Below are 52,067 nucleotides of genomic sequence, written 5' to 3'. Positions count from 1 at the left end.
GGCCCCACGGCGCCGCCGGGCCGGCGCCCCGGGCGCCCCCCTCGCCCGCGACCGGCGGTTCCGCGCCGGGGCCGGCTCGCGCCAGCCCAACTCCGGCCGCCCACCCCGGATTACCCGGGGTGGGCGGCGCACTTCACCAGGTTTCGACGGTTACCGAGGCAGACGGGTCTCGATGGCGTCGATGATCCGGGGGCGCAGTTCGGCGACGCTGACGATGGCGTCGACCGAACCGACCTCGACGGCGCGCTGGATGTTGTGGACACGGTCGAACTCCGCGGCCACATCGCCCAGCTTCTCCGCCCGGACCGAGGAGCGGACCTCGTCGAGTTCCGCGGTCAGGGTCGCGCGGTCGGTGCCGAACGCGTTGGCGGCCTGGGTTTCCAGGTCGCGCACGCGCGGGTCGGCCGCGGTCCGGGAGTTGACCTCGCCGGCGAACACCACCGCGGCGGCGGGAGCGCCACCGAGGACCGACGCGAACGAGCCTTCCAGCGCGAGCACGGTCATGTTCGGGTTCAGCGCCTTGGAGAACACCACGAACGCACCGCCGTGATAGCGCGAGATCACGCAGAACACGATGGGGCCCTGGAAGTTCACGATGGCGCGGCCGATCTCGGCGCCGTACTCGAGCTGCAGCTTGCGCATCGACTCCGGGGAACCGTCGAAGCCGGACAGGTTCGCCAGCACAACCAGCGGCCGGTTGCCGCTGGCCGCGTTGATCGCCCTTGCCGCCTTCTTCGACGACTGGGGGAACAGCGTGCCCGCGGTGTAGGTGTCGGGTCCGTCGGTCGACGGGTAACCGCGCCGCGGCACATTGCGCGACTCGATGCCCAACAGGCACACCGGGATTCCGCCCAGATGCGCGTCCTGCACCACCGCGGTCTCGGCGTCGGCCATTCCTGCCCAGCGCTCCAGCACAGGGTGGTCCTGGTCGGCCAGCGCCCGCATCACGGTCCGGATGTCGAAGGGCTTCTTGCGATCCGGGTTGGCGGCGGCGGAGAAGATCTCGCCGACGGTGGCGAAGCTGCTGTCGGCGAGCACGTGCGGGAAGCCGGAGATGTCGCGGTCGATCGGGTCGACCGTCTGCGACCGGCGCGGCGCCTGCTCACCCGGGGCGACGTAGGTGTGGTCGTAATGCGCCATCAGCACGTCGCGGGCGGCGGCCAGGTTCGGCGCCCAGTACTGCGCCTGGCCGTTGGGGCCCATCACCCGGTCGTAGCCACCGATGCCGAAGTTGTCCTCGGCCGACACGCCACCGGAGAAGTCCAGCGACTGCTTGCCGGTGAGCACCATCGCCGACTCCGGCGTCATCACCAGCACGCCCTTGGTGTGCATCAGCATGGTGGCCTCGGCATTCCAGTACGGCTGCGCGCCGACGTTGATGCCGGCGACCACGATGTTGATCTCGCCGCCGTCCTGGGTGAACTCGACGATGCGCTTGAGCGCGGCGGCGACCCAGTCCATGTTCTCGGTGCCCGATTCCATCGAGATCCGGGCGCCGGAGGACAGCGCGTACCACTCGAGCGGAACCTGCAGGCGTTCGGCGAGATCGAGCGCCGCGATCACCCGGCGGCACTCGGGTTCCGACAGCGCGCCGAGCGACTTGGTGGGGTCGCCGAGCAGCAGCACCCGGGTGACGCCCTCGGGATGCTGGGTGGTCGGCGTGGTGACGACACCGGCGACGATGGCCGCTTTGTTGCGGCCCTTCGGCCGGTCGACGGGCACCAGCGCATGGTCGGCGTCGAGGTCGTACTCGGCGAAACTGCCCAGTACACCGGTCAATTCGTACGGGTACACGGTGTTGCGCGCCGCGGCCCGCAGCACCTTCTGCCGGTACTCGTCGACGGGCTCGACCGGCTCGTCGGACAGGTCGCCGACCGTCACCTCGGAGCCACCGGTGGCGTCGAAGGAGATGCGCACACCGACCTTCGTCAGCTCACCGGTCTTCGCGTCGCGCTGCCGCGCGATGAGCAGGATCTCCTCCAGCCCGGCGCCCGCCGCCGTCGGCAGGACGTGCCCGCCGATGGTCCGCAGTTCGTCCCTCGTGACATCCATCGGCGGCCAGATGTACATCACGATGCGGTTGGTGCTGAGGCGCTTGGCCGACGGCCGCCGGGACTGGGCGCGGCGGATCGAGTCGACACAGGTGGCGATGGTGGCCTCGGCCGTGGGCAGCGCGAGCAGCCTGCCGTCCTGGTCACGCAGCGCGGCCAGGTCGCGGACCTGGGCGAAGGCGATGAGACGGTCGTCGGACGGATTGCCCTTCGCCACGCACCGGAACAGGTAGACCTCCTCGTCGTCGGAGGACGGCAGCCGGGTGAGGTCGAACTTGCGCAGCCGCTCCATCTGCATCCGCTGCGCGATGTAGGGGTGCAGACCGCGGATCAGCCGCTCCTCGGCCATTCCGGTGGCCGAGGGGCGGAAGGTGAAGTGGTGGTGCATGACCGCGCCGTTGCTGCCCGCGACCGTGGCCGTGATCCGGTGCACCTGCGGGGGCAGCTGGTGCGCGGCGAGGACTTCCTGCAGCGCCGCCGCCATCGCGTCGGAGTCCTCGGGCTGGGCTACCCAGCTGAGGTAGATGTCGGCGTCGACCGAGGCCGCCCCGCTCGCCAGCTCGCCGAGCCCGCTCAGCGCGGTGCCGAGCGCGTCGAAACTCACCGCGGCCGAGGCCAGGCTCGCGCCGTCACGCTCGGCGACGACGAAGGCGCAGCCACCGACGTGCTCGGTGTGGACGCCGGTGACGCCCTTGTTGCCGTAGTAGCGGCGGGTCAGCACCTCGAGCATCGGGGTGTGGTCGGGCTTGTCGCGCTCGAGCCGCTGGCCGAGCAGCCGCACCAGCGGCTCGGTGCTGCGCACCATGTCGGCGATGCGCTCGGCGCGATCGGCCGTATCCGGGTGCGCGTCCAGATGCGTCAGGTGCCTGCGGACATTGGTGTAGACACGGGCACGGTTGCGGCGCAGGAGCGGCTGGCCGTACCAGCCGTATACCAGGCCGCGGCACAAGTCGGCGATCACCGGGAACCGCACCTGGGTGGCCACGACAAGGCGTTCCAGGGTCAGGCCGACGGGTTCGCGCAGCACCTGATCGGGCATCGGCTCGCGCAGCCACTCCCGCAGCAGCGTCGTGATGACCTCGACGGTGTCGGCGGGGCGCTGCTGGGCGAGGAAGATCCGGAAGACCGCGGATTCCAGGTCGGGCGTGCGGTCCAGCTCGGTGACGCCGTACTGGCCGAGTGCCTGCGCGAGCTTGGCGCGGTAGGACTCCGGCAGACCGGCCCGATCGGCATCGAGGCTCTGCAGGTAGGTGTGGAAGTACTCGCGGTCGCTGTGCACGTGGCTCTGGCCGGGTTCGTCGTCGGCCGAGCGGTTGTGGCTCAGCGCGGCGAGATCGGCGAACACCTCGACGAGTTCGAGCTCCTCGGCCAGCGGCCGGTGGTTGGCGGCGACGGATTCGCGGCGGGCCGTGAGGTAGTCGTCGAGCACGCGGCGGTCGTCGTGCGGATCCACGTCGAAACCGAGGAGCAGACTCCGCAGGTCCTGCAGGCCGCGGGCGAGCCGCTCGTGCGTCTGCCGCGGTGCGGGCTCGCTGGGCAGGTCGAGCTCGACGGTGCCCGCCGTTTCGGTCTCGGCGGCCTCGTCGTCCTCGTCGGCGAGCGGTTCCAGGCGCAGCAGCGGCGCGCCGGTCTCGACCTGGGTGCCGACCGAGACCGCGCACTCCTTCAGCCGGGCGCGGAACGGCGCGCGCAGCACCGTCTCCATCTTCATGCTCTCCAGCACGAGCACCGCGGCGCCTGCCTCGACCTCGGCGCCGACCTCGACCGGCGTACCGACGACCAGCGCGGGCGCGGGCGAGCGGACGACGCCGCCCTCGTCGCGGCTGATCCGGTGGGTCACGCCGTCGACGTCGATCACATGGGTCGGCCCGTGGGTGCCGGTAACCAGGCGGTAGCGGCTGCCGTTGACGACGATCTGGCCGGTGTGCAGATCGAACCGCTCGAGGTCGACGTCGGCGGTGACCAGCTCGGTCCCTGCCTCGATGCCGACGCGGAAGCGGTGCGCGCCGATGCGGGCGACGCGGACCCGGTAGCTCGCGCCGCGCAGCTTGAGATCGAGCGGGCGCCCGCTCTCGTGCTGCACCTGCGGACGACCACCGGAGGCGGTCGAGATCAGCCGGTGCCGCTCGACCCGCTCGTCGTCCTCGTAGGCGTCGATCGCGGCGGCGGCCAGCGCGATGGCGGAGTGGCGATGCGTGACGAGGCGGCCCTCGCTGCGCACCCGGTCGATCCAGCCGGTGTCGGCGCTGGCGTCGATCACCTCGGGCTGGTCGAGCAGGTCCAGGACGAAGCTCTTGTTCGTCGCGCCGCCTTCGATGACGACCCTGGTCTGCGCCATCGCGCGGCGCAGCCTGCCCAGCGCCTCGTCGCGGTCGCGGCCGTAGGCGATGATCTTGGCGATCATCGAGTCGAAGTCGGCGGGGATGGTGTCGCCCTCGCTGACGCCGGTGTCGACGCGGATGCCGGGGCCCGCGGGCAGGTCGAGGCGCACGATGCGGCCCGGTGCGGGCGCGAAGTCGCGGTCGGGGTCCTCGGCGTTGAGCCGCGCCTCGATGGCGTGGCCGCGCTCGGCGGGCGGTTCGCCCTCGAGCTTGCCACCGGAGGCCACCGACAGCTGAGCCTGGACGAGGTCGAAACCGGTGGTGCACTCGGTGATCGGGTGCTCGACCTGCAGACGGGTGTTGACCTCGAGGAACGCGAAGAGTTGCTCACCCGGGTGGTACAGGAACTCGACGGTCGCCGCGCCGCGGTAGCCGACCGCGACGGCCAGGCGCTCGGCCGAGGCCTTCAGTTCGGCGGCCTGCTCGGGGCTCAGGACCGGTGAGGCCGACTCCTCGATGACCTTCTGGTTGCGGCGCTGCACCGAGCAGTCGCGGACGCCGAGCGCCCACGCGGTGCCCTGACCGTCGGCGATCACCTGAACCTCGACGTGGCGAGCGCCGGTGACCAGGCGCTCCAGGAACACGACGCCGCTGCCGAAGGCCCGCGCGGCTTCCTGGCGGGTGCGCTCATAGGCGTCGACGAGTTCGGCTTCGTTGGTGATCATGCGGATACCGCGGCCGCCGCCGCCCGCGGTCGCCTTCAGCATCAGCGGGTAGCCGATCTCGGTGGCTGCCGTGATGGCGTCCTCGACCGTGTCGACCCCGCCTCGGCTCCACGGCGCGACGGGTACGCCGACCTCTTCGGCCAGCAGCTTGGCGCCGATCTTGTCGCCCAGCTTGCGCATGGCGTCCGCGCTCGGGCCGATGAAGGTGACGCCGATGTGCTCGCACAGTTCGGCGAAGGCCGGGTCCTCGGCGACGAAGCCCCAGCCGACCCAGGCCGCGTCGGCCTTGGTGGCGACCAGTGCCTTCTCGAGCACCTTGAGATCCAGGTACGGGCGCGCCGAGGCCGGACCGAGGTCGTAGGCGATATCGGCCGACCGGACGAACGTGGCGTTGCGGTCGACGTCGGTGTAGAGGGCGACCGTTTCGATCGGTAGCCCGGTCGCCGCTGCCAGATCACGGACGGCATGGATGAGCCGCATTGCGGCCTCTCCCCTGTTGACGATGGCGATGCGGCTGAACACTCGCCGACTCCTTTCCATTACCTAGGACGTTGCCCGGGACGGGTGCGAATTCGAACTCCGGTTCAAGGGCAGTGTGCACCTCTACTCCGTATATGTGAACAGCGTCCGAGGGTTACCGGCACGTATAGATGGAAGTTGGCATCGTCGGGCCGGTCAGCGCTATCGCCGCTGCTCGTCGGCCGGACTCCTGGACAACCGACTCAATAGCTCCGCACTACTTGCCTTGACGTCGAGGTCAATCCCTACCGTCACCTCATCGGGGCGATTTTCCGGCCCCGGCCACCGAGGAGAGACCATGACCAAGACCGTCGCCACCGTGACCGATGTGACATTCGCGCGCGAGGTGCTCGATGCCGGCCTGCCGGTGCTCGTCGAGTTCACCGCCGCGTGGTGCCCACCGTGCAAGATGATCGAGCCGGTGCTGGACGAGCTGGCCAACGAGGAAGCGGGCCGGATGGCGATCGTCAAAATCGACGTGGACGCCAATCCGCGGACCACGGCGGACTACGCCGTGCTGTCGATGCCGACCCTGATGCTGTTCCGCGACGGCATCCCGGTGCGGACCGTCGTCGGCGCCAGGTCCAAGCGGCGCCTGCTCGACGACCTGGCAGGCGCGCTCTGAAGGCGGCGTTTTCCCGGTTACGCCGGTGACTGGCCGTCGGCCGGTCCGCTCCAGAACAGCGCGCCCATGAGCCGTCGGCAGCGGGCGATCATCGCGTCCGCGCTTTCGTCCGGGTGTCGCAGCCACCAGTTCACCATGGCCGTCACCACGCCCATCCAGACGTCGGTGAGCGCAGACAGGTCGGCGGCGTCGGTGATTCCACGCTCCGCGAGCAGGGCGGCGGCACCGCGCTGGGCCTGATCGGCGATGCGCCGCCGGGCCCGGTGCGCGGCGTCGGCGGCGACGCCGTGGACCGGATGCGAGGTGTCGAGCAGCACGTTCCAATCGTGCGGTCGCCGGGCGAGGACACCGATGACGACCTCGAGTGTGCGTTCGGCCATCGCGATTCCGGGCGACCCGTCGAACACCGACTCGATGGCCCCGCACACGGTGTCGGCCGCCCGCTCGACGCACGCGGCGTACAGGCCTTCCTTGCTGTGAAAGTAGTGGAATACCAGGGGTTTCGACACTCCGACCGCGGCCGCGACGGCACCGGGGGACAGTCCGGCGTAGCCCGCGTGGCTGATCTGCTCGCCTGCGATGTCGAGGAGCTGTTGTTCTCGCTCGGCTCGCGGCACACCTTTCGTCCCGGCAGTGCCCATCACCGTCTCCCTTCCGCCACCGCGTTGACCCACAGCCGCTGATCGGAAATTTACCGCGCCCAGACCGCTGGTCAATTGCGGGTGCGAGATCTTCGCGCCCACCGGATCGATGGTTGACATCGGAATTGACCAACAAGTAATTTTCCACTTGGTCAGCACGAGTGCCGCGCTCGTCCCTTCCGCGAAAGGCCCTGATCCACCATGGCGATAACCACTCCCCTGCTCCACGGCCTGCAACGCACCGTCTCCGGCTCGCACGCACTGAGCGGCACCCCCTTCGACCCGAGCACCCCGTTCCATCCGCCGCGCGGGCGCCATCGCACCGTCCACTACGGACTCATGTTCCCCGGTCTGCCCGCACCGCTGAATTTCCTGGACTTCATCACCGTGATCGGGCAGCCGAAGGTCAAGGCCTTCCGCAACGCGCAGCTGATCGAGACCTCCGATGCCGATACCGCCAACCTGCTGGCAGGCACCGCGGTCCGGTTTCCCGGCCAGTTCCGCGGCTTTCAGGTCGAGCGCGACCTGCAACTGGAGCCCGATGCGAGCATGATCCGCTTCGGTGCGGACTTCGCGCTGCGGGGCACCTACCCCGATTTCACTGTCGCCTATCGCAATCCGGAGTTCCGGGCGGATCTGCGAGTGCGCGCCACCGACAAGGTCGCGCATTTCGCGAAGCTACGCGGCGGGCTGTACGACCACTGGTCGCTGCTGTGCGAGTACGAGGGCACCGTCGAGCATCACGGCACGCGCTACGGCCTGTCCGGACTCAGCACGCTCGAATACGCCCGCGCCGTCGCGGTGGATCTGTTCATCGGCTTCTTCACCTACCAGATCATCAATATCGACGCCGACACCCAGGTGCTGATGGTGGAAGTCCGTGGGCCGCTGGGTGTTCCCCTGCAGCAGGCCGTCTACGTCCGGTCCCGCGAGGACCACGGCGGAGTCTACGAGGACGGCTACCACTACCGGATCACCGAGCGCGAACCGACGCCCCGTCACACCCCGGCCGGCCGGGAGATGACCCTGGGCACCGCGTTCACCTGGGCTGTCGACGACGAGAACGGCGGACCGCTGATCCACATCGACGCGGTCGCCAACGACGACTACATCTACGGCATGACCGGCGGCTACGTCGGCAGCTACCGCTACACCGGGACGTTCCGTGGCACAGCGATCAGCGGCACCGGCTACGTCGAACAGATCGGCAACGCGTAGCCACCCCCGGCGGATCAGCGCTGCGGTGCGGCGGCTTCGAGGTCGGCGATGCTGCCCGACATGATCGTCGGCACCTGCGCGGTGATGTGGTCGAGCGGCCAGTCCCACCAGGCGACGGCGAGCAGGCGGGCGATGTCCTCGTCGCTGTAGCGAGATCGGATGAGGCGGGCCGGATTTCCGCCGACGATGCCGTAGTCGGGCACGTCGGAGGTGACAACGGAACCGGTGCTGATGATCGCGCCGTGCCCGATCCGCACGCCGGGCATCACCGTCGCGCCGTTGCCGAACCAGACGTCGTTACCCACGACGGTGTCGCCGCGGCTCGGCAGGCCGGTGAGCAGATCGACATGATCCGACCACGAGCCGCCCATGGTCGGGAAGGGGAACGTCGACGGGCCGTCCATGCGGTGGTTGGCGCCGTTCATGATGAACCGCACGCCCGTGCCAAGGGCACAGAACTTCCCGATGATCAGCTTCTCCGGTCCGTAGTGGTAGAGGACGTTGCGCGTCTCGAATGCCGTCGGATCGTCGGGGTCGTCGTAGTAGGAGAACTCCCCGACCTCGATCAACGGCGAGGTGACCAGCGGTTTCAGCAGCACCACGCGCGGCTGGCCGGGCATCGGATGCAGCACGGCCGGGTCGGCGGGAACCAACGCGGGACTGTCCGGCATCGGGAAACTCCTTCGATGGATGGCCAACCGGGGATTCGGCGAGGCCTTGCCCGCAGGGTAGTACCGAAGTCCGCAACGATCAGCGGGCCGGGAAGCGGAGGATACGGTCGTCCCCGTCACGAATGTCGCCGCGGCCGTCGGTGTTCGAGGTGGTGAGCCAGAGTGCGCCGTCCGGTGCCACGGCGACGGTGCGCAGTCGGCCGTAGGAATCACCGAGAACGTCACGGGGATTCGTCGCAGTGCCGTTGGATACTGTTGCGGTCCAGAGTCTTTCACCACGCAGAGCGGCTACGTAGAGCGTGTTCCCCGCGATCGCGATGCCGGAGGGCGAGGCTTCCGAGGTCGACCAGGTGAGCAGGGGGTCGGTGAAACCACTGTTCGCACCGCCGGATCCCTCGACCTCGGGCCAGCCGTAGTTGCGGCCCGGCTCGATCAGGTTGAGCTCGTCCACCCGGTTCTGGCCGAACTCGGCGGCGTAGAGCGCGCCCGTGCCGTCCCAGGCCAGACCTTGCACATTGCGGTGGCCGAGGCTGTAGACCGGCGAGCCGGGGGTCGGATTGCCCGGCGCCGGTGCGCCGTCGGGGGTGATCCGCAGGATCTTGCCGTTGGGGCTCGCGGCGTCCTGGGACAGCCCGCTCCGGCCGGCGTCGCCGGTGCCGACGTAGAGCATGCCGTCGGGCCCGAAGGCGATGCGGCCGCCATTGTGGTTGCCCGCCTTCGCGATTCCGCCGAACACGACCTCTGCCGGTTCTCCGTGCCGGAACCGCACGATGCGATTGTCGTCCTCGGCGGTGAAATACGCGTAGACATACCGGGTTCGGTCATAGTCAGGGGCGACGGCGAGGCCGAGCAGTCCCCCCTCGCCGCGCGCGACCACGCCGGGCACCTCGGCGAAGAGCTCCGGTTCGCGGCCCGGCGCCACGCGCAGAATTCGCCCGGAATCTCGTTCGGCCACCAGCGCCGTGCCGTCGGGCAGGAAGGCGAGGCCCCACGGGACGTCGATCCCGCGTGCCACCTGCTCGGGAGCACCCAGGTCGGGGTCGCCGGAGGGCACGCTCGGCGCGGGAGCGGTGACGATCGCCGTGAGCGGTGCGCGATCAGTGGGCCCGTCGCTCGTGCAGGAAGTCGCAGCGCAGGCGACCAGGATGGCGCCCACGATGTTTCGCGCGCGCCGGCGCGACATCGCCGCCTGTGGACGGTCACTCGCGACGGCCACGGCGCTTCAGATCAGCTTCGCGAGTTGTTCGCGATCGGAGGCGTCGAGCTTGATGCAGGCCCGGTAGATATGACCTTCGACGGTGCGCACGGAGACGCAGAGCCGTTCGGCGATGGCACGGTTGGACAGTCCGCGACCGATGAGCGCGGCGATCTCGCGTTCCCGTTCGGTGATCGGGAGCGGACGCGCGGCGGCGGTGATGGCCGGGGTGCAGGCGCCGTCGCAGCGCGCGGCCAAGGCCTGGGCGCGGGCGGCGGCTTGGGCGCTGGGCCGGCGCTGGCCCGCGTGGTCGTGGATCGGGACGGCCTGCGCTGCCGCGTCGGCGGCGGCCAGCAGCAGGCCGGTGGTCTCGAATTCGAGGCTGACGGCGGCCAGCTCGCGCGTATCGGCATGGGCGAAGGCGGCGGCGTGGCGAGCGTAGATGCCCGCGGCGGGCCCTTGGATGCGGGCGGCGACCGTCGCCAGCCGGGTGGCGACGGTGCGGTCACCGAAGCGGGCGGCATGATGCAGCGCCTCGGCCTCCAGGGCGTACTGGCCGGTGCGGTGCGCGAGGTCGGCCGCCTTGCGGGCCAGCTCGATCGCCGCGTGCTGGCTGTGCTCGGCGGCGGCCACCCAGGCACGCGCGATCAACCGCTGTGGCTCGTGCAGAGCCATGTGGGCGCCGCGATGTTCCTCGGCATCGGCGAGAACTCGTTCGGCCTGTTCGACCTCGCCCAGCGCCGCATAGGCCCGCGCCAGCAGCAGCCGGGCAGGCAGCTTCCACGCCAGGGAGCTTTCGGCGTTGAGCGCCGCCAGCGCCTGTTCGAAGGCGGTGATCGCTTCGCGGAACCGGCCGCGATAGGTGGCGACGACGGCGACCGCGATCCTGGCGATCGCCCACCCGATGAACTGGCCCGCCGAGGAGAACTCCCGGTACTCGGAGGCCCGCTGCTCGGCGCGGTCGAGCTCGCCGATGGTCGTCAGTGCCAGCACGTCGCCGTACCTCACCATGACCCGGACGATGCCGTCGGTGGACTTCTGCTCGGCGGTGATCCGGGCCGCGATCGGCGCGAAATCGGCGCCGCGTCCGGCCACCGGCATCGCCAGACCGAGCGCGAAGGCGGCGAAATCGACAGCCTGCCACGGTGAATCCGGGTCGGCGATGACGCGCTCGGCGGTCTCGATACCGACGGCGATCCGGCTCTCGTGCACCGCCATCGCCGCGCCGAAGGCATCGACCGTCAGCCGCAGCGCGGGATACTCGACCCGGGCGGCGAGCAGGTCGAGCAGGTCACGGGCACGCGTGACATTGCCCAGCGACCAGAACTGCAGGCCCGCCCTGAGCACGCCCCACTGGACGAGTTGCAGCGGATCGAGGCGGTCGGGGTCGAAGCGGGCCAGGATCTCGTCGGCTTCGTGCGGCCTGCCCTGCCACAGCAGTGCCCGCGACAGCAGTTCGGCCGCGCGCAGCCCGCCGCAGCGCTCGCACGCGGCGCGCGCGAGCCGTTCGGCCAGCGGCAGGTTGGACATGGCCACCGCGTCCTTGGCCGCGTTGATCAGCACGACGATGTCGATCGGCTGATCGCTGTCGATACACAGCTGCGCCAGCCGGATCCGATGCGCGGGCGTGCTCAGATCACGGTCGCGCAGTGTCTCGACGATGCGGCCGCGCTGCCTACGGGCCGCGGCGGTGCCGACCCGACGGCGGATCACCTCGCCGAGCAACGGATGGCTGAACCGGACGTCGACCGTCGGGCCGTGTCGGCAGACCCGGATCATGCCGGTGAGCTCGGCCGTGTCGACGGCCCCCACCCCGACCAGCTCGGTCAGGATGTCGATGTCGAGCGGTTCGTAGACGGCCAGCATCCGCAGCGCCTCGAGCACCGGCTCACCTGCCCTGGTCAGCCGTTCCTCGAGCAGCTCGACCAGCCCCGACGGCACCGCGGTCGGCCCGCGCAGCTGCCAGACGCCATCGGTGTCGGTCAGGGTGCGCGCCTCGACCGCGCCCTCGACCATATTGCGCAGGAACAGCGGGTTGCCACCGGAGGATTCCCACATGACGTCGGCGCTGAGCCCTTCCAGGGTGCCGCCGAGGACGGTCTCGACCAGGGCGACGCACTGCTGTTTGGTCAGTGGCGTCAGCTCGATGCGTTCGAGGTAGCCGTCCTTCCACAGTGAGGTGACCGCGTCCGGCACGGCTTCCCCGGTGCGGACCGTGGCGACGATGCGGGCGCTGCGATCCACGGCGATCTGGTGCACCAGCGTCGCGGACAGTGTGTCGAGGAGGTGGGCGTCGTCGACGCCGATCACGGTGCCGGGGTCGACGAGCAGATTCTCCCGCGCCGAGTGCAGCAGCGCGAGCGGGTCGCGTGAGGCCGACGCGGCGATCCAGGGCGCGAACGCGCCCAGCGGAATGGCCTGGGACGAGGCGGTACATGCCGCCCAGCGCACAGGATTCGGCAGCACGGAGGTGACGAGCCGCGCCAGGGTGGTCTTGCCGATTCCGGCGGCGCCGACGAGCACGACACCACCGGTGTTGCCGTTGGTCAAAGCTGTACGGACGGCGTCGTATTCGGCGGGGCGATGAAGCAGTTGCCACAGTTCGCCCATACAGCAAAATTCTAGTTCCCGCCCGGCCGTGTCACAACGAATCTGTGCAGGTGCAACTAATTTCCGGGCTGGACGGACGGGGACGGCGATGGTCATCGCGGCAGTTCGGTGGCGTCGCGTGGCTCGAGCCGGGGTGCGTTGTTGACGTCGTGGCGGAAGTTGCTCGACGCCTCGTAGACGCGCTGCTTGAGCCGGTTGATCGAGCCGAGCGGACGGTGCGCGTCGAGACCGCGCCAGGAGTTGAACGACAGCACATCATCGCCGTAGGCACGCCGTTCGGGCGTATAGGGATCCTGGATGTCGAAGCGGATGGTCGCCACGGTGCGGTGCGGCGATGCGTCTTCCGGCCACGGCACGGTGGCGTCCTCGATCGGCATGGTTGCGGTGTCGGTGCACAGTTGCGCGCGCAGCTCGTACGTGGCGCTGTGCGAGGCGAAGAAGTCGATGACGGAGTTTTGATGGACGTTCACTCCCGACTCTTCGCTCACCGGTTGTCCTTGCAGCGCGACGACTTCCGGCGACACGGGAACATAGAGCAGCTTGGCCACGTAGTCGCCGTAGCGCACGGGCGCCGAGGTGTAGAACGTCTCGCCCAGGATGTGGGTGTTGGGCGCGATGAAGACGCCGAGGTTCGGGGGCACCCCCCGGCCGATCCGCCGCAGCACGTGCTGGTCCAGCGCGGCGAGAACGCTACTGCCGGTCTGCAATACCGGGTCGGGCAACCGCGCGAGCACCCAGGCGGTCGGCATGCCCTTCGTCAGGTAGGCGTGCGCGTCGGCGAACAGGAATTCCCGGTGGGTGACCATGATGAGGTCCTGCGTGGTTGCCTCGTCGTCGGGCAACGCCCGCGGCCCGTGCACGCCGAGCACTTTGATCCCCAGCCCGCGGACACCGCGCAGCTGGTCGCTGCGGATCACGCCGGAGGTACTCGACAGCCGGGCGATCACCGGGAACCTGGCCGGAGTGGCGAACAGGCCCTGTGCCAGTTCGGGTGGCAGGCCGGCGGGCACGGTCAGCTCGCCGCGCAGGATGCCGTGGCTCTTGGCGTGCGCGTCGCGCAAGCCGCGCTTGTACTTGCGGTAGGCGCGTTCGTTGTTGTCGCGCAGGACCGCGATGATCTTGTCGATGTCGCGCTCTTCGTCGGGCCGCGGGTGTTCGATGTCGTCGCGGTAGCGCAGGTAGGTCATCGTCGGCTCCTCCACGGCGCGAACGGATTCGCGACGCCGTCGAGCGCGGGCGCCAGCGTGGGAAAGTGGCGCAGCAGGACGCTGCGCATCGAGTTGTCGCGCACCCACGCCATGCCCGCCTCGGTGTAGACCTCGGGCCGGAAGTCGGTGGTGAAGAACCGGTCGGCGGACAGCCGCCGCGACGCCATCAGCACGAACACCCGGAACGCGGTGTCGCTGAAGCCGAAACCGGGCGGCTTGGGCTCGGCGTAGAGCCCGATCATGAGGTCGACGTCGTCCACGTCACCGTAGATCTGCTCGAGTTCGCGGGCCCACTGCGGGTTGTCGGTCAGCTGGTCGAACGAGGCGGCAGGCGGCAGTCGCAGCTGCTTGCGGAATTCGTTGTAGCGCGGCACGCCCCGCTCGCGGACCCGCAGGATGTCGACGGTCGCCAGGTCGAGCAGCGGATGCCCGGGGCGGGTGAGGTTCTGCAGGTGCCGTGGATAGTTGTGCAGGGTCAGCGCGCCGGGGTTGGCGCGGCCGAACGAGTAGAGCAGCGTGTCCATCGGCGTCTCGGCGAGGCGTTCGCGAATGTGGGCGACGCCCAGCTCCGGGAGCGGATACTCGGCCAGGACGCTGTCGTCGGCGAGGCTGCGGACGACGAGTTCGTCGGGGATGAGCGGATGCATCCGGTACACGGAGACGAATTCCTCGGTCAGCGAGAACGGCACACCGTGGTCGTCGACCGCGGATCCCGGTATGCCGCACAGCACTTCGTTGCCGGCGAGCCTGCCGAACCGGCGGGCCACCCGCTCGCCGAGCACCCCGAACCAGTTGGCGCGCATGGCTGCGACGGTGGTGGGATGCGCGATGACGGCCGGTGTCCAGTCGACGGTGTGGATCTTCGCCATGAGGGCCGAGTTGACCAGACGTGCGGTGTCGTAGAGCTGTTGGTCGTCCAGGTCGGGATAGCGACGGCTCAGGCGACGGCAGATCGCATTGTGTTCGCGCAGGAACAGTGAATGCAGCAGGGCCAGTCCGACCCAGGCGTTGGCCGCCGCGTCCGACAAGGCGATCAGGCTTTCCGCGTCCAGTGGTGGCAGGCCCAGTTCGTCGATGACGAGTTCGCCGCCCTTGCCCGATCGCATGGCGGCCGCGAATTCGGCTGTGCTGCCATAGATCTGGGAGGCGTCCCACCAGTGGCTCTCCACCGTGACGTAGGTCGGCGGACCGCCCGGTTCGGGGCTGGGCACCGAGGCGGTGCGCGGGATCGTCATCGGCGGGTCCGGCCACGGATCCCGCGCGTCCAGTGTCACCGTGAACGGCTCGGTGTCGGCGTCGTCGTGGTCGAACCAGTCGTGCACCTCGAACTGGATCCAGGCCGCCGCCAGCAGATTCAGAGTCGTGGCGGGCTGGAACCGGTCGCGGGTCAGCAGTTGGGTGCTGATCAGGCGCGGGTTGGGTTCCAGAATCCGCGCGGAGTCCTCCGGGTGGGTGTGCTCGAGCGGGAAGTTGCGCCCGAACCGGCAGCCGACCGATCCTGTCCTCGGGTCGGCGGGGTTGTTGTAGGCGCCGTCGACGGTGCGCGCGCCGTGGTGCTCGCCTGCCTCGTCCGGTGGCAGCGGTCCGCCCGGATGCCCGCCGGTGTCGAAGAGATTCTGCGCGCGAAGCCGGCTGCGCAGCCCGACCAGGACGGCCAGCCCCAGCGGCGGCGGCAAGCGGAACCAGCCGATGCGCCGATCCAGTGCTTCGGCGGCCCCGACCGCCAAACGGGTGACAAACGGAGTCGTCTTGACCATCGAGAACCTCCACGTGGCTGGCTCGAACCGCGGCGTACGAGAACTGGTCGGAAATCAGTGTCCGGCACGGGCAGGGCCCCTGTCACGGGTAGTGGACTACTCGCCCATCGGGTGCGGTCACACGCGGGGCCGCCGTGGCGACTCCCGGCAATCGAGTAGCGAATTACGCGCGCCAGGCAGCGGGTCGATGGGTCACGCTGCTCAGGTGACTACTCCGATCGAAATCAAGGTCAATCTCGACGGTGATCTCGTCGACGCACAAACCCGGCTGGGGTGTACGAACGCCGCCGCGATCAGCCGCGACGTGTGGTTCGCCGAACCTCCGCGCCCTGATGCCTGCGATGCGCCTGCCCTGACCGGACGGATCGCCATCCGGCTGCGTAGCGGCGAGCGCGACGACCTGACCGTGACGCTGCGGCCGTGCGAGCAATCGCAGCTGATGGGCCGCTGGGCGTCGGCGTTCACCGACGAGGCGGTGCGGTACCGCATCAAGGGCGACTGGTGCGGCGAGGAGCGGGTGCTGTCGGCCTCGGTGGTGAGCAAACGCCCACCCGGCTCGCTGCGGGTGGGCGCGCTGCGCGGTGAGGACGTCACCGAGGCCCTCGACTCCGCTCAGCGCCAGTTCGTGGTGAGCTGCACGCCCCCCGGGGTCGCGGTCGAGCACCTGCGGGCGATGGGTCCGGTCGCGTCGACGAGGTGGACGAAGGTGCACCTCGGCGGCCTCGAGGTCGACGCCGAACGCTGGACCGTCGGCGGCCTCGACCTGTTCGAGCTGGCGCTCACGGTGACTCCCGTGCCCGGTGAATCAACGGCGGAACTGCATGCGCGCGCCCTCGAGGTGCAGCGCCGGCTCCACGCCGCCGTGCGCGGGCACGGCCTGTCCATCGCGACCGGGCCCGCCAAGACCGAACAGGTACTCGGCGCGCTGACAGCGGCTGGGTCGGTGCGCGCCGAGTAGTGCGGTGTCGTCAGTTCACGATGATGAAGTTGAACAGCACCCTGAGGTTGGCGTCCCAGCCGACGTGGTACCGCACCGTCATGGTGCCGTCGGCATGCGGGACGACATTGCGGACCTGCATCGTCGCGTGTCCGAGAAACGGGATGCCGTTGACATCCAGCTCGGTCATGGTGACCGATACCTGGCTGTCGGCCCCGACCTGGGTGTTCGGGAATCCGAACACCCAGGCGCCGGTGCCATGGGTGTGCAGCACGCGCTGCGCCCAGAAGATGGACGAGACATTCCGGTGGCCGACTCCCCTGATCCCGACGCCGTTGTCGCGATAACCGGCCTGCGATTTCGTCTCCTCGAACAGCTCCTCTGCGGTATCCGGGCTGGCTGCCAGGACCGCGTCTTCCATCTCCGAAACCACCATCTCCCTGTCCTTTCGAACCATGTGGAGAAACCCTGCGCAACGATCATCTCGCGCAGACCGGCCCGTCCGAACGCGTAACGCACTACCCCACATCCGCAGCACCGCACCGGCTCGCCTCAGGCGGACAGTGTCCGTCCGATCGTCGCCGCCACCGCCGCGTGCGCGAGGTATTCGGCGATGTCGTGCGCCCGTTCCTTGGGGTTGTCGACGGGGAGATCCCGCAGGTCGTTGCCCCACGCCGGGCGCAGCGGGCAGCCGATGGCGATCGGATCACCGGCATACCAGGTGTTGAGCCACTCACCGACCCGTTCTGGCCTGCTCGCGCCGCCGCTGAGCAGCTTGCCGTAAACCCCGTCCAGGCCAAGTGGGCTGCCCGCCGTCACCAGCAGGCGCACGTCCAGTTCCCGTGGCAGCTGGGTGAGCAGGTCCATCGCGACGACGGTGCCCAGACTGTGGCTGACCAGGATCACCTCGCCGCCGACGGGCATGTCGGCGAGCACGGTGTCGAGCACGCCCTTACGCACCCGCTCGTCGTCCAGATAGGCGGCGACATCCTTGAAAATTGCCCCGATGAGCAGCGAATCGAGGCCGCTGCGCGCGGCGATCCACCCGAGCTGGTCGCGTACCCGGCCGAGGACGACCGAGCCGAACCCGCCGAACCGTTCCTCCGCGATCGGATCGGTGGCGACGTCACCGGCGCTGGGCATGCCCGCGCGCCGCGCCGCCTCGGCGACCAGGCTCTCGTAGAGCTCCGAGCCGGTGTCGACAACCGATTCCCGCGCGCCCAGGCTCGCGACGAGCTGGTCGCCGTAGAAGGGGAAGTGGACGTCGGCGGGGTCGATCGGGCTCAGGTCGGCGAGGGTGAGGCCCTTGTTCAGTCCGGCGGTCCAGGCGCGCCGCAGGTCGGCCGGGTCGCGGCCCTGCTGACTGCGTCCGTGCAGGAACACCACACTGCGCCGCCCGCCGAACGCGCTCGGCCTGCCCTGCACGCCGCGCACCACCGCCGCCTCGACTGCCGAGATATGCTGTGGCGCAGGCGCTGTCACGTCGGCGACCACGGTTTCGGCCGACAAACCCGCGTCGGGCCCGAGTTCGTCGAGGAGCTTTCGCTGCGCCGGATCGAACGATTGCTTGCCGAGATCCCGCAGCAGCACGCTCACCCGGACGCCCTCGTTGGCTACCCAGTGGATCGCGTCGTCGCCGTCGCCGCTCTGCCAGACCTTGCCGTCCTTGCGCAGCATCCGGCCTGTGTCGTCCTTCTTCGGGACGCCCGCGTGGTGCAGCGCGACCATCTCCCACTGATCGTTGAAGACGGGCGAGCCGGAATTGCCCGGTTCGGTGTCGGAGGTGTAGTGCAGGAAGTCGTCCAGTTGCAGGTCGAGCCGGTTGTCGCGGATCGAGATCTCCTTGAGCCTGCCCTGCGGGTGACCGATGACGTTCATCGCCTCGCCGACCACGATCTTGCCGCTGTCGGCGATCAACCGGTTCCAGCCGAATGTCGCGCCGGGGGCGACCCCGTCGGGTCCCGGCGCCACCCGCACCAGCGTGTAGTCGAGATGCTTGTTCGTGACGAACAAGTCGTTCGGCGCGAGCCGATACTTCGTCACCGGGGTTTGCTGATTGTCGATACCGGCCTCGGCGCCGAACTCGATCACGACCGACTCGGCCTTGTCCGCCGTCGGCAGCACATGGTTGTTGGTGAGCAACAGTTGCGGTGACACCAGCGAACCGGTGCCCATCGGCACCTCACGGCTGTTGTGGGTCAGGGTGATCCGGGCGACGGCGGCCGCCGCGCGGGCGCCGCGGGTCAGGAAGTTGACGGCCTGGAGGTCATTGGCGAAGCCGATGATGCGTTCCAGCGACCCGATGGTGTCGAGCGGTTCCTGTCTGCCCAGGTCGACCGCCGCCTGCACGGGCACTTCGCCGCTGGTGAACAGCCGGTCGGCGCGGGCGATGATCTGTTCGTCGGTGTCGACGACATCGGATTCGGTCGCCTTGCGTTTGCGGGTCACCTCGTCGCGTTCCTCGGCGCTCCTGGCGAAGCGCCGTGCCGCGGCGTCCATCTGTTCGCGCCATGCGGCGGTGCGTGTTGCGCTGTCGGTATCCATGGGTCACCTCGCCCGGAGAAGTATGCAGCTGGCGTTCTCAGGGTGAGCGTGGTGCCCGGTGCCGATCACGAGTAGTCGACCACTCGAATTCCCGTGACCGGCATCGGTGGCGGTGGCTACTGCTCCCACCAGGAGGTGTAGACCCGGCCGTCGTTGCCGGTGGTGAACGCGTCCAGTTCGCCCGCGCTGCGGGCCACGGCCGCCACCGGCCCGCCGACGGGGAAGACCCCGCCGATATTGCGCCACCGGTTGCCGATGCCCGACCAGTCCGAACCCGCCTGCCACCAGGAGGTGTAGACACAGCCGTCGTTGCCCGTGATGAACAGATCGAGAATGTTCGAGGTGCGCGCCACCGCGGCGACCGGCGCTCCGGGCGGGAAGACACCGCCGATATTGCGCCAGCGATCCCCGATACCCGACCAGTCCGAACCCGCCTGCCACCACGAGGTGTAGACACAGCCGTCGTTGCCCGTGATGAACAGATCGAGAATGCTCGATGTCCGCGCCACCACCGTCACCGGCGCGCCGGCCGGGAAGACGCCGCCGATATTGCGCCAGCGATCCCCGATGCCCGACCAGTCACCGCCCTGCTGCCACCACGACGTGTAGACCCGCCCGTCGTTGCCGGTGACGAACAGATCGAGATTGGTCGAGGTGCGCGCGACCGCGGAAACCCTTGCCGTGCGCGGGAATACGCCACCGATGTTGCGCCAGCGATCACCGATGCCCGACCAGTCCGAACCCGCCTGCCACCACGAGGTGTAGACGCGGCCGTCGTTGCCGACGGTGAACACATCGAGGTTGTTCGACGTCCGCGCCACCGAGGCCACCGCGGCGCCCGCTGGGAAGATCCCGCCGATAGTGCGCCAGCGGTCCCCCGCGCCCGACCACTCCGCCCCCGCATGCCACCAGGAGGTGTACACGCGGCCGTCGTTGCCGGTGATGAACAGGTCGAGATGGTCGGCGCGCCGGGCGGTCGCGGAAACCCGTGCGGTGCGCGGGAATACGCCGCCGATACTGCGCCACCGATCGCCGACACCCGACCAGTTCGGGTAGATCGTGTGCGCGGCCTGGACATCGCCTGCCGACAGCGCCGTGCGCTGCCCCATCGTCACCCCGGGCGGCAGGGTCACCCGCGGCACGATCGTGGCCTGCCCGTCGGAGCTGAAAGCTGTTGCCGGGTAATGCATGATCGAGCCGAAGTCGTAGCCGCCGATATCGTCGCCGTCGGTGATGTGCTGGGCGAAATTGTGCCGATTCGCCGCGGTCACATTGGCCAGCCGCACCTCGACGAACCGTTCCCTGTCCTCCCTGCTCTGTTCGTGCCACAGCCCGATCGCGTGCCCCATCTCGTGGATGACGGTCCCGGTCGGCGCGCCCGCGGTCAATTCGATGGTCTGCATGCCGCCCTGCCTGCCGACCGGCGAGCGGCTCGCCGTGCTCGGCACGAACCGCACATAGTCGGCGTGGACGCCGGTGCGCGGGACGAACCGCAGTCTGGTGCGGGCATTCCAGTGCGCGACCGCGTCGGTGATCCGCTGCAGGCCCGGCAGGGCCGGATCGACCTCGTAGGGGACCACGGCATTGGGCCACCGGAAATTCGCACCCGAGATCGCGATGCCCTCCTGCCCCTGGCGGGCGGCGATCTCGGCGAGCGTGCCGAGAACGATGTCGCCTTCGAAGATCGCGAGGTCGTCGACGGCCGCGTAGGGCACTTCGCGGAATCCGTGGTTGGCGCTGGGAATCAGCGTCGTCCCCGCTTCGGGGCCGGAATGGAATTCGCCGGTGTCGTCCATGTCCGCGCTCGCCGGGACGGTGTCTTCGATGATCATGCGCCGCACTTCCTCTGGATCGTCGCCTGTCAGGGAAGTGTCGGGCCGATGGCATCCCGGACTCACGCGTAGCGCGCTACCCGATCACACCGGCTCAGACCAGGCGCACCGGGATGATCACCGCCGACACCGACCCGTGCGACGGCACCGGAATCGCCTGCGTGGACACCAGGTCCCCGGCGGTCAGCACGCCGTCGCCCGCTCGGTCTATCTGGCAGGCGAGCCCCAAGGCGGTACCCGCCGGACTCGCCGGTGCCGTGAGGTCGAACGGAATCCGCGCGCCGGGTTCGATCGCGACACAGACGGTCACGGTCTCGGCGATCAGCGGTGCCGCGCCGTCGGCATAGGTCACGTCACGCAGTTCGACGGCGATGCGCGCCGTCGTCACCGGGGCGTCCGGCGGCAGGACGACGAAACCCCGGATCCGGCGAACGTCGGCGGCCATACCTCGAGCGTAGGCGGACGGTCACCACTCGAGTTGGCGCACGGTGTCGCGCCACTGGCCGGCACCGAAGCGCTGCTCGGCGACCTCCGCGGATTCGGTGCCGATCACCTGACCGATCGATTCCCAGGACGCCCCCGTCGACCGGACGAAGCGGACGGCCTCGACGAGCCGTTCCCGGGCGGACTCGGAATCCTGGAAGGCCAGCCGCACCGGCATCAGCGCCTGCATCTCGAAGTGGTGGCACTCCCACTCCTCGAGCACCAGCCGGGTGAGAGCCGGGTCGAGGTGGCTGCCGGGGCAGTGCAGTCGCCGCTCGGCCGGGGCATGGCCGTCGGCCCGCACGGACCGCTGCCATGGCCGCCCGTGCCAGCGGCCGCACGAGCACATCGCCCGCCAGCCGATCAGGTCGACGCCGTCCGCGACGATGTCGACGACCCATCCGTGGTGACTCTCGAACACAGCGCTCATACCGACTCCGATGTCGATTCCCCTGCAGGCGCGGTCTCGGCCACGATCAGACCGCATAATGTGTGGGACTGATACTCCCAGATACTTACCTTCGGTGTCGACGCGGGCTGGCGCAACCGCGTCCCCGCGTTTTTGGGAGCAGTCACACAACCGCGGGCCCGCACCTGGCGGGAACACCGAACGGCCCGTCCACCATGGTGGACGGGCCGTTCCCAGTGCGCTCTCAGCGCAGCGTCACCGTCGTCGGCAGCGAGGCGAAGCCCCGGTTGTTGGACGAGTGGATGCGCACCAGATTGCCGGTATCGATCTCGTAGTCGGCCACCGCGGCGACGATCTCCTGCAACGCCACCCGCAGCTCCAGCTGGGCCAGGTTCATCCCGAGGCAGTGATGACGGCCTGCGCCGAAGGCCAGCGAGGCGCTGGTGTCGCGGTCCAGGTCGAAGACGTCGGGGTTCTCGAAGACGGACTCGTCGCGGTGGGCCGATCCGGTGAGCAGCAGTACGCGGGCATCGGCCGGGATCTGCACGCCGTGCAGCTCGACCGGCACCGTCGTGGTGCGCAGCTGCCCCTGGGTCGCGGGGTCGTAGCGCATCGACTCGGCGATCCAGTCGTCGATCCGGCCGTCGAAGGCGGCGCGGCGCTGATCGGGGTGCAGTGCGGCGGTGTGCCACGCGTTGCCCAGGGTCAGCATGACCGTCTCGATGCCTGCGCCGACGAGCAGGATCAGCACCCCGACGATCTCCTCGGGGGTGAGCCGGTCGTCGCCGTCGGCCGCGTCGAGCAGACCCGACAGCAGATCATCGGTCCGATTCTGGCTACGGGCGATGGTCAGCTCCGTGTAGTAGCCGACGAGCGCGCCGATCGCCTGCATCGCCTCGGGCCGCAGATCGGTCGACTCCGCGTCGGTGTACATGATCTCCATGCCGAGCTTGCGCAGCAGCTCGCGATCGTCTTCCGGCACGCCGACCAGTTCGGAGATCACATCGGTCGGGAACGGGCCAGCGAAGTCGGCGATCAGGTCGAAGCTGCCGCGCGCGAGCAGCGGTTCCAGTGTGCGGCGGGCGATTTCACGCAGACGCGGTTCGAGGCTCTGCACCCGGCGCTGGGTGAACGCGCGGACAACGAGCTCGCGCATCCTGGTGTGCTTGGGCGGGTCCATCGCCACGAAGGAGAAGAACTTCTCCGCCTGCGGTCCCCAGAACGCGGGCTCCATGCGCAGGCCGTTGGCGCTCGAGAATCGGTCGGAATCGCGCAACGCCGCCTTGACGTCCGCGTGTCGCGACAACGCCCAGAAGTCGTCGGTCGTGTTGCGGTAGACGGGGGCCTCGGTACGCAACCTGGCATAGTACGGATACGGATCGGCATGGACAGCGAAGTCGTAGGGGCTGAACTGCAGGGGCATGGCCGTGCCTTTCGCGGCGACGTGACAACGCCACCACCGGTCTCGTGTCGGGCTGAACAGGGACGACCGTAGTCGAGAGAGAGGACGCGCGCCGTGGACTTCGAAGCCGCCGCTGATCGGGTGGATGTCACCAAACCACACCCGGCCCGCCGGTACGACTACTGGCTGGGCGGCAGTGCCAATTTCGAAGCCGATCGCAAGTCGGCCGACGCGGTGGCCGAGGCGTTTCCGTCGATCCATTTCGCCGTCCTGGAGAACCGCAAATTCCTCCGTCGCGCGATCCCGTATCTCGTCGACACGGCAGGCATCCGGCAATTCCTCGACATCGGTACCGGGCTGCCGACCGCGGGCAACGTCCACGAGCTGGCCCAGGCGATCGCCCCGGAATCGCGGGTCGTCTACGTCGACAACGACCCGATCGTCCTCTATCACGCCCGCGACCTGCTCGACAGCTCCCCGAGCGGCGCGACCGCCTACATCGACGCCGACCTGCGCGACCCCGCCTCGATCCTCGAGCACCCGGCGCTGAGCGGCACCCTCGACCTGGACCGGCCGGTTGCCCTCATGCTCTGCGCGGTGCTGCACTTCCTGACCGACGAGATGCAGCCCTACGACGTGGTCGGACAACTCTGTGCGGCACTGCCTTCGGGCAGCTACCTGACCATGACCCATGCCACCGACGACCATCTGTCCGCCGAGGACCTGCAAGCGACCATCGAGGCCAACGAGCGCAGCGGCGTCCCGTTCCGGCTCCGCTCGACCGCGGAGTTCACCCGGTTCTTCGACGGCCTCGACCTGGTCTCCCCCGGCATCACCTCGGTGATCGACTGGCGTCCCACCGAGTGGCGCCCGCATCCGCGCAAGGAGGCGGTATCGATGCTCTGCGGGATGGCCCGTATTCCCTAGGTAGAATCGGTGGCGGTGGCCAGTGTCGGTCGTGCGGCCCGACGTGGTCACGGGAGTGGCAGATGAGCGCTCGCGACGACACTGAATCGGGACAGCTGCCCCGAGGTCTTCGCCTGCTGCTGACGTCGGTCACGGTGTTCTTCGTGATCATCCTGGTGGTGCCGCGCCTGGTCCACACTTACATCGACTGGCTGTGGTTCGGCGAGGTCGACTACCGCACTGTCTGGTCGACCGTGCTGCTCACCAAGCTCACGCTGTTCGCCGTGATCACCGCGCTCGTCAGCGTCGTCGTCTTCACCGCGATGTGGCTGGCGTACCGGTCACGTCCGGCGTTCCTGCCCGCACGGGAGGATGACCCGCTGGGCGAAATCCGGCGCGTGGTGGCGCGGTGGCCGCTGCGATTCGGCCTGGGGATCGCCGTCGGCCTAGGTCTGATCTGCGGTCTCATCGGCAAGTCGCGCTGGGAGACGGTGCAACTGTTCCTGCGCGGTGGGGCATTCGGCGTGCACGATCCCCAGTTCGGCCACGACATCGGGTTCTATGTCTTCGATCTGCCGTTCTACCGGCTCGTCCTGAGCTGGTTCTTCGCCCTGGTGATCTTCGCGTTCCTGGTCAATCTGGCTACCCATTATCTGTTCGGCGGGCTGCGGGTCAGCGGCAAATCGCTGGGTATCACCGTGGCGGCCCGCGTCCAGCTCGCGGTGATCCTCGGGCTGTTCCTGCTCATGAAGGTGGCCGCGTATTGGCTCGACCGGTACATCCTGCTGTCGAGCGAGCGCAGGGAACCGACCTTCGCCGGCGCCGGATACACCGATATCAATGCCGTGCTCCCCGCCCGCCTCGTCCTGTTCGCGATCGCGCTGGTCTGCGCCGTCGCGGTGTTCTCCGCGGTCGTGCTGCGCGACCTGCGGATCCCGGCGATGGCTGCCGCTCTGCTGCTGCTGTCCTCGATCGTGGCCGGTGGTGTCTGGCCGCTGGTGGTCGAACAGTTCTCGGTGCGCCCCAATGCCGCCGACATGGAGAGCCCGTACATCGAACGCAATATCGCGGCGACCCGCCAGGCGTACGGGATCGGCGGCGACCGGGTCGACTATCAGCCGTATCCGGGCGTCGGCTCCACGCAGCCACCGCGCGTGGCCGCCGACGCGACCACCATCGCCGATATCCGGCTGCTCGATCCGCGCGTGCTCTCGCGGACCTTCACCCAGCAGCAACAGCTGAAGAACTTCTACAGCTTCCCCGATCACCTGGATCTGGACCGGTACCGCATCGACGGCCGCCTGCGCGACTACGTGGTCGCGGCCAGGGAACTGACGCCGGGGGCGCTCAGCGGCAACCAGTCGCACTGGGTCAACCGGCACACGGTCTACACCCACGGCGACGGGTTCGTCGCCGCGCCGGCGAACCGGGTCAACGCGGCGGTCCGGGATGCCGCCGCCGACAGTTCGGCGAGCAACAGCGGCTATCCGATCTACGCGGTCAGCGACATCGCCTCCCAGCATGCCGGGCAGCAGATCATCCCGGTCGAACAGCCGCGGATCTACTTCGGTGAGGTGATCGCCAGGACGGATCCGGACTACGCCATCGTCGGCGGCGGCAGCGAGCCGCGCGAATACGACACCGACGCCACGAAATACACCTACGCCGGCGCGGGTGGCGTGCCGATCGGCAACTGGCTCAACCGGCTCGCCTTCGCCACCAACTACACCGAGCGAAACATCCTCTTCGCCAAGGCGATCGGACCCGGGTCGAAGATCATCTACCATCGCGCCCCGAGGGAACGCGTCGAGCTGGTGGCACCGTGGCTCACCGTCGACAACAATCCGTACCCGGCGGTCGTCGACGGCCGCATCGTCTGGATCGTCGACGCGTACACCACGATCGACGGCTATCCCTACGCCGCACGGAGTTCCCTGGAGGCCCTGCACCACGACGACGCCGGACCGCCACGCAATCCCGAGGAGATCTCCTACGTGCGGAACTCGGTGAAGGCCACCGTCGACGCCTACGACGGCACCGTGACCCTCTACCAGGTCGACGCGCAGGACCCGGTGCTGGCGACCTGGATGCGGGTCTTCCCCGGCACGGTCGAACCCGAGTCCGCGATCAGCCCCGATCTGCGCGCGCATTTCCGGTACCCCGAGGACCTGTTCGTCATCCAGCGCGACATGCTCGCCCGCTATCACGTGGACGAACCGCGAGAGTTCTTCACCAACAACGCTTTCTGGTCGGTGCCCAGCGATCCGACGGTGGAGGCCAATCCGCAACAGCCACCGTTCTATGTCCTGCTCGGTGACCCCGTGACCGCCGAGCCGTCGTTCCGGCTGGCCAGTGCGATGGTCGGATTCCGGCGGGAGTTCCTGTCGGCCTATATCTCCGTGCGCTCCGACCCGGAGAACTACGGCAGGTTCCACATTCTGCAACTGCCCACCGACACGCTCACCCAAGGGCCGCAACAGATTCAGAACTCGATGATCTCCGATACCAGGGTGGCCTCCGAGCGCACGCTGCTCGAGCGCTCGAACCAGATCCAGTACGGCAACCTGATCACGCTGCCGATCGCCGACGGCGGGGTGCTCTATGTCGAACCGCTGTTCACCGAACGGATTTCGACAGCGCAGAACGGTTCCACGTTCCCACAGCTGGCACGAGTGTTGGTCAGTTACCGGGAGCCAGGTACCGGCGGGGTCAGGGTCGGCTACGCCCCGACCCTCGGGGAGGCACTCGACCAGGTCTTCGGCCCGGAGACCGGCAATATGGCGACCGCGCCCGGCGGCGGTCCCGGTGCGCCACCACCACCTGGCCGACCGGTGGCGCCACCACCCGGTCAGCCGCAGACCTCGCCCGTCGGACCGCAGGTGGACGAGGCGGCGATCGCCCGACTGGAGGCCGAGCTCGAAGCGGCCCGTGCCGCCCTGGAACGGCTCGAACAGCAACTCGGCGAGATCCTGCGCCCGAACAAGTGACTACGGGCAGCCTTCGAGAGTCGCCTGCGCCAGTTCCGCCACCACGTCGGTGACATCGCGCCGTGCCCGCATCGCTACCAGCTGCCGTTGTGCCCCGTTGCCGCGCTTGCTCAGCGCGGCGATCGCGTCGGTGACGAAGGCGTGATCGCCGCAGTCGCGCAGCGCGGGTTCGATGCGGTCGACGAGTTCGGCGAGCAGGTCACGGTACGGGACGACGCTGCCCCGGACCGGGTGCAGGCCGTTTCCGTCCAATCCCGAGTGCGCGGCGTTCCAGTAGGAGGCGAGCAGCATCTCACCCGGCACGGGCGGCGCGGGCTCCTCCTGGGCGATCGACCGGAGCGCCGTGGTGACCATGCTCCTGATCAGCGCGGCCAGCAGGGCGGATTCCTCCGCCGTGGCCGGAATGTCGCTCACCCGTATCTCGACGGTCGGGAACGACTCCGACAGGCGGACGTCCCAATAGACCATCTTCTTGTCCAGAATGCTGCCGCTGGCGTGCATCATGGCCACGAGCGACTCGTACTGGGCCAGCGAGTCGAAATACGGCGGCGGGCCTGCGCTGGGCCAGCGCCGCCACAGGATGTTGCGCCAACTCGCGTACCCCGTCTCGGTGCCGCGGTAGATCGCCGAATTCGCGGTCAGGGCGAGCAGCAGCGGCAGCCAGGGACGCACATGATTGCTGACCTGTACCGCAATGTCACGGTCGGGCACCGCGACGTGGACGTGACAGCCGCACAGGCCCTGCTCGTGGGCGAGCATGCCGTAGGTGTGCGCGATCCGCTGGTAGCGCGGCGTGTCGGTCACCGGGTACCCCTCGGGCACGGTCGGCGGGACTGCCACCGCCAACAGCCGGGCATCGTGCTCGGCCGCGCAGTCGGCGACCCCGCGCCGCGAGGTGCGCAGCTCGGCAAGCAGCTCGCCGATGTCGGAATGCACCCCGGTGCTCGTCTCCACCTGACAGCGGGTCAGTTCCAGTTGCAGATCGATCCCCGCCCGCCGCGCCGTCTCGGCGACCTGGGCGTTCTTCGGTGCCGGCGCGCCGGTCCCCGGGTCGGTCAGCAGGAATTCCTCTTCGACCCCCACCGTCGGCACATCCGCGAAGTCACCCACAGCCACCCTCCTCCACTCACTGAGCTCGCCTGGTGTCACCGGACGAACCCGGTCACACAACCAGCACGAGCTCGCGGCGGTTGCACACTGCCCGAGCCAGGGTGTGGAGGTGCGTGAACGAGTCTGCTCGGACGCTACCCGCGATCGCGGCGAGCCGACAGTCCCGGCATCGGATCCCCAGGTCAGGCGCGGTTGTGGCGTGTCTCGTAGGCGATGCGCTCGGCTTCGGCACGGCGAACCTCGGCGGCATCGGCGAGCTCGGGGTCGAATCCGTGGCTGACCAGACGGTGCCGCCGATACACGTAGACCAGCGCGACGGTGAAGTAGATCAGCGGCAGGTACAGCAGTGCCATCATCGACAGCCCGATCCACAGCGGCCCCGGCACCAGCAGGAACAGGCACAGCACCGGCAGGACGGGCAGCAGGAACCGCATCAGGTAGCGGCGGGTCGCACCGGGCCCGGTCAGGTCGTTCAGCACCCAGTCCGCCATCGACGGCGGCAGCGTGGCACCGCCGACGTAGCGCAGTCGCTGCCAGAGGTTCGGGGTCGAGCCGGTCATCACTGCTCCCTCGCTTCGGCTGCGCGCAGCGCGGCCGCGTTCACACGGCCGAGGACATCACGCAGTTCTTCCAGATCGGCCAGGCTCACGCCGAGCCGGGCGACGACGGCGGGCGGAATCTGCTCGGCCTGCCCGCGCAGCGCCTGTCCCGCCTCGGTGAGGTCGATGAGCAACGTGCGCTCATCGTGCGGATCGCGGCGGCGGGTGATGAGACCGGCGGATTCGAGCCGCTTGAGCAGCGGCGACAGCGTCGCCGAGTCGAGCTGAATCGCCTCCGCGACGGACTTCACCGACATCGGCGCCTCGCCCCAGAGCGCGAGCATCACCAGGTACTGCGGGTGTGTCAGCCCCATCGGCTCGAGCAGCGGCCGATAGACCGCGAGCACCGAGCGATTGGCCACCGCCAGCGCGAAGCACACCTGCCGGTCCAGCCGCAGCGGGTCGTCGAGCTCCTGCATGGTTCCGCCTTCCTTCGTCCACACAGTATTATGCCACTAATAGTTAGTGCAATAACTATTAGTGGCGTCACTATATGGACCGGTGGTCAGTCCTCGTCGACCAGCGGCTCCCCGGCGGCGGCGCGGCGCACCTTCTCGCGGCCGTTGTCCTCCTCGGTGCGGCCTTGCCGCCAGTAGCCGGTGAACGTGATCGCGCGCTTGTCGATCCCCCGATCCCGGACGAGATTGCGCCGCGTGAGCTTCACCAGGTTCGCCTCGCCGGAGATCCACGCGTAGGGCACGCCTTCGGGAAGCTCTGCGGCACAGACTGTTTCGACGACCGCCTCCCCATGGGCGCGGTCGCCGCGGTGCACCCACTCGATCCGCGCGTCGGCGCGGGTGTCGAACCGCTGCTCGTCCTGCGGTCCCGCGACCTCGATGAACGCCCGAACCGTCACACCCGCGTCGAGATGCTCCACGATGGCGCCGATCGCCGGAATCGCCGTCTCGTCGCCGACCAGCAACTGCCAGGCGGGATCGGGCTGCGGGCTGTACAGCGCCCGCGGCGGGCAGAGCAGACCGATCTCGTCGCCGGGCGCGGCCGTGGATGCCCAGTCCGAGGCAGGCCCGGCATGGTCGGGATGCAGCGCGAAGTCGATGTCGAGTTCGCGCAGCGCGGGTCGCTGCGCCCGGATCGTGTAGGTGCGCATCGGCGGCCGGATCTCGTCGGGCATGGCGAGATACCTTTGGTACCAACTCATTACGCCGCCAACGGCGTCCTCGACCGGCGGCGGCACGGCCGGACGCCCCTGCCCCGGCAGCGGGAAGAACAGCTTCGTGTACTGGTCGGGCCCCGCCTCGGCCAGCGCGGCGGGATCCGCACAGCTGAGCGTGATCCGGACCATGCGCGGAGTCAGCCGCACGACGCGACGAACCCGCAGGGTCGCGTAGGCCATGGTCGAACGATGCACAGCGGCAGTGGTCATTAGGCAAGGCTAACCTAGCTACTCCTGCGGGTCGACCGCCAGACCGGAGATCAGCTGCTCGATCACCGAGCGAACGGCCGCGGTGTCCTCGATATCCTCGCTGTTCGCCAGAAACTGCGCCGCCTCGTCGAGGGCGCCGACGACAACGAGCGCCAGCGGCCGCACCGGCTGCGCACGGACGCGACCAGCGGCGATGGCACCGGCCAGGGCGTTCTCCACCAGGCCGATCGTGTGCCTGAGCTCGATCTCGCGCCACCGGCTCCAGCCGAGGACCGCCGGCGCGTCGAGGAGCGCGATACGCCGCACCTCCGGGGCGGTCGACGCCTGCAGCCACGCCAGGCAGCCCACGATCAAACTCGCCACCGGATCGGCGGACCGCGCTTCGGCGACCGCGGTGGCAATCACCTCGACCAGGTCGCGCTCGAGATCCTCGAACACCGCCTCGAACAGATCGCGCTTCTCGCCGAACTGGTGATAGAGCGCACCGCGGCTGACCCCAGCCGCCTCCGCGACCGCGATCGTGCTCACGGCCCCATACCCGTACTGCCCGAACAGTTCCCGACCGGCGCGAACGACGGCGGAACGCGTCGCTGCCGAGCGTTCGGCCTGGGTTCGGCGGTCAGGGTTCATGGCGACGTCGAAGTCTAGGGCAGCAAGGGGGTCACGTCAGATCCGAGGCCCTTCGACCCTTGACCGGTGACACCGAGTTCCGGGAACATACAGTCACCCTGTTTGTATCTTGGAAGGGGCTTGGAGACCATGTCCGATGCCACCAAAGATCTGTTCGAGCGCTATCACGCCTGCTGGGCCGACCGTGATCCCGACCGCATCGTCGAATTGCACACGCCCGATTCGATTTTCCACCTGCACTCCGGCGGCAAGCCGGCACACGGGCGCGCCGAGATCCGCACCGCCGCCGCGGAGACCTTCGCGCTGGTCCCCGATCTGACGTTCACCATGGTCGATCTCCGGGTCGGCGACGACTTCTGGGCGGTTCAGTGGAAGCTGTCCGGCACCTCGGTCACCGGTGGCGTCGTCGATGTGGACATCGCGGATGTGGTGCTCGTCGAGGACGGTGCGGTGCGGGAGAAGCACACCTATGTCGACGGTGTCGCGATGCAGGCCGCGTTGTCCGTTCCCGCCGAGACCGCCTGAGCCACAGGATCAGTCCAGGCAGAACTCGTTGCCCTCGGGGTCGGCCATGACGATGAAGCCGGCGCTCATCGGCGGGTCGGGTTCGAATCGCTGTATCCGGGTCGCCCCGAGGACGACGAGCCGTTCGCATTCCGCCTCCAGCGCTACCATCCGCTCCTCGCCCGACAGGCCGGGCGCGGCCCGCACGTCGAGGTGGACGCGATTCTTGGCGACCTTGTCCTCGGGTACCTGCTGGAAGAACACACGCGGGCCGTGCCCGTCCGGGTCCTCGATGGCCGACCTCGTATTGCGCTGATCCTCCGGCACACCGATCCGGGCGAGGAACTCCTCCCACGCGGCCAGCGGATCGGCGCCAGGGGGCAGTTCCACGCCGGGCGGGCCGGGATGCACGTATCCCAGCGCTTCGCGCCAGAAAGTCGACAGCGCCCTCGGGTCGTGCGCGTCGAAGGTGATCTGGATGTGGCGGCTCATCGTGCTCCATTCGCGTAGTCGATCGCGGAAAGGATGGCGGCGGTGACTGTTTCGGGCGCTTCCACCATGACGAGGTGTCCGGCGCCGTCGACCTCGATCGCCCGCACCGGTTGCAGTGTCTTGTTCAGCGTGGCGCCCGCCCGCGCCGAGAGCACCTTGTTGCGAGTGCCCCAGACGGTCGTGATCGGCGGGAAATCGGTGGGTGGAGAGAAGGTATCCAGTTGCGCGAGTCGCGGGATCTGGCGGGAGATCGCGGCGGTCACCATCAGCCGGCGACGCTGGGTCCATCGGGTCCGCAGGTGCGCGGCGGTCTCGTCGGTGTGTGGTCCGGCGGTGCCGATCTGCTCCGCGACGATCAGCCCGGCCATCGGGCCTGGGATCCGCACCATCGACAGCAGCGAGTCCAGGTGCAGGTACCGGCCGAGGAGGGCGGCCAGCCCGGTGCGGGTCGGGCGGAGGGTGGCGGGGGTGAGCGGGCTGCTCAGTATCAGCGAGCGCACCAGTTCGGGGTGTTTCCGGGTGAACAGCAGCGACAGCGCGCTGCCGAAACAGTGCCCGACCAGCGTCACGTCCCGCAGGTCCCGGTCGGCGAAGAACGCCTCGAGCATGGCGAGATAGTTCTCGAGGGTGTAGCCGTCGTCGGGCGCGTCCGAATCGCCGTACCCGATGAGGTCGATCGCGAGTACCCGGTGCGACTGCCGCAGCTCGTCGAATTGGGCACGCCAGATGGAGCGATCGCCGCCGAGATTGTGCAGGAACACGACCGGTGGCCCCGCCCCCGCCTCGTCATAGGCGATCGAGGTTCCGCCGGCATCGAAAAATGGCATCGCGTAATGCCCCCTTCCCTCCACATCGTTGTGGTGTCACTCACGCTAACCGACAACGGTGACAGGTTCGTGGCGATGTTCGGGTCATAGCCGGAAACAAAACTGAGCATTGGTCTCCGAAATGCCGATCCAAATTTCGCCGTCAGCCGTCATTCGCGAAATATTCGCAGGTCAGAGCATCGCGAAGCGAGCGGCTAGTCGTTGCCAAAGAGGAGTAGAAGATGAGCGGTCGCTCAGCCTACAGTCGTGCGCACAGCCATCGAGGAGGAGTCGACGATGAGCATCCACCTGGAGCATCCACCGATCTCGCGGCCGATGCGCGACCTGCGCACTCGCCCGGGCAGGCTCGTCGGCCATGTCGCCGACGACGCCGCGGCCCACCGGCCCCGGCCGGGTGACGCGACCGCGGGCGAGAACGCCGCGGTGACCCGGATCTGCGTGGACATCGCAGGCGGGATCCTCGACGGCCACGACGTCGCGGAGAAGACGGACCAGCTCGCGGTGGCCGCCGCGGGATGGGCGCACGACGGGATACCGGTCGACACCGTCCTGCACGCCGTCCACGAAAGCCTGCGCCGGAGAATGGAGTTCGCCGCCGTGCCGGAGGCGACCGGTTCGAGCCTGCTCGACGGTTTCCGCCAGGCGGTCGCCGCCTCGGATCTGATGTGCACCACGGTGTCCCGCGCCTATGTCAGGCAGCACCGCGAAGTCGCGAGCGAACACCACGCGGCGGTCCACACGCTCGCCTCCGCACTGCTCGCGGGACAGCCGACCACGACGATGGCCCGTGAGTGCGGAATCGCTGTCGCGGACGCGTATTCGGTGCTGGCGCTGTGGATCCAGGCGCATCCCGACGAACACGACTCCCGAGTGGACGGCGCCGTCGTCGCCCGCCGCAGGTTGCGCCGGGTGCAGGCCGCGCTCGCACAACGCTGCGGAGAGCGCGCGCTGGCGCTGCTCTCGGTCGACGGCGGCACCCTGCTGATTCCGGCGAATCTGCTGGCCGACAAAGAACTCGACACCCTCGTGGAGTCACTCTCGCGTGGCGCGCGCGTCGACATCACGGCGGCGCTGATGCCCGCGGCCACCGACGAGATTCCGGCGGCGGCCGAGCGCGCACACGAACTGCTGGACATGGTCGAACGGCTCGACTGCCCGCCCGGCCTCTACCGGTTCGCCGACCTGGCCCTGGAATACCAGCTGACCCGCCCCGGCCCCGGCCGCGCCGAGCTCGGCGAACTGCTGCGCCCGTTGGACAATCACCCCGAGCTCTACGAGACGCTGCGTGTACACATCGCCAACAACATGAACCGGCAGCGCACCGCCCGGCTGCTGCACATCCACACCAATACGGTCGACTACCGCATCCGCCGCGTCGCCCACCTCACCGGACTCGACCCGACGCAGGGCTCGGGCCTGTGGCAGCTGCGCTCGGCGATGATCGCGCGCAGCTTCCACACCAACCCGCCACGGCACCGCCGCGCGCATCTCAGGGCCCGGTCATGACCTGGGCAGCCCCAGCTGCGCGCGGGCCAGCAGCGCCACCTCGATGTCGAGCCTGCGTTCGGTGAGCGGATGGCCGAGCAGCTCTTCGGCTTTGCGTACCCGATAGTGCACGGTGTTCTTGTGCACGTGCAGCCGGGCGGCGGCGTCGGTGTAGCTGCCACGGGCGTCGAGGAACGCGCGGACCGTTTCGCGCAGACGCGCGGCGGTGTCGTCCTCGGCCATCAACCCGCCGAGTACCCGGCTCGCCCACGCCTGCACCTCGGGCACGCGGTCGGTGAACAGGGCGGACAGCGCCACCTCACGGTATTCGGTGAGCCCGCGCCCGCCGGTCGCCAGCGCGACGGTGCGCGCACGCTGGGCATCGCGGAAGGTGCGGCGGAAACCCTCGAGGCCGCTGGCCGGATCACCCAGGGCCAGACACAGATTCGGCTGGGAGCGCAGAGCAAGGACCAGTTCCCCGGTGTCGAGCACCGGGCGTGACACCGAGGAGATCCACACCCACCGGCTGTGGTCGTCGGCTTCCACGGTCATCGGCGTCTTGCCGGTCGCGGCGGCCAGCAGGGCGGTGCCCGCGCGCAGCACCGCGCCGGGTTCGCGGGTGCCGGGTGGGGTCCACAGCATCGCGAACTGGTGCCAGCCGCGCAGCGAGGTCGACAGCATCTGCTCGGCCGAGGACACGTCGAGATCGTCGGCGTCGAGCACCGCGCGGACCTGCGCGGCGCGGGCGGCATCGGTGCGCGCGTCCCAGCGACGGCGCTCGCTCGCGTAGATATCGATCAGGCCCTCGATCACCTGGTCGATATAGCTGTTGACCAGGTACGCGATGCGCGCCGCGGCAGCAAGGGCGACGTCGGTGGGCGGGTTCAGCTCGGCCAGCTGCGTCATCGTCCACTGCACGAACATGTTCTCGCCGAGCCGGTAGGCGCGCAGCAGCGCCTCGAGCGAGAGGTCGTGCTGGGCGAAGCGGCGGGCGTATTCGGCGGCGGCGGGCGGCACGGTGATGTCGTCGAGGCCGATGGCCAGGGTCAGCATGTCCAGGATCGCGGCGAGGTTGGAATCGGTGCTGGCCACCATCAGCCTGCGCACTTCGTCGTCGTGCCGGAATTCCGGAATGACCTCGACGAACATCGAGATCATCGTGGGCGCCAACCGTTCCAGATCCGTCTTGATCCGCAGCGCCACCTCCCGCACGAGCGGATCGTTGTCGAGAGCCATGGCCGCAGACAGTACCCCCGGCGAGCGGGCACGCGGCGCTGTTTGTGCTCGTGGCACAACACCTCGCCGCAACGCTGGTCCGCGGGCCCGTAGTCGGCGCCGTATCCGCGCCCTACCTTGGGATATGTAATCCAGATCACATCCGTCTCCGGTGAGGAATCATGCGACACATCGCCGAATTGCCCGACGTCAGAGCCACGGCCGACCCGCACGGGCACAGCGTGGCCGACGACACCATCGCGCTGTCGAACGCGCAGTTCCTGGCGCGGGTCGAGGCGGCCGCCTCGGTCCTGCACCGGGCCGGTGTGCGGGCAGGCGATGTCGTCGCGGTCGTGTTGCCCAACCAGGCGGAACTGGTGGTTGTGCTGTTCGCCGCCTGGCGGCTCGGCGCCGCGGTCACTCCGGTGAACCCGGGTCTCACCGACGACGACATCCGCTACCAGATCGAGGATTCCGGGGCCGAGGTCGTGATCGGCGACCCCGATCGGGCCGCGGTCACCCTCGACGTCGCCGCACTGGCCGAGCCGGCGGGTCCGGTCGCCGCGGCGCCGCCGTCCAACGGCCTGGCGCTGATCATCTACACCAGCGGCACCACGGGCAGGCCCAAGGGCGTGCTGCTCGGGCACGAGAATCTCGCCGCCATGTGCACGATGATCATCGACGCGCTCGGCCTGGACGCCGGCGACCACAGCCTGCTGATCCTGCCGCTGTTCCACGTCAACGGCATCGTCGTCAGCGTCCTCTCGCCGCTGCTGGCGGGCGGGCGCACCACCATCGCGGGCAAGTTCTCCGCGTCCGGGTTCTTCGACACCGTCGAACGGGTCCGTCCCACGTATTTCTCGGCCGTACCCGCCATCTACGCGATGCTGGTGGCCAAGCCCGACGGCGAGCGCCCCGACACATCCTCGCTGCGGCTGGCGATCTGCGGTGCCGCGCCCATGCCCGCCGAACTCATCGCCCGCTTCGAGCAGCGCTACGGTGTGCCGATCGTCGAGGGCTACGGACTGTCGGAGGGCACCTGCGCGTCCACCCTCAATCCGGTGGCGGGCCAGCGCAAACCGGGCACCGTCGGGGTGCCGCTGCCCGGCCAGACGGTGACGATCATGAATCCCGACGGCGAGCCGGCGGCGCCCGGTGAACCAGGGGAAGTCGTGATCGGCGGCCCGAACGTGATGCGCGGCTACCTCGGCAAGCCGGCGGAAACGGCGAAGACCGTGGTGGCGGGCCGGCTGCGCACCGGCGACGTCGGCTATTTCGACACCGACGGCTACCTGGTCCTGGTCGACCGGATCAAGGACATGATCATCCGTGGCGGGGAGAACCTGTACCCCAAGGAGATCGAGAACGCGCTCTACCGGCATCCGGCGGTCCACGAAGCCGCGGTCGTCGGTGTGCCCGATGCCGTGCTCGGCGAGGTGCCGGTCGCCCATGTGGTGGCCGCGCCGCACACCACGGTCACCGTCGAGGAGCTGACCGCGCACTGCCGTGCGGAGCTGGCCACGTTCAAGGTGCCCGCCGCGATCGTGCTGACCGCCCAGATGCCGCGCAACCCGGTCGGCAAGATCGACAAGAAGCAGCTGCGGGCCATAGCCGCACGCGTCTGAGCAGTTCTGCACCGCAAGCACATTCGAACGAAAGACAGACTTTCGGTCGCGGTGGTCCGCGCCCGGAATCAGGGAAGAAAGGGATCGAGCCATGGGATTCAAGACGGGAGATTTCCCGCCGGTGGACACCGACACATTTCTGGATCTACCACTGCGGGAACGCATGCGGACGTTGGCATTGCATTGGGCGGAATACGGATTCGGCACGCCGAAGATGATCCACACCATCTACATCGCGAAATTGCTTGTGCTGTATATGGTCGGCGGCGTCCTGATCGCCACCGTCACCTCCGGCACCGGCCCGTTCTGGGAGGTGGCACAGTGGTGGAACCAGCCGATCGTCTACCAGAAGCTGGTCCTGTGGACCGTGCTGCTCGAAGCGGTCGGTGTCGCCGGTTCGTGGGGACCGCTGGCAGGCAAGTTCAAGCCGATGACCGGCGGCGTGCTGTACTTCGCCCGGCTGGGCAGCATCCGCCTGCGACCGTGGCATCGGGTGCCGTTCACCAACGGCCACTCGCGCACCCTGCTGGATGTGATGTTGTACCTCGGCTTCCTCGCGTCCCTGTTTGTCGCGCTGCTGGCACCGGGACGGACTACCGCCTCGCTGCTGGAAGCGTTGCCGGACAACACCTCTGGACTCGTGAGCCCGGCACTGCTGATCGCGCCGATCGTGCTGTACGTCCTGTGCGGACTGCGCGACAAGACGATCTTCCTTGCCGCACGCGGCGAGCAATACCTGCCGGCGCTGCTGTTCTTCGCGGTGCTGCCGTTCACCGACATGATCATCGCCGCCAAGCTGCTGATCGTGATCGTGTGGGTCGGCGCCGGTGCCTCCAAGTTCGGCAAGCACTTCACCAATGTGGTGCCGCCGATGGTGTCCAACAGCCCGTCCATGCCGTTCCGGTCGATCAAGCGCGCCCACTACCGTGACTTCCCGCGCGATATCCGCCCCTCGCGCGTCGCCTCGTTCATGGCGCACGTCGGCGGCACCACTGTCGAGGTGATCACCCCGATCGTGCTGTTGTTCGCGACGAACTACTGGCTGACGCTGGCCGGTGTCGTGATGATGGTGGTCTTCCACCTGTTCATCACCTCCACCTTCCCGCTGGCGGTGCCGCTGGAGTGGAACATCCTGTTCGCCTACCTGACCGTCTTCCTGTTCCTCGGCTTCCCGAACTCGGCGGGCTACGGGGTGTTCGACATGTCCTCGCCGTGGCTGACGGTGGCGATCGCGGCCTGCCTCGCGTTCTTCCCGGTACTGGGCAATCTGCGCCCGGATCTGGTGTCGTTCCTGCCGTCCATGCGCCAGTACGCGGGCAACTGGGCCTCGGCCCTGTGGGCCTTCGCGCCCGGTGCGGAACCTAAGCTCAACAGCATCGCGCAGCGTCCCGCCGACAATCAGGTCGACCAGCTGCTGGCCATGGGGTACCCGCAGGCGATCGCCGAGATCACCATGCAGCAGACCATCGCCTGGCGTTCCATGCACAGTCAAGGCCGCGGGCTGTTCTCGCTGCTGTACAAGCACATTCCCGACATCGATCGCTGGACCGTGCGCGAGGCCGAGTTCGCCTGCAACTCGCTGATCGGCTTCAACTTCGGCGACGGTCACCTGCACAACCTCGATCTCATCGACGCGGTGCAGGCACGGGTCGGGTTCGCACCGGGAGAATGGATCGTGGTGTGGGTGGAGTCGCAGCCGATCCACAAGGACACGCAGGAGTACATGGTGGTCGACGCGGCGCTGGGCGTGCTCGAACGCGGTACCTGGCAGGTCGCCGACGCGGTCGAGGCCATGCCGTGGCTGCCGAACGGGCCCATCCCGCACCAGGTGACGTGGCGGCGTGAGGACGTCACCGGCACGGTCGCCCCGCACCAGGACACCGTGGCCCAGCCCGCCGAATAGGCGAGCACGGATCGAGAACGAGAGGACGTGTCGATGACAACGGCGACAGTGGTCGGCAGCGGCCCCAACGGATTGGCCGCGGCCATCACCCTGGCCAGGGCGGGCGTGGAGGTGACGGTGCTCGAGGCCGCCGACACGATCGGCGGCGGCACCCGCTCGGGCGAGGCGATCGTGCCCGGTCTGCTGCACGACCACTGCTCGGCCATCCACCCGATGGCCGTGGGGTCGCCGTTCCTGCGGGATGTCGATCTGGAACGGTACGGATTGCGGTGGGCATGGGCCGAACTCGACTGCGTCCACCCGCTCGATGACGGCACCGCCGGTGTGCTGCACCGCTCGGTCACCGAGACCGCCGCCGGCCTCGGCGCCGACGAACGGTTGTGGCGCACGCTGTTCGAGGGGCCGGTCGCCGGCTACGACCAGACCGGCGCCGACATCATGCGGCCGCTGCTGCGGATTCCGCGGCATCCGATCCGGTTGGCGCGCTTCGGCATTCCCGCGACCGCGCCCGCCACCCTGCTGGCGCGCGCCTTCCGCACCGAACCGGGCCGCGCCCTGTTCGGCGGTGTCGCCGCCCATGCGTTCCACCCGCTCGAACGGCCGTTGAGCGCCAGCGTCGGGCTGGGGATCCTGACCGCGGGACACCGCTACGGCTGGGCGGTCGCGGTCGGCGGTTCCCAGCAGATCGCCGACAGCATGGCGGCGCTACTGGCCGATCACGGCGGAAAGATCGAAACCGGTGTCCGGGTGCGCACTCTCGCCGACCTGCCACCCGCCGACCTCACCATCTGGGATGTCGCACCGACCGCGGTCGCCGAGATCATCGGCGACCGGCTCCCGGCCCGCATCGCCCGCGCCTACCGGCGATTCCGCTACGGCCCCGGCGCCTTCAAGGTCGACTTCGCGGTCGAGGGCGGCGTCCCGTGGACCGTCGAGGCGGCTCGCCGCGCTGGCACCGTGCATCTGGGCGGCTCGTTCGCCGAGATCGCCGCGAGCGAACGCGACATCCACGCGGGCCGGATGCCCGATCGCCCGTTCGTCCTGGTCGGCCAGCAGTACCTCGCCGACCCCCAGCGCTCGGCCGGCTCGGTGCACCCGGTGTGGACCTACGCCCACGTCCCGAACGGCTACACCGGCGACGCCACCGCGGCGATCATCGCCCAGCTCGAACGCTTCGCCCCCGGCTTCCGCGACCGCGTGGTCGGCCTGACCACCCGCACCACCGCCGGCTTCGCCGACTACAACCCCAACTATGTCGGCGGCAACATCATGACCGGCGCCAAGGACATCCCCCAGCTGATCTTCGGCCCACGAAAAACCTTGCAGCCCTATGACATCGGCATCCCCGGCCACTACCTGTGCTCAGCGGCCACCCCACCCGGGCCCGGCGCACACGGCATGTGCGGCGCCAATGCCGCCGAGCGGGCACTCCGCCGATTGCGCCTGTCGATCGCGCACCCTGGGTAATCCACTTCCGGGCAGACCTGTGGCCTGGCCGGTCCTGTGCCATCGCACCGCGCGAGCGATCCCGCACCAGCCGATCCACCCGTGGTGGTAGTTTCGATTGCCGGTGTGTAGCTGGTAGTCGATGCCGCTCGGCCAGGAGGTGGTCTGCCGACATGTCCCGCAACTTCGCCGCGCGCTGGGCGGCGCAGCTGGCCGAGGGTGCGGTGCCGCCGGATCACCGCGTGGCGGCGCTCGAGACCTGGACGGATCGACTGCTCGCGACGCTGGCCACCGGGGCGCCCGATCCTGTCGTCGCCGAGCGGGCCGGGGCGGCCGTCTACGGCCTCGGGTGCACCGATCCGGTGGTGATCGCCCGGTCGATGCCGATTCTGCAGGAGCTGAGCGAGCACGCCGGTGCGGATACGACGGCGTTCGGCGTTGTCGCGGGCGGTTTCGGCCACGGGTTCGCCCGCGCGCTGGCGGCGGCGACACCGGCCACCGAGGGGCTCGAAGCGGCGTTCCGGCACGCGTCCATCGCCATCTCGATCGGCGACGCCCACGGCAACATCATCAACGCCAACCCGGCCTTCGAACGGCTGACGGGCAAGAGCCTGGCCGAGCTACAGGGCACATCCGGCTTCGAACTGGCCGACGTCGATGTCCACAGCATTCGCGAACAGGTCCACGGCGAGCTCGAACGCTCCGAGAACGGGACCATCCGCCTCGACAGCGAATACATCCGCCCGGACGGTGCCAAGGGCTGGGCCACGTGGACGGTGACGCGCTGTGTCTCCGCCTCCGGCGGTCTCTACCTGCTCGGCTTCGGCGAGGACACCACCGAGCATCGCACCACGACCGAGCGACTGCACTGGCAGGCCCACCACGACCCGCTCACCGCGCTGCCCAACCGCAGGCATCTGCTCACCCAGCTCGACACCCTCATCACCGAGGCCGGACCCGACGACCTGGCCGCGGTGTGCGCGCTGGACATGGACGGCTTCAAAGACATCAACGACGCCTTCGGTCACACCGTCGGCGACAGCCTGCTCATCGAGGTCGCCGCACGCCTGCAGGCCTGCCTCGATCCGGAGACCGACGTGCTGGCGCGCATCGGAGGCGACGAGTTCATCGCCGTCCTCCCGCCACCCGCCGACGAGGAGCGTGTCGAGAAGACCGTGCACCTGCTCCAGGCTGCCGTCGAGGAGCCCTTCCTGGTCGCCGACCACCAGATCGAGATCACCATCAGCCTGGGCGCCGTCATGTCGCGGATCGCCGGTGGCGCGCCGAGCGATCTGCTGACCGCGGCCGACAACTGCCTCTACGCCGCCAAGGCGCTCGGCAAGAACCGCTGGATCCTGCGACGCTGGGATCCGGTGCGCCGCGGATCCTGAACGGCGACGTAGGCTCGGGAGGTGGTGCGGCGCAACAGGTCTGCGGGATCTGCTGGCCACACCACCACCGCGAACACTATCAATAATGTTGCACAGCAACATAATTCGCGTTCGCTGCCGAGCTTCTGACGCCTAGGAGTTCATCTCGTAGACCCCGGCCAGCGACCGCGCTTCGTCGAGCACCCGAGCGAAACGCCGCTCGTCGACCACGGGACGGCGGATGAGATCGAGCGCCCTGCGCTGCTGCGCGGGTGTGGCGGTCGCCTTGTTGTGCAGGGTCACCGCGTTCGCGGAGAAAGTGCGCACGAACACGTCGAAGATCTGGTCGAGCACGTCGGAGTGGGTACCGTCGATGCGCGCCTGCTCCAGGATCAGCTGGGCATAGGGCACCGCGGTGAACAGCTCGCCGAGCGCGAAGAGGAAGTCGACGTCCTTCTGCTGTTCGGCCGTCGGCGCCGCCGCGGCCAGCAGGCCCTGCAGGGCGAGCACCTGCTCGAGGAACACGGCCACGTTCGGCACGTCACGGAAATCCTCGAACACCGGTCGCCAGTCCGCGAACCGAATCCGCCCGAGACCGCTGCTCGGACCCTGCCGGAACAGGAACTCGTCGTCGGCGGTGTCGCGCCGCGTCGGCACCGGAGCGTAAGTGGCGCTGGCGAATTCGGCGCCCAGCGGCTTCACGACCGACCCGAGTCGCGGTGCCAGCTTGCGGCTCGACCAGCTCAGCGCGCCGGTGACTGCCCGCGCGGCACCGGTGGGCGCCACCGCGGCACCGGGAATCGACTGCAGCGCGGCCAGTCCCGCGTCGGCCGGGTGGAACATGTAGTTGGCCATGAACTTCAGCGACAGCGCCATGTTCACATGCACGGTGCCCTCGAGTCGTGGCAGGCCGAACATGGCTGTCATCGCGACCGGGAAGTACATGTCGTTCTCGAAGCCGCGCGCGGCGATGACGTCGGCGAGATCCTCGATGACGCGCTGCCCCTGCCGGGTCACCGACATCTTCTCGATGGCGTTGAACAGCAGGTAGCGGCGATCCTGCGGCGAGGCCGAGCGCATGTAGTCGATCGCGCGCTCGCTGTAGAGCTTCATCGCCACGATGCGCGCGTAGGAGTCGGCGATCAGCGAGCGGACCTGTGGGAACTCGGTCACCTTGTGCCCGAAGAGAATCCGGTTCTCGGCGTGGTCGATCGCCTCGTAGAAGGAGTGCTCACAGGCGCCGATGGCACCGAAGCCGAGGTTGAACTTGCCGACGTTGACGGTGTTCATCGCCGCGTGGAACGCGTCCTCACCGCGATGCAGAATGTCGGCCTCGGCGACCGGATAGTTGTCCAGTTCGAAGGCCGCGACATAGATCTGGCTGTTGACCACATTGCGGTGCAGCTTGTAGGCCGGGTGCTGGCTGTCGGCGACGAAGAACAGATACCCCTCGTAATCCGCTTCGGTCGGCTTGCCGGTCAGCGCCTTCGCGCTGTCGATGATCGGCTTGTCGGAGCGGCGGCCGAACACCGACACCATCGAGGCCAGGTTGCCGTTGCCGATGTAGTGCTTGCCGCCGGTGGCCGAGTACCCGCCGTCGGGCTGCGGGTCGACGATCATGTCGGTGGAGTACACGTCGGCGCCGTGCTCCTTCTCCGAGAGCCCGAAGGCGAAGATCTCGCCGGAATCGAGCTGCGCGGCCGCCTTCTTCTTGGCCGCGGCGTTGCCGCTCTGCCAGATCGGGCCGAGACCGAGGATGGTGACCTGCCAGACGTACCAGTAGGTCATGCCGTAGAAGCCGAAGATCTGGCTGAGCATCGCGTTGCGGCCGGTGTCCCAGCGCTTGTTCGGATCGCCGTCGGCCTCGGCCGCCGGGGTGAGGAACGTCGCGAACAGGCGCTCCCGCTTCACGAAGTCCAGGAAGTCCGCGGGCCAGACCTGCTCCTTGTCGTCCTGGAGCAGCCGGGTCTTGCCCCTGGCCTCGAACCAGTCGACGACCGCGCGCAGCAGCCTGCGGGTCTCGGGGTCGAACTGGGCGAAATCGCAGTTCTTCGGGTTGAACAGCTGGGACATCGTCGGCTCCTCGTGCGTGCGTCCAGCGACGCCGGACGGATTCATTCATCAAAGTAGCATTTTTCTACATTGACGTAGAAAGAGGTTCGTAGTTGCTATCGTGGACGGATGGGTAGCGATTCGGCCGTGCGGCGGCGAGAACGGGCGGCGCATCTGGGTCCGGAGCGCAGACGCCCGCAGGTCCTCGACGCCGCGCTGGCCATCGCGGCCGAGGAAGGCATCGCCGCGGTGACCATGGGCGCGGTCGCCGAGCACATGGCGGTGACCAGGCCCGTCGTCTATTCCTGCTTCCCCGATCGGGTCCAGCTGATCGACGCGTTGATCGAGCGCGAGGAGGCCTTCCTGATCTCCGGCGTGCTGGATGTGCTGCCGCCGCGGACGACCGACGCCGACGAGTCGGTGTTCGCCGAAGGCTACCGCGCGCTGCTGCACAAGGCGGCGAGCAGACCGTCCGCGTGGCGGCTGCTCTACGGCAACCCCGACCCCGCGGTCGCCGGTTTCTTCGGGCGTGGCCGCAGCCTGGCCGTCGCCCGCTGCACCGAACTGCTACGGCCGACGCTGCACGCCTGGGGTGTCGAGGATGCCGAGCGCAAACTGCCCGCCCTCGTCGAGCTGTGGGTCTCGGCGGGTGAAGGCGCGGTGCGGACACTGCTCGCCGACGAGTCCGAGTGGGACCCCGACACACTCGGCGCCTTCGTCGGTTCGGCCGTCTACCGGGCGATGCGCGCGGCCTGATACTTCTCTGCGGCACAACGCCATTCGTCGACTCAACCCGCGTCGATCACCGCGCTGTCGCGTGCGGCGATCTCGGCGGCCAGCCAGGTGCCCATCATGCGCGAGGTCATCGCGATGGCATCGACTCGCGAAGCGCTTCCCACAATAGGAGAATCGGCCGCCTCGCGGACCGGGACTGCGCAGCCGAGGACGGCGGAACTGTTGCCCGTGACAGCCCACACTCGGCGCTCATGGTGAATTCCGCCTACTCCCGGTGACCATCCGATCCGGCGCGGGCTTCGGCCCTAGTGTCTGGACGGTGTTGGAACAGATCGCCGACGATCCTGATCACCGGCTCGATGTCGATGTACTGATCGTCGGCTCCGGGTTCGGCGGCAGCGTCACCGCACTGCGCCTGGTGGAAAAGGGCTACCGGGTCGGTGTCGTCGAAGCGGGCCGCCGGTTCGCGGACGCCGATTTCGCCATGACGAACTGGGATATGCGCCGGTATCTGTGGGCGCCCCGGCTCGGCTGTTTCGGAATCCAGCGTATCCACCGCCTGCGCGACTGTTTCATTCTGGCCGGAGCGGGAGTCGGCGGTGGCTCACTCAATTACGCCAACACCCTCTACAAACCGGGATCGGCGTTCTTCGGCGACAAGCAATGGGCCGATATCACCGACTGGGAGGCCGAGCTCACCCCGCACTACGACCAGGCCCGGCGGATGCTCGGTGTCGTCACCAATCCCCATCTGACACCGGCCGATAGCGTCATCCGGTCGGTGGCCGAGGAGATGGGCGTCGGCGAGACCTTCGTGCCGACACCGGTCGGCGTCTACTTCGGCGAGCCGGGACGGACCGTCGCCGATCCCTATTTCGGTGGTGTCGGGCCTGATCGCGCCGGCTGCATCGAGTGCGGGGAATGCATGACGGGATGCCGCCACGGCGCGAAGAACACCCTCGTCAAGAACTACCTCGGCTTGGCGGAAAGCGCGGGCGCGCAGGTCCTTCCGATGACAACGGTCACCGCGATCCGGCCGCAACCGGACGGCAGCTGGGTGGTCGACACGCAACGGACCGGCGCCTGGTTGCGCAAGCGCCGCGCCACCATCTCGGCGCGGCAGGTGGTTCTGGCCGCGGGCACCTGGGGCACCCAGAATCTGTTGTTCCGCATGCGCGACACCGCGGTGCTGCCCGGCCTGTCGGACCGGCTGGGCGTGCTGACCCGCACGAATTCCGAGGCCATCCTCGGCGCAGGGCGCACCACTGTCGATCCGGAGCGCGACCTCACCGCGGGCGTGGCGATCACCTCGTCGTTCCATCCCACCGCGGACACGCATATCGAGCCGGTGCGCTACGGCAAGGGCTCCAACGCGATGGGATTGCTGCAGACCTACCTCGTCGACGGCGGCCACCGGCTGCCACGGTGGGCCCGCGTGCTGCTCACCGCGCTGCGGCACCCGATGCTGACGCCGCGGCTGCTGCGCACCGGCCGCTGGAGCGAGCGGACACTGATCCTGCTGGTGATGCAGAGCCTGGACAACTCGATCACCACCTACACCCGTCGCGGTCTGTTCGGCCGGCGCTTCACCAGCAAGCAGGGCTACGGTGAACCGAACCCGTCCTGGATTCCGGCAGGCCACGAGGCCACCCGCCGCGTCGCGGAGAAGCTCGGCGCCACACCGGGCAGCACCTGGCCCGACGTGTTCAACGTCCCCGTCACCGCGCACTTCATCGGCGGGTGCGTGATCGGGACGGATGCGCAGGCCGGCGTCATCGATCCGTTCCACCGGGTGCACGGCTATCCCACCCTCAGCATCGTCGACGGGTCGGCCATCTCGGCGAATCTCGGTGTCAATCCCTCGCTCACGATCGCCGCGCAAGCCGAACGCGCTGCCTCGCTGTGGCCCAACAACGGTGAGGCCGACCCGCGGCCGCCGATCGGCGAAACCTACCGGCGCATCGCACCGGTCGCGCCCCGGCATCCCGTCGTGCCCGCCGCCGCCCCCGCTGCGCTGCGACTTCCCCTCTGGCCGGTCATGTGAATACTCGGTCCCACCAACATATTTCGAGAGCGGAACAAAGCACTGCTAGGGTGTGCGGGATCGCCGGAAGCGCAGGGGTAAGCGAGATCGGGCAGGACCCGACTCACCCTTGTTCGTATCGAATGGTGCAGCGGTACAACCACTTCGAATAGCGAACGTCGGCGACGCGGCTCGCCGGACCGCCCGGCGGGGTTCCGGCCACCTGGGCTCTTCGGTCGGTGACGACAAAGGAACCGATGACTCCGACACTCGCGGTGTTCTTGTTCGGTATCGCAACTCTGGTGTTGCTGGGAGCGGTGACGGTAGCGGTTCTCGCGCTGCGCAACGAGCGCCGGGTCCGCACTCGCCTGGACGTGGCGGAGCGTGAGCTCTATGCCCACGAGGAGTCGATGACGCGGCTCGTCGAGCTGACCTTGCCGAGGATCACCGACGCCGTCCGCCAGCACAGCGAGCCGGTGGTCACGGCCGAAGTCCCTGCCCTGTTGCAGGATTCGTCCTTCGCGCAGAAGCTGGCCAGGATCGCGGTCGCGCACGCCGATGACCTGCGCCAAGTGCAACACGAGACCGGGATCGCCGTCGAGCGACTCGCCGAGGAGCGGACCGCGGCGCAGGTCGAGACGGCGGAGGCCGGGGCGCGAGCCCAGGTCGCCGCCGACGCGCGCGCGGCGACCAACAGTGCCGTGCGCGCGTTCGGCACCACGGTGGTCAGTCTCGGCGCCGACGTCGGGCAGGTGGTCAGTAATGCGTTGCGGGAGAACCGCAACGACGAGGTCTACGCGACCCTGAGCCGCATCGACCACACCGTGCAGCAGATGATCCGGCAGGCGCAGTCCTACGTCATCGTCTCCGGTGGCTTGCCCGGCAGGCGCTGGCCGCAGCAGACCGTCACCGAGGTGGTCGGCGGCGCCACCAGCCGGGTGCGCGACTACCTGCGGATCCGGGCGGGCAACTGCGATCAGGTCATCGTCAGCCGGGCGGTCGAGCCGCTGGTGCACACCGTGGCGACGCTGCTCGACAACGCGCTGCGCTATTCGCCGCCGTCGTCGTTCGTCGACATCTCCTTCCAGGAGGGCCACCACGGCGTCACCCTGATCATCGACGACGCGGGCGTGCGGATGAGCCAGGAACAGATGGAGGAAGCCCGGCAGGTGCTGTCGGGCGAGCGCACCGTCGACATCAACTCGCTCGGCCCTTCCCCCAGGGTCGGGTTTCCCGGCGTCGCCGCGCTCGCCCGCCGCTACGGCTTCGCCGCCTATGTCGACGGACCCAATATCTACGGCGGCACCAGGGCCATGGTCTTCATCCCCGCGGCCCTGCTGGTCAGTGCCGCCGACGCGCGCCGGATCGACTTCGACACCCCTGAACCCGCTGCGCGCAAACCGGTTTCCATCGCGACGGACGACTCCGTGACCACCGGGAAGCACCGGCCGCCTGCCGTGGTGCCCGCCGTGCAGGGTCCCGAACCGGAGGCCGACGACTACGCCAGAACCACCGGCGGACTTCCCAAGCGCAGGCGTCGCGCGGTCGCCCCGCTCGACGACCGCGCGAACACCGCCGAGACGCCGGGCAGGCCCGAACTGGTTGCCGCCTGGCACAGCGGTTCCCGACACGGCCGCGCCGCGGCCGAGCAATCGACGGAAGGTCAGAACAACCGATGAGCATGCCGATCGCAGACAGCACCAACCGCCTGGCGTGGTTACTCGACGATCTCGAACTCGACGGCGTCCGCTTCTCGGTCCTGCTGTCCGACGACGGGTTACGCGTCGCGCACTCCCCCGGGATCACCCGCGACGAGGCCGAGCGGTTCGCGGCCGCCGCGTCGGGTCTGCGGTCGCTGGGTAAGGCGCTCGGCGAGTTCTGCGGCGGCCCAGGAAACCCGGTACGCCAGAGCATGACCGAATACGACGACGGCATGATCCTGATCACCGCCGCGGGCGCGGGCACCCAGCTCGGTGTCGCGACGAGCAGCGAGGTCGACCTCGCCCTGGTCGCCCACCGGATGAACGAGCTGGCGGCGCGGGTGGGGCGGGAACTGGGGACGGCGCCGAGACGCGGTGAGCGATCACCGTTCTGAATTCCGCGGGGGGTTCCGCCGACGATCTTGTTCCACCGAGAGGACAACACGCTGTGCAACGCGAAGCATCGCTCTACCCCGATCCCACCAGAGACCCGGTGTCGCCGGATTCGCGCGGCGGCCAGGACCGGGTACCGCTGTACTCGGAGGAATTCGCGGCCGACCCGCAGAGCGCCTATCGCACCATGCGGGATCGCTACGGCTCGCTGGTTCCGGTCGACCTGGTGCCCGGCGTCCCCGCCACCCTGGTGATCGGCTACCGCACGGCGGTGCAGATCCTCAACGATCCCGACCACTTCCCCGCCGATCCGCGGATGTGGCAGCGCGACATTCCCGCGGACTGCCCCGTGCTGCCGATGATGTGCTACCGCCCCAACGCCATTCGGACCAGCGGCACCGAGCATGTCCGGTACCGCCAGGTGACCGTCGCCGGTCTGGCCGGTGTGGATCTGTACCGGCTGCACCGCACGGTGGAGCAGATCGCGATGCCGGTGATCAACGCGTTCTGCACCGACGGCAGCGCTGATCTGCTGAGCCAGTATGCCTTTCCCGTCATCTTCGCGACGATCAACGCCATGCTCGGTGTGCCCGAGGAGATCGGCGGGCGGGTCGCCACCGGGATGGCGCAGATGTTCGAGGGCGGCGACACCGCGGTCCAGGGCGCGCAGATGCTCGAGGACGCCCTCTACGACCTGGTCCGGCTCAAGCAGACCGCGCCGGGCGACGACATCACCACCCGGCTGGTCCAGCATCCGCAGCAGCTCAACGACGAAGAGCTGATGAACCAGCTGCTGACCATGTACGGCGCGGGAATCGAGCCGATGCTCAATCTGGTCCTCAACACCATCCGGCTGATGCTCACCGACCAGCGATTCGCGGGCAGCCTGCTCGGTGGCAGCCTGTCCACCCGCGACGCGCTCGACGAGGTGCTCTACACCGATCCGCCGATGGCCAACTTCTGCACCACCTACCCGCGCCAGCCGATCCTCGTCGACGACGTGTGGCTGCCCGCCCATCAGCCGGTCGTCATCAGCATGGCCGCGTGCAACAACGATCCGGCGATCGGCACCGGTGACTTCCTGGACAACCGGGCACACCTGGCGTGGAGCACCGGCCCGCACGGCTGCCCCGCCAAGTCCCCCGCGTACCTGATCGCGCAGGAGGCGATCGATCAGCTGCTCGACGCACTGCCAGAACTCGAGCTGGCGGTGCCGGAGCACGAATTGGTGTGGCGGCCGGGGCCTTTCCACCGGGCACTGGCAGGACTGCCGGTCCAGTTCCCGAAGACGCCCCCGCTGTCGATGCGGTGAGCATTGTACGGTCCCTGCTCACACCGAGCAGGGACCGCTCGGCGGCTACTCGCCGTGCATGCGCACCGGCAGGTGACGGTGACCGTTGGAGATGAAGCTGGGCACCGTGCCCAGCTCATCGACCGGAACAGCCAGACTCATCTGCGGGAACCGCTCGAACAGCGCGGGCAGCGAGACCAGCGCTTCCAGCCGCGCCAGCGGCGCACCGAGGCAGTGGTGCGCGCCGTAGCCGAAAGCCATGTGGGACTTGTCGGCCCTGGTGGGATCGAACTCGTCGGCGGTCTCGCCGTGGCGCTTCGGGTCACGGCCCGCGCCCGCGTAGCTCGCCAGGATCGCCTCGCCCTGCGCGATGCGGACACCGTCGATCTCGATGTCGGACACCGCGAACCGCAACGGCAGGTGCGCGACCGGTGACTCGTACCGCAGCGACTCCTCGACCACATCCGCCCACGTGATCGCACCCGCGCGGACCTCGGCGAGCACATCGGGGTGGGTGAGCAGCGCGGTGATCGCCTGATCGAGGAGGTTGACGGTGGTCTCGTGTCCCGCGGAGATGACCAGCAGCAGGGTGCCGATCAGTTCTTCCTCGGTGAGCTGACCGTCCTCGTCGTCGTCGCGCTGGGCGACGAGCAGGCTGGTCATGTCGTCACCGGGCTGCTCGCGGCGCAGGGCCACCAGTTCACCGAGGATCCGGTACATCTCCATGTAATTGGCCTGGGACTGCTCCGGGGTGAGCGTGGTGTCGAAGATGCCGTCGACACACGTGCGCAGGCCGGGATTGAGCGACTCGGGGACGCCCATCAGCTCCGAGATCACCTGGATCGGCAGCGGATACGCGAAATGCTCGCGCAGATCGACAGCCTCGCCCGGCGCCGTCCGCGCCAGCTCGTCGAGCAGGTCGGTGGTGATCCGCTCGACCCGCTCGCGCATGGCCTCGGTGCGGCGCGCGGTGAACGCGGGCGCCACCAGGCGGCGTAGTCGCCGGTGGTCGGGACCGTACGCGGTGAACATGTTCGCCACCGCCACCCAGAGGAACAGCGGCCAGTCGGCGGGGATCTCACCCGCGACGAACGCAGGCCAATGCTGGCTGGCGTCCTTGGACACCCGCGGATCGGTCAGCAGCTTCTCCAGCAGCGCGGCGTCGGTGATCGACCACGCCTCCACGCCACCGGGCAGCTCGACCAGAGCTGCCCGACCCTGCTCCCGGATACGTGTGATCTCGCCCTGGATGTCCTCCCCCGTCGTATCGATTACCAACCGACTCGTTACCGATTCCACCATGAACCTCTCGATCACCGGTGTTTCCCGGACCCCAATGCAGGCGATCGCATCGAAACATACTGCTGGACTATATTTTCCGATCCGGTCAGCGATGCTACCGGTCGTTGTTGTCCATCGCAGCGAGTCCGGCAGTCCGGAGAACCGATCGGTCAGGCTACCGATGCCCGATCTCGCACGTAGGCAAGGGCATTCGCGCCTCGGACCGCACCGCCGTGTTGCTCGATGCCCCGATGCAGCTGCGCGAGCGCATCTTCCAGCTGTGCGCCCGGTCCGCGGTCCGCGAGCAGGACGACGATCGCCTCCCTGGTGGCGATCCCGGGGTCCGGATCGGCCAGCAGCTCGTCCAGGTAGCAGTCGGGTTCGAGCAGTCGCAGAGCCCGGCGCGCATACGCGTGCACCCGCCGCGGCAGCTCGGCACGAATCAGCTCGACGTCGGCCTGCAGGGCGTGCTGCCCTTCCTGCGCCGGATCGACACGCAGGGACCACCATTCGGTGAGCTCGGCCTGCAGTCCGCGCGCATCGATCAGCCCGGGGCCGGTCGCCTCCTCGAGCATCGCGGGTGGGCGGCCGAGCTGCCCATCGCGCCAGGCACAGAACTCCCACCAACTCGTCGGCGTAGCACTCACTTCCAACCCGAAACGGACCACTTGCTGCCCGTCCGTCCACGTCCGCACGGTCCGGCTACGGCCGACCGACGCCACCCCTCCCGGTGCCACGCGCACCCACCTGGCCTCTGAACCCTGAAAGCCGTAGGGCGCCAGCAGCTTTCCCGCCTCTCGCGTCAATCGCCGCAACGCCGTATCCACTCCGACCATTCCGGCAGGTTAACCACACCCACCGACAACCCCCCGACGATCGGCGTACGGCTAGGAGGCCTCCTCGATGAGATCGGCCGCGCCGCCGGCGTGGATGCGCAGCGCGAAGCGGAAACCACAGGCGG

At 68.8% G+C, this 52,067-nt stretch carries 41 protein-coding genes (1 of these 41 running past the window's edge); 16 read left to right on the top strand and 25 right to left on the bottom strand.

What is annotated here, in order from left to right; all coding sequences use genetic code 11:
* Positions 1–150: 150 nt before the first annotated feature.
* Positions 151–5,619, bottom strand: a complete 5,469-nt coding sequence (locus ACWF9G_RS21570; RefSeq protein ID WP_452517354.1) for an ATP-binding protein — start codon at positions 5,617–5,619, stop codon at positions 151–153.
* A gap of 295 nt (positions 5,620–5,914) precedes the next feature.
* Between ACWF9G_RS21570 and trxA the strand changes: the two genes are divergently transcribed.
* Positions 5,915–6,241, top strand: a complete 327-nt coding sequence (gene trxA / locus ACWF9G_RS21565; RefSeq protein WP_379304058.1) for a thioredoxin — start codon at positions 5,915–5,917, stop codon at positions 6,239–6,241.
* 17 nt (positions 6,242–6,258) lie between these two features.
* On the opposite strand, the gene ACWF9G_RS21560 is transcribed toward trxA, so the two are convergent.
* Positions 6,259–6,882: a TetR/AcrR family transcriptional regulator gene (locus ACWF9G_RS21560; RefSeq protein WP_452517352.1), complete on the bottom strand. Its 624-nt coding sequence runs from the start codon at positions 6,880–6,882 to the stop codon at positions 6,259–6,261.
* 201 nt (positions 6,883–7,083) lie between these two features.
* Here ACWF9G_RS21560 and ACWF9G_RS21555 point away from each other — a divergent pair, with 201 nt between their 5' ends.
* A complete protein-coding gene (locus tag ACWF9G_RS21555; protein WP_452517350.1) occupies positions 7,084–8,100 on the top strand; it encodes a DUF6670 family protein in 1,017 nt (338 codons plus the stop codon).
* 14 nt (positions 8,101–8,114) lie between these two features.
* Here the strand turns inward: ACWF9G_RS21555 and ACWF9G_RS21550 are convergent, their stop codons facing one another.
* From ACWF9G_RS21550 to ACWF9G_RS21530, 5 genes are all read right to left on the bottom strand, one after another.
* Positions 8,115–8,771 (bottom strand): CatB-related O-acetyltransferase, encoded by a 657-nt coding sequence (locus tag ACWF9G_RS21550; protein WP_379304064.1) that lies wholly within the window; start codon positions 8,769–8,771, stop codon positions 8,115–8,117.
* Between the two features lie 79 nt (positions 8,772–8,850).
* Positions 8,851–9,954, bottom strand: a complete 1,104-nt coding sequence (locus ACWF9G_RS21545) for a PQQ-dependent sugar dehydrogenase (RefSeq protein WP_452517347.1) — start codon at positions 9,952–9,954, stop codon at positions 8,851–8,853.
* A gap of 39 nt (positions 9,955–9,993) precedes the next feature.
* A complete protein-coding gene (locus ACWF9G_RS21540) occupies positions 9,994–12,576 on the bottom strand; it encodes a LuxR C-terminal-related transcriptional regulator (RefSeq protein ID WP_452517346.1) in 2,583 nt (860 codons plus the stop codon).
* Positions 12,577–12,668: 92 nt separating this feature from the next.
* Positions 12,669–13,763: a catalase family protein gene (locus ACWF9G_RS21535; protein WP_452517344.1), complete on the bottom strand. Its 1,095-nt coding sequence runs from the start codon at positions 13,761–13,763 to the stop codon at positions 12,669–12,671.
* Complete coding sequence (locus ACWF9G_RS21530; protein ID WP_379304072.1) at positions 13,760–15,541, bottom strand: peroxidase family protein; 1,782 nt, start codon at positions 15,539–15,541, stop codon at positions 13,760–13,762. Before ACWF9G_RS21530 ends, ACWF9G_RS21535 begins: the two co-directional genes overlap by 4 nt.
* Positions 15,542–15,746: 205 nt before the next feature.
* On the opposite strand from ACWF9G_RS21530, the gene ACWF9G_RS21525 reads away from it, so the two are divergent.
* On the top strand, positions 15,747–16,499 hold the full coding sequence (locus ACWF9G_RS21525; protein ID WP_452517342.1) for a hypothetical protein: 753 nt from the start codon (positions 15,747–15,749) through the stop codon (positions 16,497–16,499).
* Between the two features lie 10 nt (positions 16,500–16,509).
* Here the strand turns inward: ACWF9G_RS21525 and ACWF9G_RS21520 are convergent, their stop codons facing one another.
* From ACWF9G_RS21520 to ACWF9G_RS21495, 6 genes are all read right to left on the bottom strand, one after another.
* Positions 16,510–16,914: a hypothetical protein gene (locus ACWF9G_RS21520; RefSeq protein WP_379304076.1), complete on the bottom strand. Its 405-nt coding sequence runs from the start codon at positions 16,912–16,914 to the stop codon at positions 16,510–16,512.
* 116 nt (positions 16,915–17,030) lie between these two features.
* Positions 17,031–19,022, bottom strand: coding sequence for a trypsin-like serine peptidase (locus ACWF9G_RS21515; protein ID WP_452517340.1), 1,992 nt, complete (start codon positions 19,020–19,022; stop codon positions 17,031–17,033).
* A 116-nt stretch (positions 19,023–19,138) separates the two neighbouring features.
* Complete coding sequence (locus tag ACWF9G_RS21510; RefSeq protein ID WP_452517339.1) at positions 19,139–20,854, bottom strand: M12 family metallopeptidase; 1,716 nt, start codon at positions 20,852–20,854, stop codon at positions 19,139–19,141.
* 94 nt (positions 20,855–20,948) lie between these two features.
* Positions 20,949–21,299, bottom strand: a complete 351-nt coding sequence (locus ACWF9G_RS21505) for a hypothetical protein (protein ID WP_452517337.1) — start codon at positions 21,297–21,299, stop codon at positions 20,949–20,951.
* Between the two features lie 21 nt (positions 21,300–21,320).
* Positions 21,321–21,767 carry a hypothetical protein gene (locus ACWF9G_RS21500; protein ID WP_452517335.1) on the bottom strand — a complete coding sequence of 149 codons (447 nt, stop codon included), beginning with the start codon at positions 21,765–21,767 and terminating at the stop codon, positions 21,321–21,323.
* A gap of 223 nt (positions 21,768–21,990) precedes the next feature.
* Positions 21,991–23,169 carry a cytochrome P450 gene (locus ACWF9G_RS21495; RefSeq protein ID WP_379304084.1) on the bottom strand — a complete coding sequence of 393 codons (1,179 nt, stop codon included), beginning with the start codon at positions 23,167–23,169 and terminating at the stop codon, positions 21,991–21,993.
* A 93-nt stretch (positions 23,170–23,262) separates the two neighbouring features.
* On the opposite strand from ACWF9G_RS21495, the gene ACWF9G_RS21490 reads away from it, so the two are divergent.
* Together ACWF9G_RS21490 and ACWF9G_RS21485 are read left to right on the top strand one after the other, a co-directional pair.
* Entirely contained in the window at positions 23,263–24,075 is an 813-nt protein-coding gene (locus tag ACWF9G_RS21490) for an SAM-dependent methyltransferase (protein WP_452517333.1), read from the top strand.
* Positions 24,076–24,137: 62 nt separating this feature from the next.
* Positions 24,138–27,041, top strand: coding sequence for a UPF0182 family protein (locus ACWF9G_RS21485; RefSeq protein ID WP_452517331.1), 2,904 nt, complete (start codon positions 24,138–24,140; stop codon positions 27,039–27,041).
* Here ACWF9G_RS21485 and ACWF9G_RS21480 read toward each other — a convergent pair whose 3' ends face one another.
* From ACWF9G_RS21480 to ACWF9G_RS21460, 5 genes are all read right to left on the bottom strand, one after another.
* Positions 27,042–28,151 carry a carboxylate-amine ligase gene (locus tag ACWF9G_RS21480; protein WP_452517330.1) on the bottom strand — a complete coding sequence of 370 codons (1,110 nt, stop codon included), beginning with the start codon at positions 28,149–28,151 and terminating at the stop codon, positions 27,042–27,044.
* 182 nt (positions 28,152–28,333) lie between these two features.
* Positions 28,334–28,711, bottom strand: a complete 378-nt coding sequence (locus ACWF9G_RS21475) for a DUF5313 family protein (RefSeq protein WP_452517328.1) — start codon at positions 28,709–28,711, stop codon at positions 28,334–28,336.
* A complete protein-coding gene (locus ACWF9G_RS21470) occupies positions 28,711–29,169 on the bottom strand; it encodes a MarR family winged helix-turn-helix transcriptional regulator (protein ID WP_452517326.1) in 459 nt (152 codons plus the stop codon). The genes ACWF9G_RS21475 and ACWF9G_RS21470 overlap by 1 nt, the downstream gene beginning before the upstream one ends.
* An 86-nt stretch (positions 29,170–29,255) precedes the next feature.
* Positions 29,256–30,134 carry a siderophore-interacting protein gene (locus ACWF9G_RS21465; protein ID WP_452517325.1) on the bottom strand — a complete coding sequence of 293 codons (879 nt, stop codon included), beginning with the start codon at positions 30,132–30,134 and terminating at the stop codon, positions 29,256–29,258.
* Between the two features lie 18 nt (positions 30,135–30,152).
* A complete protein-coding gene (locus tag ACWF9G_RS21460; protein WP_379304098.1) occupies positions 30,153–30,764 on the bottom strand; it encodes a TetR/AcrR family transcriptional regulator in 612 nt (203 codons plus the stop codon).
* Positions 30,765–30,893: 129 nt separating this feature from the next.
* Between ACWF9G_RS21460 and ACWF9G_RS21455 the strand changes: the two genes are divergently transcribed.
* Positions 30,894–31,289: a nuclear transport factor 2 family protein gene (locus ACWF9G_RS21455; protein ID WP_452517323.1), complete on the top strand. Its 396-nt coding sequence runs from the start codon at positions 30,894–30,896 to the stop codon at positions 31,287–31,289.
* 9 nt (positions 31,290–31,298) lie between these two features.
* On the opposite strand, the gene ACWF9G_RS21450 is transcribed toward ACWF9G_RS21455, so the two are convergent.
* Entirely contained in the window at positions 31,299–31,760 is a 462-nt protein-coding gene (locus ACWF9G_RS21450; protein WP_452517321.1) for a VOC family protein, read from the bottom strand.
* Positions 31,757–32,587 carry an alpha/beta fold hydrolase gene (locus tag ACWF9G_RS21445; RefSeq protein ID WP_452517320.1) on the bottom strand — a complete coding sequence of 277 codons (831 nt, stop codon included), beginning with the start codon at positions 32,585–32,587 and terminating at the stop codon, positions 31,757–31,759. Before ACWF9G_RS21445 ends, ACWF9G_RS21450 begins: the two co-directional genes overlap by 4 nt.
* 246 nt (positions 32,588–32,833) lie before the next feature.
* Here ACWF9G_RS21445 and ACWF9G_RS21440 point away from each other — a divergent pair, with 246 nt between their 5' ends.
* Complete coding sequence (locus tag ACWF9G_RS21440; protein WP_452517319.1) at positions 32,834–34,093, top strand: PucR family transcriptional regulator; 1,260 nt, start codon at positions 32,834–32,836, stop codon at positions 34,091–34,093.
* Here the strand turns inward: ACWF9G_RS21440 and ACWF9G_RS21435 are convergent.
* On the bottom strand, positions 34,088–35,308 hold the full coding sequence (locus tag ACWF9G_RS21435) for a PucR family transcriptional regulator (RefSeq protein ID WP_452517317.1): 1,221 nt from the start codon (positions 35,306–35,308) through the stop codon (positions 34,088–34,090). The two genes, ACWF9G_RS21440 and ACWF9G_RS21435, sit on opposite strands and share 6 nt — an antisense overlap.
* Positions 35,309–35,469: 161 nt before the next feature.
* Between ACWF9G_RS21435 and ACWF9G_RS21430 the strand changes: the two genes are divergently transcribed.
* The 4 genes from ACWF9G_RS21430 (at position 35,470) to ACWF9G_RS21415 (ending at position 41,652) form a co-directional block, all read left to right on the top strand.
* Entirely contained in the window at positions 35,470–36,912 is a 1,443-nt protein-coding gene (locus tag ACWF9G_RS21430; RefSeq protein WP_452517315.1) for a class I adenylate-forming enzyme family protein, read from the top strand.
* A 91-nt stretch (positions 36,913–37,003) separates the two neighbouring features.
* On the top strand, positions 37,004–38,815 hold the full coding sequence (locus ACWF9G_RS21425) for a DUF3556 domain-containing protein (RefSeq protein ID WP_452517313.1): 1,812 nt from the start codon (positions 37,004–37,006) through the stop codon (positions 38,813–38,815).
* Between the two features lie 33 nt (positions 38,816–38,848).
* Positions 38,849–40,282, top strand: coding sequence for a phytoene desaturase family protein (locus tag ACWF9G_RS21420; RefSeq protein WP_452517311.1), 1,434 nt, complete (start codon positions 38,849–38,851; stop codon positions 40,280–40,282).
* Positions 40,283–40,434: 152 nt separating this feature from the next.
* Positions 40,435–41,652 (top strand): diguanylate cyclase domain-containing protein, encoded by a 1,218-nt coding sequence (locus tag ACWF9G_RS21415; protein WP_452517309.1) that lies wholly within the window; start codon positions 40,435–40,437, stop codon positions 41,650–41,652.
* A 132-nt stretch (positions 41,653–41,784) separates the two neighbouring features.
* Here ACWF9G_RS21415 and ACWF9G_RS21410 read toward each other — a convergent pair whose 3' ends face one another.
* On the bottom strand, positions 41,785–43,704 hold the full coding sequence (locus ACWF9G_RS21410) for an acyl-CoA dehydrogenase family protein (protein WP_379304118.1): 1,920 nt from the start codon (positions 43,702–43,704) through the stop codon (positions 41,785–41,787).
* Between the two features lie 108 nt (positions 43,705–43,812).
* Here ACWF9G_RS21410 and ACWF9G_RS21405 point away from each other — a divergent pair, with 108 nt between their 5' ends.
* The 5 genes from ACWF9G_RS21405 (at position 43,813) to ACWF9G_RS21385 (ending at position 49,846) form a co-directional block, all read left to right on the top strand.
* Positions 43,813–44,439 (top strand): TetR/AcrR family transcriptional regulator, encoded by a 627-nt coding sequence (locus tag ACWF9G_RS21405; RefSeq protein WP_452517308.1) that lies wholly within the window; start codon positions 43,813–43,815, stop codon positions 44,437–44,439.
* 298 nt (positions 44,440–44,737) lie between these two features.
* Positions 44,738–46,462 carry an FAD-dependent oxidoreductase gene (locus ACWF9G_RS21400; protein WP_452517306.1) on the top strand — a complete coding sequence of 575 codons (1,725 nt, stop codon included), beginning with the start codon at positions 44,738–44,740 and terminating at the stop codon, positions 46,460–46,462.
* 236 nt (positions 46,463–46,698) lie between these two features.
* Positions 46,699–48,120 carry an ATP-binding protein gene (locus ACWF9G_RS21395; RefSeq protein WP_452517304.1) on the top strand — a complete coding sequence of 474 codons (1,422 nt, stop codon included), beginning with the start codon at positions 46,699–46,701 and terminating at the stop codon, positions 48,118–48,120.
* The gene (locus ACWF9G_RS21390; RefSeq protein ID WP_379304126.1) at positions 48,117–48,536 is read left to right on the top strand and encodes a roadblock/LC7 domain-containing protein; all 420 of its coding nucleotides are present in this window, start codon (positions 48,117–48,119) and stop codon (positions 48,534–48,536) included. Before ACWF9G_RS21395 ends, ACWF9G_RS21390 begins: the two co-directional genes overlap by 4 nt.
* 98 nt (positions 48,537–48,634) lie before the next feature.
* Positions 48,635–49,846, top strand: coding sequence for a cytochrome P450 (locus ACWF9G_RS21385; protein WP_379304223.1), 1,212 nt, complete (start codon positions 48,635–48,637; stop codon positions 49,844–49,846).
* Positions 49,847–49,891: 45 nt separating this feature from the next.
* On the opposite strand, the gene ACWF9G_RS21380 is transcribed toward ACWF9G_RS21385, so the two are convergent.
* From ACWF9G_RS21380 to ACWF9G_RS21370, 3 genes are all read right to left on the bottom strand, one after another.
* Positions 49,892–51,127, bottom strand: coding sequence for a cytochrome P450 family protein (locus ACWF9G_RS21380; RefSeq protein WP_379304128.1), 1,236 nt, complete (start codon positions 51,125–51,127; stop codon positions 49,892–49,894).
* A gap of 149 nt (positions 51,128–51,276) precedes the next feature.
* Positions 51,277–51,753 carry a hypothetical protein gene (locus ACWF9G_RS21375; RefSeq protein WP_452517302.1) on the bottom strand — a complete coding sequence of 159 codons (477 nt, stop codon included), beginning with the start codon at positions 51,751–51,753 and terminating at the stop codon, positions 51,277–51,279.
* Between the two features lie 240 nt (positions 51,754–51,993).
* Positions 51,994–52,067, bottom strand: partial view of a DUF779 domain-containing protein gene (locus tag ACWF9G_RS21370; RefSeq protein ID WP_452517301.1) — the end only. It continues 355 nt past the right edge of the window; the window shows 74 of its 429 coding nt (coding positions 356–429); the start codon falls outside the window, past its right edge; the stop codon is at positions 51,994–51,996.

The sequence above is a fragment of the Nocardia sp. NPDC055029 genome (genome assembly GCF_053608525.1).
The sequence above is the reverse complement of the archived record's forward strand: the minus strand, read 5'-3'. Positions and strand labels throughout refer to the sequence as shown.

Coding starts and splice junctions, on each gene's coding strand:
- trxA (WP_379304058.1), top strand. CDS start 5,915: ATGACCAAGACCGTCGCCACCGTGACCGATGTGACATTCGCGCGCGAG.
- ACWF9G_RS21560 (WP_452517352.1), bottom strand. CDS start 6,882: ATGGGCACTGCCGGGACGAAAGGTGTGCCGCGAGCCGAGCGAGAACAA.
- ACWF9G_RS21555 (WP_452517350.1), top strand. CDS start 7,084: ATGGCGATAACCACTCCCCTGCTCCACGGCCTGCAACGCACCGTCTCC.
- ACWF9G_RS21550 (WP_379304064.1), bottom strand. CDS start 8,771: ATGCCGGACAGTCCCGCGTTGGTTCCCGCCGACCCGGCCGTGCTGCAT.
- ACWF9G_RS21545 (WP_452517347.1), bottom strand. CDS start 9,954: ATGTCGCGCCGGCGCGCGCGAAACATCGTGGGCGCCATCCTGGTCGCC.
- ACWF9G_RS21540 (WP_452517346.1), bottom strand. CDS start 12,576: ATGGGCGAACTGTGGCAACTGCTTCATCGCCCCGCCGAATACGACGCC.
- ACWF9G_RS21535 (WP_452517344.1), bottom strand. CDS start 13,763: ATGACCTACCTGCGCTACCGCGACGACATCGAACACCCGCGGCCCGAC.
- ACWF9G_RS21530 (WP_379304072.1), bottom strand. CDS start 15,541: ATGGTCAAGACGACTCCGTTTGTCACCCGTTTGGCGGTCGGGGCCGCC.
- ACWF9G_RS21520 (WP_379304076.1), bottom strand. CDS start 16,914: ATGGTGGTTTCGGAGATGGAAGACGCGGTCCTGGCAGCCAGCCCGGAT.
- ACWF9G_RS21515 (WP_452517340.1), bottom strand. CDS start 19,022: ATGGATACCGACAGCGCAACACGCACCGCCGCATGGCGCGAACAGATG.
- ACWF9G_RS21510 (WP_452517339.1), bottom strand. CDS start 20,854: ATGATCATCGAAGACACCGTCCCGGCGAGCGCGGACATGGACGACACC.
- ACWF9G_RS21505 (WP_452517337.1), bottom strand. CDS start 21,299: ATGGCCGCCGACGTTCGCCGGATCCGGGGTTTCGTCGTCCTGCCGCCG.
- ACWF9G_RS21500 (WP_452517335.1), bottom strand. CDS start 21,767: ATGAGCGCTGTGTTCGAGAGTCACCACGGATGGGTCGTCGACATCGTC.
- ACWF9G_RS21495 (WP_379304084.1), bottom strand. CDS start 23,169: ATGCCCCTGCAGTTCAGCCCCTACGACTTCGCTGTCCATGCCGATCCG.
- ACWF9G_RS21485 (WP_452517331.1), top strand. CDS start 24,138: ATGAGCGCTCGCGACGACACTGAATCGGGACAGCTGCCCCGAGGTCTT.
- ACWF9G_RS21475 (WP_452517328.1), bottom strand. CDS start 28,711: ATGACCGGCTCGACCCCGAACCTCTGGCAGCGACTGCGCTACGTCGGC.
- ACWF9G_RS21470 (WP_452517326.1), bottom strand. CDS start 29,169: ATGCAGGAGCTCGACGACCCGCTGCGGCTGGACCGGCAGGTGTGCTTC.
- ACWF9G_RS21465 (WP_452517325.1), bottom strand. CDS start 30,134: ATGACCACTGCCGCTGTGCATCGTTCGACCATGGCCTACGCGACCCTG.
- ACWF9G_RS21460 (WP_379304098.1), bottom strand. CDS start 30,764: ATGAACCCTGACCGCCGAACCCAGGCCGAACGCTCGGCAGCGACGCGT.
- ACWF9G_RS21455 (WP_452517323.1), top strand. CDS start 30,894: ATGTCCGATGCCACCAAAGATCTGTTCGAGCGCTATCACGCCTGCTGG.
- ACWF9G_RS21450 (WP_452517321.1), bottom strand. CDS start 31,760: ATGAGCCGCCACATCCAGATCACCTTCGACGCGCACGACCCGAGGGCG.
- ACWF9G_RS21445 (WP_452517320.1), bottom strand. CDS start 32,587: ATGCCATTTTTCGATGCCGGCGGAACCTCGATCGCCTATGACGAGGCG.
- ACWF9G_RS21435 (WP_452517317.1), bottom strand. CDS start 35,308: ATGGCTCTCGACAACGATCCGCTCGTGCGGGAGGTGGCGCTGCGGATC.
- ACWF9G_RS21430 (WP_452517315.1), top strand. CDS start 35,470: ATGCGACACATCGCCGAATTGCCCGACGTCAGAGCCACGGCCGACCCG.
- ACWF9G_RS21425 (WP_452517313.1), top strand. CDS start 37,004: ATGGGATTCAAGACGGGAGATTTCCCGCCGGTGGACACCGACACATTT.
- ACWF9G_RS21420 (WP_452517311.1), top strand. CDS start 38,849: ATGACAACGGCGACAGTGGTCGGCAGCGGCCCCAACGGATTGGCCGCG.
- ACWF9G_RS21415 (WP_452517309.1), top strand. CDS start 40,435: ATGTCCCGCAACTTCGCCGCGCGCTGGGCGGCGCAGCTGGCCGAGGGT.
- ACWF9G_RS21410 (WP_379304118.1), bottom strand. CDS start 43,704: ATGTCCCAGCTGTTCAACCCGAAGAACTGCGATTTCGCCCAGTTCGAC.
- ACWF9G_RS21405 (WP_452517308.1), top strand. CDS start 43,813: ATGGGTAGCGATTCGGCCGTGCGGCGGCGAGAACGGGCGGCGCATCTG.
- ACWF9G_RS21395 (WP_452517304.1), top strand. CDS start 46,699: ATGACTCCGACACTCGCGGTGTTCTTGTTCGGTATCGCAACTCTGGTG.
- ACWF9G_RS21390 (WP_379304126.1), top strand. CDS start 48,117: ATGAGCATGCCGATCGCAGACAGCACCAACCGCCTGGCGTGGTTACTC.
- ACWF9G_RS21380 (WP_379304128.1), bottom strand. CDS start 51,127: ATGGTGGAATCGGTAACGAGTCGGTTGGTAATCGATACGACGGGGGAG.